Raw genomic sequence first — 56,895 nt, 5'->3', positions numbered from 1 at the left:
GATGCGTCGCCGGTCCGGAAGCGCGCGAAGGCGCGCCGGAGCCGGGGAGCGACACGCCCCCCGGCGGACGCAGGCTAGGAGCGGGTCGCGGCGCCGTTCGGCTCCGCTGCGTTGCCGCCCGCGTCAGCGGCGGGAGCGCCGTCGGCGTTGGTCTCGCTGTCGGCGTCTGCATCCGCATCCGCCCCGACCTCGGGCATCTCGGGCGCCACCGCCGGGCCACCCACGCGCGAGACGCGCCAGATGATGTTCGCCAGGTCGTCGGCGATGACCACCGCGCCGCGCGGGTCCACGGTCACGCCCACCGGGCGGCCGCGGGTGGTGCCGTCGTCGTCGCGGAAGCCGGTGGCGAAGTCGATCGGATCGCCAGCCGGGCTGCCGTTGCGGAACGGCACGAACACCACCTTGTAGCCGGAGGGGTCCGGACGGTTCCAGCTGCCGTGCATGCCGACGAATGCGCCATCGGCGAACTCCGCGCCCATCACCGGGCTGGAGAAGTCCACGCCCAGCGAGGCCACGTGCGCGCCCAGGCTGTAGTCCGGCGTGATCGCCGCGGCGACCTTTTCCGGGTTCTCCGGCTTCACGCGGGTGTCCACGTGCTTGCCCCAGTACGCCCAGGGCCAGCCGTAGAAGCCGCCGTCGCGCACAGAGGTCAGGTAGTCGGGCACCAGGTCCGGACCGATCTCGTCGCGCTCGTTGACCACGGCCCAGAGCTGGCCGCTGCCGGGCTGGATGGCGAGGGCGGTGGGATTGCGCAGGCCGGTCGCGTAGGGGCGGTGCATGCCGGTGGCGACGTCGATCTCCCAGACCATCGCGCGGTCCTGCTCGGCCAGCATGCCGCGCTCGGTGATGTTGCTGTTGGAACCGATGCCGACGTAGAGGAAGCGGCCGTCGGCGCTGGCGGCCATCGCCTTGGTCCAGTGGTGGTTGATCTTCGATGGCAGCAGCGTCAGCACTTCGGGCTCCGCGGCGCTGGCCTGCGTCTGGCCGGGCTGGTAATCGAAGCGGACCACCGCGTCCTGGTTGGCCACGTACAGGTCGTCGCCCACCAGTGCCATGCCGTAGGGCGCGTTGAGGCCGTCGGCGAAGACGGTCTGCAGCTCGTAGTCCCCATTGCCGTCGGCGTCGCGCAGCAGGGTCAGGCGGTTGCCGCTCTTGACTCCGGTGGTGCCGGCGGCCTTGATCGGGCCGGCGATCACGTCCTTGGGCTTGAGCTTGGGCGCGTTGCCGCCGCGGCCCTCGGCTACCAGGATGTCGCCGTTGGGCAGCACCAGGGTCTGGCGCGGGATGCCCAGGCCGGTGGCGATGGCGCGGACCTCGAAGCCCTCGGGCACCACCGGCACGCGGTCGCCCCACTCGGATGGATCGGCGATCACCATCTGCGGCAGCAGGCCGCGCTTCGGCTCGGGCAGGTTGACGTCGGTGCCGTACTGCATCGGGCCCGGGTCGGGGTTGCAGGCGGCGAGGACCACGGCGGACGTGGCAAGGGCAAGCAGGCTCAGACGGTTCATTCCACACCTCCGATGCGCGGGGCACGGACCGCGAAGAACGTCGCCACGATGGCGAGGACGACGGTGATCACCGACAGCATCAGGCCGCCGGGCATGCTGGCCCAGGCGTCGCGCGCGTGCATCAGCGCGTTGAAGAAGCCGGTGACCCAGGTCACCAGCAGCAGGACGAAGTGCAGCAGCGAACCCGGCGTGCGGCGCGAAGGCAGCAGGCCGGCCAGCGCGGACACCAGCGCCACGCCCGCGACCACCAGGCCGCCGGTGATCAGCCAGGACGCGAAATTGTTCCACTGGATCTCGAACGTCCGCGCATAGGCGATGTCGCTGAGCAGGGCGCCGATGAACAGGAAGGCCACGCCGCCGAGCAGCAGTGCGTGGACTGGATGAAAAGCCGGTATGGGCCGGCGTTGGATAGTCGAAGCCATGGGGGTCCTTCGGAAAGCGGACGCCGGTGCGGCGTCGGGAGGGATGGCGGCATCCTGCGCGCAGCGTGGAGCCTGTTCATCTTAGGCCAGGGCTCCTCCACCATCGTGCGCTGCCCCGGGACGCTGCGTTCCCGGTGCTGCGGGCCGGCGCTGCGGGCCGGCGCTGCGGGCCGGCGCTGCGGCTACCCGGCGGGCGCCGGTGCGGGCAGGGCGTCGCCCGCGGACCAGGCCTGCGCCTGCAGCTGGTCCAGGAGCGCGACCACGCGTGCGCGCGTGGCGGCGCCGTGGACCGGCAGGACCAGGCTGTCACCCGCACGTGCATCGGCCAGGATCAGGCGCGTGGCCTCGGCTTCGTCCAGACACTCGACGATGGCATCGGCGGCCACGCCGCCGTGCAGCAATGCGTCGCGCAGCAGCTGTGCCACCGCGCCGCTTTCGCGGCCGCGCATATAGGCACTGTCCATGTCCTTGAGCACGACATGGTCTGGCCGGAAGGACGCGGCGGTGGCGGCAAGTTCGGCGATGGCCTGGTCGCTGCGGTTGCCGGCCTGGCCCAGCAGCAGGCGCAGGCGGCCAGCCGGGTGATGCGCCTGGCGCACCAGCCCAAGCAGGTGCTGAAGTCCGTCCGGGTTGTGCGCGTAGTCGACGTAGACCTGCACGTCGCCGCCAAGCGTCCAGCGCTGCAGCCGGCCGGGATTGTCGTCGTGGGCGCGGCCGAAGCGCGCGAGCACGGTGCGGATGGTGTCCGGGCTGATCCCCAGGCATGCGGCGGCGAGCGCGGCGGCGGCGCAGTTCTGCACGTTGTGCGCGGCCAGGCCGCCGAGGGTCAGGGGCATGTCGGCGACTGCGCCGAGGTCATGTGCAGTGACTCCGTCGAACAGTCGCAGCCGGCCGTCGCGCACGCCGCAGCTGCGGCGGCCATCGCTGCGTGCCTGGTTCAGCAGCGGATGCCCGTCGTCGGTGGAGAACCAGGCCAGCGGTGCGTCGAGGTGGGCAGCATGTCGGCGCAGCAGTTGGTTGTCGGCGTTGAGCACCAGCGTGCCGGCAGTGCCGATGGCGCGGGCCACGGTCAGCTTGACCTCGGCCAGGCCGTCGAGGTCGTGGATGCCGTACTCGCCGAAGTGATCGGGACTGACGTTGGTGACCAGGGCCACGTCGGCCCGCTCCACGCCCAGGCCGCGGCGCAGCAGGCCGCCGCGCGCGGTCTCCAGGATCGCGGCCTGCGCCTGGCGGTTGCGCAGCAGCGCGCGCGCGCCGCCGGGGCCGGAGTAGTCGCCGTCTTCGATCAGCGCGCCGTCAAGGTAGATGCCGTCGGTGCAGCTGTTGGCGGTGTGCCAGCCGTGCGCGATCGCCATCGCGGTGAGCAGGCGCACGGTGGTGGTCTTGCCGTTGGAGCCGGTGACCAGGGCGACGGGGATGGTGTGCAGCGCCTGCCACGGCACCTCGTGGGGAAGCGGCAGCGCGGGGTTGTCCCAGGTGAGGCTTCCGGTGCCCAGGCCGATGGAGAGCTGTTCGTCGTCGAGCAGCAGCGGCAGCTCGTGGGCAAGGGCGCCCTCGCGAAGGGCGCGAAGACGGGGAAGGTGTTCGGCGGTGGCGGCGGCGCGCAGGATGCGGAACGCTGCGTCGTCATCGTTGATTGGCGCGTGGGCCGGCTGCAGGGCGGGTTCGCCGGTGTCCATGCCCGCCGCTGCAAGCGTGGACAGCCAGGCCCATTCGTTGACTTCGGTGGCGGTGTACAGCCGGTCGGCCGGCGCCGCGAAGGCGAGGCTGGCGCCGGTGGCGTGATCGCGCACCAGGACCGGGCCATCGGGCCAGTCCAGGACTGAACGTGCGCGCTCGATCCGCTGTTTCCAGCCGTCGATCAGGGCGCGCGGGACCGGCGCGCCGACCCCGGTTTCCAGCACCACGCCGGCGTCGGCGAAGTACAGGTTCGGACCGGTCAGGCGGCGTGAGTCGTCGAAGGGAAGCGGCGCGGGTGCGGTCATCGGGCGCGCGGTCAGTCGCTGTCTTCGTCGGGGACGAATACCAGGCCGCGCTCTTCGCGCACCAGGCCTTCCAGGTCGAGCGTCGACTCCTCGATGGCGAGGGCCAGCGGCGGTGCCTGGACGGGCTTCGCCGGGCCGGTCGCAGCGCCTTCGGGCCTGAACTTGGTGACCTGTTTCCAGGAGCGGGCCAGCGCATCGGCGAACACCAGCAGCAGGTCGCCGGCCTGGCCCATGCGCAGGGCGGCGTCGATCGCCTCCTGTTCGTCGGGGATGACCGAGATCGCGGCGTCGTCGACGCCGGCGTCGCGCAGCGCGCCGGCGATGATGTTCGGCACCTCGTCGCCGTCGCGGCCGCGCAGGTTGTCGTCGCGGCGGCAGATGTAGTGGTCGAAGCGCCCGGCGACCGCCTGCGCGATCGCCACCAGGTCCTCGTCGCGGCGGTCGCCCGGCCCGGCGACGACCACGATCCTGCGACCGTCCACGTCCAGGCGCTGCGCCAGGTCGGCCATCACCCCGACCGCGTGCGCGTTGTGCGCGTAGTCGAACAACACCTTGAACGGATGCTCGTTGAACACGTTCATCCGGCCCGGCGCCTGGAAGAAGGTGGTGTCGAAGGTGCGCAGGCCGTGGCGGATGTCGTCGAGCTTCAACCCAAGCGCGAACGCCATCGACGCGGCGAACATCGCGTTCTGCACGTTGTGCAGGGCGCGGCCTTCCAGCGTCGCCGGGATCAGGTGGGTCCACAGCAGAGGGATCTGGCTGCCCTTGTCGTAGAGCGTGATCATGTGGCCGTTGACGCCCTCTTCCAGCGCGCAGGCGCGGCCGCCGGCGCGCACGTGCTCGCGGACCAGGCCGTGGCCGGTGTTCATGGTCACGTAGCAGATGGTGCGCGCCCTGGTGTAGCCGGACATGCGCAGCACGTTGGGATCGTCGGCATTGAGCACCGCGCATTCGTCGGCCACCTCGACCACGATGCGCTTGATCTCGGCCAGCTGTTCAAGCGTGTCGATGCCCTTCAGCCCGAGGTGATCGGGCTGGACGTTGATCACCGCGCCGACGTCGACCCGGGTCACGCCCATGCCGGCGCGCAGCAGGCCGCCGCGCGCGGTCTCCAGCACCGCGAGATCCACCGTCGGGTCGCGCAGCACCATGCGCGCGGAGACCGGGCCGGTCATGTCGCCTTCGACCGTGCGCTGGCCGTCGATGTAGACGCCGTCCGTGGTGGTCAGGCCGGGGGTGTGGCCGGCCATCTTTGCGATGTGCGCGAGCATGCGCGCGGTGGTGGTCTTGCCGTTGGTGCCGGTGACCGCGGCGATCGGCACCCGCGCCGGCGAGCCCGGCGGGAACAGCATGTCGATCACCGGTCCGGCGGCGTCGCGCGGCGTGCCTTCGCTCGGCGCCACGTGCATGCGGAAGCCGGGCGCGGCGTTGACCTCGCAGATCGCACCGCCGATGCGCTTGTAGCTTTCGGTGATGTCGGGGGTGATGAAGTCCACGCCGCCCACGTCCAGGCCGATCGCGCGCACCGCACGGATCGCCATCTCGCGGTTGTCGGGATGGATGACGTCGGTGACGTCGGTGGCGGTGCCGCCGGTGGACAGGTTGGCGGTGGAGCGCAGCGGCACGACTTCGTCGGCGGCCGGCACGGAGTCGGCGGTATGGCCGGCGCGTTCGAGCATGAGCTCGGCCTGCGCATCGAGCTCAAGGCGGGTCAGCACCTTTTCGTGGCCTACGCCGCGGCGTGGGTCCTGGTTCACCTGTTCGATCAGCTCAGTGATGGTGCTGCGGCCATCGCCGACCACATGGCCGGGGGTGCGCCGGGTGGCGGCGATGAGCTCGCCGTTGACCACCAGCAGGCGATGGTCGTCGCCCGGCTGGAAGGTCTCCACGATCACCGAGCGCGAGTGCGCCTGCGCAGCCACGAAGGCCTCGCGGATCTCGTCGTCGCCGGTGATGTTGATGGTGATGCCGCGGCCGTGGTTGCCGTTCCAGGGCTTGAGCACCACCGGCCCGCCCAGCCTGCGCGCCGCCTTGAGCGCGTCGGTCTGGCTGGAGGCCATCTGCTGGCGTGGCACCGGCAGGCCGAGCGCGGCGAGGATCTTGTTGGTCTCTTCCTTGTCGCTGGCGAGCTCCACCGCGATGTAGGACGTGCGCCCGGTGACCGTGGCCTGGATGCGCTGCTGGTAGCGACCGTGGCCGAACTGCACCAGTGACTGCGCGTTGAGCCGCAGCCAGGGGATGTTGCGCTCCTCGGCGGCGCGCACCAGGGACGCGGTGGACGGCCCGAGTGCGCCGCGCTGTGCGTAGCGGATGAACTCGTCGCGGGCGACATCCCATTCCCAGTCCTCGGGAACGCTGCCGGCGGGACGGAGGTCGGCGGGCAGCAGCGAGGCGATCAGCCGCAGCGCCAGGTCGCCGGCGGCGATGCCTTCCTCGCGCTGCACGTATTCGTAGACCACGGTGTAGACGCCGGGGCGGTCGTCGACGCTGCGGGTCTTGCCGAAGGTGACGTCTTCGCCGGCGATGTTCTGCAGCTCGATCGCCACGTGTTCAAGCACGTGCCCGAGCCAGGTGCCGTCGTCCTCGCGCATGCGGCGCAGGAAGCCGCCGGGCTCGCGGTAGGAGCAGCCGTGCTCGGCCAGGCCGGGGAGGGCCGTCACCAGGCCGTCGATGAATTCCGGCCCCAGGCGTGCGGTCGGCCACTGCTCCAGCGCACCCAGGTCCAGCAGCAGGCGGATCACCGGAAAGTGCGCGTGGAGCGAAGGGCCGACGTAGACGGAGCGTTCGAGGATGCGCATGGTGAGTCCCTTCGGTCAGGTCTTGCGGGTGGCCAGGCGTCCGGCCGAGGCCCGTCGCGTGTGCAGGTTGAACGTGGCGCCAGCGACCAGGATGTGCACGCCCAGGCCCAGCATGCACACCGGGTCGTCCTCGCCGGCATGCGCGATGGAGGAGAACTGCAGGTCGTGCGCATCGACCACGGTGACCGCGCCGCTGCCTTCCACCTCCAGCGTGTCGTCGGGCGAGATGAAGGCCGCGGTGTCCTCGTCCAGGCCGATGCCGATCGCGAACGGGTTGTAGGCCAGCGCGGCGGTGAGCCGGCCGAGGCGGTCCCGCTGGCGGAAATGCTGGTCGATCACGAAGCGGTTGGTCAGGCCGAGCCCGGGCGCGAGCCGCACGCTGCTGGCGCGCGGCGAGGATCCCTCGCTGCCGAACGCGATCATGTGCTCGCTGAGGAAGCCGGCGCCGGCGCTGGTGCCGGCCACGGGCACGCCCTGCGCGTTGCGCAGGCGGATCGTGCGTGCCACGTCGGTGCCGCCGAGGATGGTGGACAGCCGCAGCTGGTTGCCGCCGGTGAAGAAGATGCCGCTGGCCTGCTCCAGTCGCGCCAGCCGGTTGGCCTCCTGGCAGTCGCGGCGGGTGTCGAAGTCGAGGACCTCGACGCTGGCCGCGCCCATGCCGTCGAACAGTTCCTCGTAGCGCACGCCGGTTTCCTTCAGCCGGCTGGCGGTCGGGATCACCACGATGTCGGCCTCGCTGCCGCCGCTGAGTTCGACGAAGCGCTTCAGGATGCGGGGGTTGGTGTCCTTGTCCTCTGCGCCGCCGATCGGGATGATCCAGCCGCGTTGCTCCCCGTTGGCGGGTTTGCTCGGCATCAATGGGCTCCTGTCTGGTCGTTGTGTCGGGATGAACCCTCGAACGTACCATGCCGCAGCACCGCGCCGTTCCGCAGGTGTGGGCGTCCGCCGGCGAACACGTCGCTGACCGCGCCGCTCCCGTCGATGACCACGAAGTCCGCGTCCGCGCCGGCGACGATCCGGCCCTTGCCGGGCAGCCGCAGCAGGTCGGCGACGTTGCTGGTGAACGCCGGCAGTGCGTCTTCCAGCGCAACGCCGCGCGCCAGCAGTTCCTGCAGGGTGTCGGCCAGGGCGCCGGAGTGGCCGACGTCCATGCTGGCGACCCGCCCTTCGGCATCGAAGCAGGGCAGGCAGCCGCCCGCGTCGGAGCTGACGGTGACCCGTTCGCGCGGAGCGCCGCTGTCGAGGTAGCGGACCAGCGCATCGGCCGCGCTCCATGCGTCTTCGCCTTCGGCCACCGGGAAGGCGGTGATGTCGATCGTGCAGCCGCGCCGCGCCAGTTCGATGGCTTCGTCGAACAGCGCCTTGCGGCGGTTGACGTGGGTGGGGTTGAACACCCGCGGCGGCAGTTCGCTCTGGTCGAGCGCGCGGCGCACCAGGTCCAGGCCGCGCGCGCCGTCGCCCAGGTGCAGGTGGACGATGCCGGCCTTGCCGGTCATCAGCCCGGCCACGTGCGTTTCGGAGGCGATCCGCAGCAGCTCGTCCAGCGTCGGCTGGCTGGAGCGGTGGTCGCTGATCGCCAGCTCGCCCACACCGATCAGGCAGTCGATGAAGGCGAGGTCGGCGCGCACGCTGCCGGTGATCGTGGCCGGCGGCAGGTGGTAGCCGCCCGCGTAGCCCCAGGCGGACAGGCCTTCCTCGCGCAGCGCATTGACCTGGGCCACCAGGTCACGGGTGCCGCGGGCAACGTCGTCGGTGCCCAGCAGGCCGACCACCGTGGTCACGCCGCTGCGGGTGTAGTGCGAGAGCATCGGCGCCGGCACCCGGCTGGCGAAGCCGGCTTCGCCGCCGCCGCCGGTGACGTGCACGTGGCCGTCGATGAAGCCGGGCAGCAGCCGGCGGCCGCGGAGGTCGACGGTGGAGGCGCCGAACGCTTCGGGCAGGTCGGGCGCATCGGTGCCGATCCACAGCAGCTTGCCGCCGCCAAGCAGCAGATCGCGGCGTCCCAGCGGTTCAGGAGCGTATAGGTCCGCGTTGCGGACCAGCGTTGTCTTCATCGAGGCAGGTTGGAATGCGCCGGGCATGGCGTCAAGCAAGGCGGATGCGCGGCGTGGCGTCGTGAACGGCACGCAATGGCCGCGCCGCGGGCGGGGGAGTAGCGTCGGGGCATCACCGCAGGCGGAGGCCGCCATGTCCACGCTCGTTCCCAACGTCCGCCCGGAGCCCGACCAGGCGATGGTCGACATCGCCGACTACGTCACCGGCTTCGCGGTCGAATCACCGCTGGCCTGGACGACCGCGCGCCACTGCCTGCTCGATACGCTGGGCTGCGGCCTGGAGGCGCTGGAGTATCCCGCCTGCACCCGGCTGCTCGGGCCGATCGTCCCGGGCACGGTGGTGCCGAACGGCGCGCGGGTGCCCGGCACCGGCTATCAGCTCGATCCGGTGCAGGCCGCTTTCAACATCGGCGCGATGGTGCGCTGGCTGGACTTCAACGACACCTGGCTGGCGGCGGAGTGGGGGCATCCGTCGGACAACCTCGGCGGCATCCTCGCCGTGGCCGACTGGCTGGGCCGCACCGCGATCGCCGAGGACAGACCGCCGCCGCTGATGCGCGACGTGCTGCGCGCCATGGTCAAGGCGCACGAGATCCAGGGCTGTCTCGCGCTGGAGAACAGCTTCAATGCCGTCGGCCTCGACCACGTGGTGCTGGTGAAGGTGGCCTCGACCGCGGTGGTGGCCGGGCTGCTTGGGCTGTCGCGCGACGCGATCGTCAATGCCGTCTCGCAGGCCTGGGTGGACGGGCAGAGCCTGCGCACCTATCGCCACGCGCCCAATACCGGCAGCCGCAAGTCCTGGGCCGCGGGCGACGCCACCAGCCGCGGCGTGCGCCTGGCGATGATCGCGGCCACGGGGGAAATGGGCTGTCCGGGCGCGCTGACCGCTCCCGGCTGGGGGTTCTACGACGTGTCGTTCAAGGGCGAACCCTTCCGTTTCCAGCGCCCCTACGGCAGCTACGTGATGGAGAACGTGCTGTTCAAGATCAGCTTTCCGGCCGAGTTCCACGGCCAGACCGCGGTCGAGGCGGCCTTGCTGCTGCACGACCGGCTCGCGCGCGCCGGACGGCGCGTGGAGGAGGTCGCCGCGGTCACCATCCGCACCCAGGCGGCCTGCATCAGGATCATCGACAAGCAGGGCCCGCTGGACAATCCGGCCGACCGCGACCACTGCATCCAGTACATGGTCGCGGTGGCGCTGATCTTCGGGCGCCTGACGGCGGCCGACTACGAGGACGAGGTTGCCGCCGACCCGCGCATCGACCGGCTGCGCGCGAAGATCGCCTGCGTGGAGGATCCGCAGTACACCGCCGACTACCACGATCCCGCGAAGCGCAGCATCGCCAACGCGCTGACGCTGGCTTTCGAAGACGGCACCGCGCTCGACGAAGTCGCGGTGGAGTACCCGGTCGGGCACGGGCGCCGTCGCGACGAAGGCATCCCGCTGCTGGAGGCGAAGTTCCGCCGCAACCTGGCGCGGCGGTTCCCGGTCGCGCGCCAGGAGGCGATCCTGGCCGCCAGCCTGGACCAGGCGACGCTCGAGGCGATGCCGGTGCCCGAGTACGTGGATCTGTACGCGAACTGAGGCCTACATCGTCTCCGCGGGCGTTGCCGCGGCGACTTCGGCCGCATCATCCGGGCGGGCAAGATCCGCGGCGTCCAGCGGGTCGGCGGTGGACGCGGGCGGCGGCGTTGCGGCGCCGCCGGTCCGGGCCACGCGCCAGATGGTGTTCGACAGGTCGTCGGCCACGATCAGGGCGCCGCGCGGATCCACGGTCACGCCGACCGGGCGGCCGCGGGTGGTGCCGTCGTCGTCGCGGAAGCCGGTGACGAAGTCGACGGGATCACCCGCCGGGCGGCCGTTGAGGAAGGGCACGAACACCACCTTGTAGCCCACCGGGTCGGCACGGTTCCAGCTGCCGTGTTCGCCGACGAAGACGCCGTCGGCGAACTCCGCGCCCATCACCGGGCTGGAGAAGTCGACGCCAAGCGCGGCGACATGCGAGCCGAGGGAGTAGTCGGGAACGATGGCAGAGGCCACTTTTTCCGGATCCTGCGGACGCACGCGGTCATCGACGTTGCTTCCCCAGTAACTGTAGGGCCAGCCGTAGAAGCCGCCGTCGCGCACCGAGGTGAGGTAGTCGGGCACCAGGTCCGGGCCGATCTCGTCGCGCTCGTTGACCACGGCCCAGAGCTGGCCGCTGCCGGGCTGGATGGCAAGCGCGGTGGGATTGCGCAGGCCGGTCGCGTAGGGGCGGTGCATGCCGGTGGCGACGTCGATCTCCCAGACCATCGCGCGGTCCTGCTCGGCGAGCATGCCGCGCTCGGTGATGTTGCTGTTGGAGCCGATACCGACGTAGAGGAAGCGGCCGTCGGCGCTGGCGGCCATCGCCTTGGTCCAGTGGTGGTTGATCTCCGACGGCAGCAGGGTCAGCACCTCGGGCTCCGCCGCGCTGGCCTGCGTCTGCCCTGGCTGGTAGTCGAAGCGCACCACCGCGTCCTGGTTGGCTACATACAGATCGCCGCCGATCAGGGCCAGGCCGTAGGGCGCGTCGAGCTCGTCGGCGAACACCGTCTGCAGTTCGTACACGCCGTCGCCATCCGCGTCGCGCAGCAGGGTCAGGCGATTGCCGCTCTTCACCGAGGTGGTTCCCGCGGACTTGATCGGCCCGGCGATCACGTCCTTGGGCTTGAGCTTGGGCGCGTTGCCGCCGCGGCCCTCGGCCACCAGGATGTCGCCGTTGGGTAGCACCAGGGTCTGGCGCGGGATCAACAGGTCGGTGGCGATGGCGCTGACCGTATAGCCCTCGGGCACCACCGGCAGGCGGTCGCCCCAGCCGGCGGGCTCGGCGATCACCATGTCCGGCATCAGGCCGCGATGCGGCTCGGGCAGGTCCGGGTTGGCGCCGTACTGCAGCGGCGCGGACTCCTTGCCTCCGCAGGCGGCGAGGGCGAGGCTGAGAATCGCGATGGCGGGCAGGGGATGGCGGTTCATTTCACTTCTCCGATGCGCGGGCTGCTGAAGCCCAGCCAGGCCGCGATCACGGCCAGCACAACCACGACCACCGACAGCACCAGGCCGCCGGGCATGCTGGCCCAGGCGTCGCGGGCGTGCATCAGCGCGTTGAAGAAGCCGACCACCCAGGTCGCGAGCAGCAGCACGAAGTGCAGGACCGATGCCCGCGTGCGCCTGGATGCGGCCAGGCCGAAGAGCGCGCACACCAGCGAGAGCGCCAGCACCACCAGGCCGCTGGCGATCAGCCAGGACGCGAAGTTGTTCCACTGGATCTCGTAGGTGCGGGCGTAGGCGATGTCGCTCAGCAAGGCGCCGATGAACAGCGTCAGGGCCCCGCCGGACAGGGCTGCGTGCGCCGGGTGATACGCGGGCGCGAATCTGCGAGGAACGGTAGCGACCATGGGCGGACCTCCTGCGTGGACGCGATGGCGCCCGGGTGGGTTGCGGCCTCCGTCGGGGCCGATCCTGAACCACGTTACTCCGCTGCATTTGAGGAAGGCGTGCAGGGCCGGGCCGGCAGCACCGGCGGGTCACGCGCCGGTGATATCGTCACGGACCCTTCCGCGCATGCCGGGTCTGCCATCCGATGGGTACCTACGCACTCGGTTCCGTATTCGCGCCGGCCTCGGTGGCCCTGGTCGGCGGCAGCCCGCGGGAGCGCTCGCTGGGCCGGCTGGTGCTGGGGCAGATCGTCGAAGGTGGCTTCCCAGGGCGCGTGGGCGTGGTCAATGCGCGCTATCCGTCGATCGCCGGCGTCGACTCTTCGCCGCGGCTGGACGCGCTGGGCTTCACGCCGGAGCTGGTCATCATCGCCACGCCGCCGTCGAAGGTCGCGAAAGTGGCCGCCGCCGCCGCCGATGCCGGCGCGCGCGCGGTCATCGTGCTGACGCGTGGCATGGGCGAGGGCCCCGATTCGCACAATGCCGCGCTGGCGGCGGTCGCGCGCGAGCGCGGCCTGCGCGTGGTCGGGCCCAACTGCCTCGGCGTGATCGCGCCGCATTCGAAGCTCTACGCCAGCTTCGCGGCGCACCGGCCGCCGCCCGGCGACATCGCCCTGGTGTCGCAGTCGGGCGCGGTGGGCGCGGCGATGATCGAATGGGCGCATGCGCGCGGGGCGGGTTTCTCCGCGGTGGTGTCGCTGGGCGATGCGGTCGACGTCGACTTCGCCGACCTGCTGGACTGGTTCGCCGTCGACCGCCACACGCGCGCGATCCTGCTCTACCTCGAACACGTGCGCGACGCGCGCAAATTCCTGTCGGCCGCACGCGCGGCGTCGCGCGGAAAGCCGGTGGTGGTAGTGCGCCCGGGCCGGCACCTGCGCCGCGCACCACCGCACTCCAGCCATGCCGCGGCGCTGGCCACCCCCGACGATGTCTATGACGCGGCCTTCCGCCGCGCCGGCCTGCTGCGCGTGCGCGCACTCGACGAGATGTTCGCCGCTGCCGAGACGCTCTCGCACCTGGGGAGCGTGCCCGGCAAGCGCCTGGCGGTGCTGACCAACGGCGCCGGCACCGGCCTGCTCGCGCTGGACCTGCTGCAGGACCTGGGCGGCGAGCCGGCGCGGCTTTCGGCCTCTACCGTGGAGCGCCTGGACGCCACGCTCGAACGCGGCTGGTCGCGCACCAATCCGGTGGACCTGCTTGGCGATGCGGACGGTGTGCGCTACACCGCCGGACTGGAGGCGCTGCTCGATGACCCGGGCAACGACGCCATCCTGGCAGTCAACGTGCCCACCGTGCTCTCCGCGCCAAGGGAGACCGCGGAGGCCACGGTCGCGGTGCTCAAGGCGCGGCCACGCGGCGCGGCGCGCAAGCCGGTGCTGGCGCTGTGGCTGGGCGATGACGACGGCGCCACCGCCCTGCTGGGCGATGCCGGCGTGCCGACCTATGCCAGCGAGACCGAGGGCGTGCGCGGCTTCATGTACCTGGTCCGCCACCGCGAAGCCCAGGCAGCACTGATGGAGACGCCGCCGAGCCTGCCCGACGACTTCGCCTTCGATCGCGCCACCGCCCAGGCGCTGGTGGACGCGGCGCTTGCCGAAGGCCGCGAGTGGCTGGATCCCGCCGACACCGCGCGCCTGCTGCGCGCCTACGGCATCGACCTCGCCACGCCCGTCCAGGCCGCCGATCCGGACGCCGCCGCGGCCCTGGCCGCGCCGATGCTCACCGATGGCGGCACGGTCGCGGTCAAGGTGCTGTCGCCGGACATCGCGCACAAGTCGGACGTCGACGGCGTGCGCCTGCATGTCGGCAGCGCCGAAGCAGTGCGCGAGGCCACCGCCGACATCATCGAGCGCGCGCGCAAGCTGCGGCCAGAGGCCCGCATCGACGGGGTCAGCGTGCATCCGATGGTGCTGCGCGCGAAGGCGCGGGAGGTGATCGCCGGCATCGCCGACGACCCGGTGTTCGGGCCGGTGGTGGTGTTCGGCCGCGGCGGCACCGCGGTCGAGCTGATCGACGACAAGGCGCTGGCGCTGCCGCCGCTGGACCTGCGCCTGGCGCACGAGCTGATCGGCCGCACCCGCGTCTCGCGCATCCTGCGCGCCTATCGCGACGTGCCCGCCGCCGACGAGCGCGCGCTGGCCCTGGTGCTGGTGAAGCTCGCGCAGCTGGCCGCCGACATCCCGGAGCTGCGCGAGATCGACATCAACCCGCTGCTGGTCGATGCCGGCGGCGCGGTGGCGGTGGATGCGCGGATCGCGGTGGCGCCGTCCACGCGCCTGCACCGCGGCCGCGGCCACCCGCGCTTCGCGGTATTCCCGTACCCGACCGAGCTCGAGCGCACGCTCACGCTGTCCAGCGGCCGCCAGGCTTTCCTGCGCCCGGTGCGCCCGGAAGACGACGCCATGTTCCGAAGCTTCTTCGAGCACGTCAGTGCCGAAGACCTGCGCCTGCGCTTCTTCCGCGCCGTGCGCGACTTCAGCCACGACTTCATCGCCCGCCTGGTGCAGCTGGACTACGCGCGCTCGATGGCGCTGGTGGCGATCGATGTCGAAACCGACGAGATGCTCGGCGCCGTGCGCCTGCTTGCCGACTCCGACTTCCGGCGCGGCGAGTACGGGATCATGGTGCGCTCCGACCTGAAGGGCGCCGGCCTCGGCTGGCGCCTGATGCAGCAGATGATCGAGGTCGCGCGCTGGATGGGGCTCGAGACCATCGAGGGCCAGGTGCTGCGCGAGAACAGCACCATGCTCGCCATGTGCCGGAAGCTCGGCTTCAAGGTCGTGCCGGATCCGGACGACGCGACCTTGATGCTGGTGACCCTGCCGGTCGAAGCCTCTCCACCGATGTAAGCGGGCTTTTTGTGGGAGCGGCTATAGCCGCGATCGCTGCTTGGGCAGTACGTGACACTTTTCGCGGCTATAGCCGCTCCCACAGACTCCCTGGCCGCTCCCACGAGTCCTTGGCGGCTCCGAAAGGCGCTCTGGCCGCTCCTGCAGCCCATCCGGCAGCGCTGCGGGATAATGCGCACATGCGCAAGATCCTGCACATCGACATGGACGCCTTCTACGCGTCGGTGGAGCAGCGCGACGATCCGTCCCTGCGCGGCCGCCCGGTGGTCGTGGCCTGGCGCGGCGCGCGCTCGGTGGTGTGCGCGGCCTCGTACGAGGCGCGGGTGTTCGGGGTGCGTTCGGCGATGCCGGCGGTGCGCGCCGAGCGCCTGTGCCCCGACGCCGTATTCGTGCCGCCGGACTTCGTGCGCTACAAGGAGGCGTCGAAGCAGGTCCGGGCCATCTTCCTGCGCCACACCGACCTCGTGCAGCCGCTGTCGCTCGACGAGGCCTACCTCGACGTCACCGCGCCGAAGATCGCCTCACCCAGCGCCACCGAAAGCGCGCGCATGATTCGCGCCGAGATCCGCGAGGCCACCGCGCTCACCGCCTCCGCGGGCATCGCGCCGAACAAGTTCCTGGCCAAGATCGCCTCGGACTGGAACAAGCCCGACGGCCAGTTCGTGGTCAAGCCGTCCCAGGTCGAAGCCTTCCTGACGCCGCTGCCGGTATCGAAGATCCCGGGCGTGGGCAAGGTGATGGAACAGAAGCTCGCCGACATCGGCGTGGCCACCGTCGGCGACCTGCGCGCGTTCGCGCTGGAAGAGCTGCAGGCACGCTTCGGCAGCTTCGGCGCCGGCCTGTACCGGCGTGCGCGCGGCATCGACGAGCGCCCGGTGGAGCCCGACCAGCCGGTGCAGTCGATCTCGGCCGAGGACACCTTCGAGCACGACCTCACGCTGTACGAGTTCGAGGACGCGCTGCGCCGCCTGGCCGCCAAGGCCTGGGACGCCACGCGAAAGACGCCGCGCGTCGGGCGCACGGTGGTGCTGAAGCTCAAGACCTCGGATTTTCGCATCCTCACCCGCAGCCATACGCCCGACATGCCGCCGGCGACGCTTGCGGAGTTCACCGCCATCGCGCTGGCGCTGCGCGAGCGCGTGTCGCTGCCGGCGTCGACGCGCTACCGGTTGGCCGGGGTGGGGCTGGCCGGCTTTCGCGATCCGGAGGAAGCGCCGCTCCAGGCGCCGTTGTTCGCCTCCTGCTGAAGCGCCACGCGTCGCGCGGGGCGCAGTTCGAGCCACAGGCTGTAGGCGGCGGTCAGCGCCGGCAGCAGGTTCTGCAGCACGCCCACGGCGTCCTGCTTGTCGGAAAACACGAAGTACGCCAGCGTCAGCCCGCTGCCGCACAGGCTCAGGATCCAGAAGCTGCGCGGCACCACCGCGCGCCCGGCGCGCCGCGATGCGCCGAACTGCAGCAGCCATCGCGCGCCGAACAGCAGCGCGCCGAACACAGCGCATCGGGCACCTGCGCCCCGACCGCACCGGCCAGCGCATCGAGCTGCCGGCGGATGCCAGCTCGGAGCTGGTGGTGATCGCGGAGGCGCTCAACGACTACATCGCCCGCAACGAGCTGTACGTGCAGCGCGAACGGGTGTTCATCGACAGCATGCGCCACGAGCTGCGGACGCCGATCGCGGTGATCTCGGGCGCGGCGGAGCTTGCCGCCGCGCAGACCGGCGTGCCGGACGCCGCGCGGCAGCAGATCGCGCGCATCAGCCGCACCGGCCGCGAGGTCGAGCGCCTGATCGCGCTGCTGCTGGTCCTGGCCAAGGAGCCGGGACGCCTGGCGCAGGCCAGCGATCGCATCGACCTCGCGCAGCTGCTGCCCGAGATCATCGATGACCACCTGCCGATGGCGCGCGAGAAGGGTCTGGTGCTGGCGCTGCAGCCGCCGCCGCGCTGCAAGATCCTGGCGCCGATGCCGGTGGTGCAGGCGGCCATCGGCAACCTGCTGCGCAATGCGATCGAGAACAGCGACAGCGGCGGGATCGACATCCGCATCGATGCCGCCGCGGTGGTCATCGATGATCCCGGACACGGCATGACGCCCGAGGAGATCAGCGCGATCTATGCGCGCATGGCGCGCGGCGGCGGCCGCGAGCGCGGCGGTATCGGCCTGGAGCTGATCTCGCGGCTGTGCGAGCACCTGGGCTGGACGCTTGAGATCACGTCGCGGCCGTGGCAGGGCACGACGACGCGCCTGGACCTGTCGAAGGCCCGTGTCCTTGCCTGAGCGGCCCGCCTTGCGCTGGCCCGCCCGCGGTGCGCCGGCGACAATGGCCGTCCGATGAAGCCGAGGAGACGCCCTGTGTCATTCCCCTGGTCGCTGGTGCTGTTCGACCTCGACGGCACCCTGGTCGACAGCGCCGCCGACATCGCCGAGGCGGTCAATCGCACCCTGGAAGAACTCGGCCACGCGCGCGAGGACGAAGCCACCGTGCGCGCGTGGATCGGCCTGGGCACGCACGTGCTGCTCGACAGCGCCCTGCGCCACGCCGGCAGCGATGCCGATGTTGACGCGGTGATGCCGCGGCTGATGGTCCATTACGAAGCGTGCCTGCTGCTGCACGCGCGCCTGTATCCGGGCACCACGGAGACGCTGGCCGCGCTGGCGGATGCTGGCGTGGCGATGTCCATGGCCACCAACAAACCCGAGCGCATGGCGCGCGTGCTGAGCGATGCGATGGGCATCGACCGCTGGTTCACCCACGTCGTCGGCGGCGACACGCTGGCCGAGCGCAAGCCGTATGCAATGCCGTTGCTGCACCTGGCGGCGCTGCACGGCGTGTCCGCGGCGGACACGCTGATGGTGGGTGATTCCGAAGCCGATGCCGGCGCCGCGAAGGCGGCCGGCATGGACCTGGTGCTGCTGCGGCACGGGTATCCGCGTGATTTCGACCTGGAGCGCGCGGGGGCGGTGGCTGTCCTCGATGGACTTGAGGGTTTGACCACCCTTGCCCGTCCTTGACGTCCGCCGCTCCCACAAAGGCGGCGGCCTACTTCGCGGGGCGATAGCGCAGCGTCAGCCCGTACTCCCGTCCCGGCTGGTTGAACCACGCGATCGTCTCGTAGTCGCGGTCAAACAGGTTGCTGGCCCGCGCCTGCAGCGTCCACTCGGGATTGATCGCGTACTCCACGCGCAGGTCCACCGTGGCGAAACCGCCCAGGCGCACGGTGTTCGCCGCATCGTCATAGCGCGCGCCGCTTCCCAGCACCGATGCGCCGATGCGGAAATCGCCGAGCGCGCGATCGACGTCGATACGCCCGTTGTTGCGCGCGCGCCGCGGCAGCAGCCTGTCGTGGTTCGGTCCCGGCGACAGGTTGCGGGGATCGATGTGGCCGAGCTCCGCGCCGAGGTCCCAGCCGGCCAGCGTGGCGTGCGCGGTCAGTTCGGCGCCGCGGATGCGCGACTCGTCCACGTTGAGCAGGGCGAAGTCGGTGTCGTATCCGATCAGCTCGTCGATCCGGGTTTCGAACACGTTGAACGTCCAGCCCCGGTTCTGCCCCTGGCGCGCCAGGCCCAGGTTGATCGTGCGCGACTCCTCCGGCCGCAGGTCGGCATTGCCATACACGGGGTAATACAGATCGTTGAAGGTCGGAGTCTTGTAGCCGGTGCCGGCGCTGGCGGTCAGGCGCCAGCCGTCGGCGAAACTGAAGCCGTAGCCGACGCTCGCGGTGGCATGGCCGCCGAACTGTTCGTTGTCGTCGTGGCGCAGGCTGGCTTCGAAGGCATGCGCATCGAATCGGCCCTGCCAGGCGACGAAGCCGGCGGTATTGTCGCGGCGGTCCTCGATGTAGGCCGTGCTGGCCTCCACCGCGTCGCGCATCCAGTCGATGCCGACGCTCAGCACCTGGTCGTCGCCGATCGCCACGTCGCCCTGCGCCGAGGCGGTGAAGCGACGGGTGTTGATGCGGCTGGCAAAGTCGCGACTGTCGTCGACGGGATCGTGGAAGCGGGTCAGGGCGCGGTCGTCCGAGCGGCCCACGCGCAGGTCCAGGTCGACGTTGGCGCGCGGCCGCCACTTCAGTCGCGTGCCCAGAACCTGCTGCCGGTTGTCGGCCTCGTTGCCGCCGAAGATGCTGCCGTCGTATTCGTTGAAGGCATCGGCAAGCAGCGCATGGCCTTCCAGGTCCAGGGTATCGGACACCTCAATGCCGCCGCGCAGGCTCACCGACGCGTTCCGGTAGCCGTCGCGGTCGGGCTCGTCGACGAAGCAGCCCGCGCCCCAGCCGGCAGCGGTGCCGCGGCAGGCGTCGATGCCGTCGGTGCGCTGCCACGCGCCCTGCGCCTGGAACCAGGCACGCCCGGTGCGCTGGCCGATGCCCGTGCTGGCCGAGCGGAAGCCGTTGTTGCCCGCGCCCATGCTGAAGGTGCCCTGCAGCGGGCCTTCCGCCGGGCGACGGGTGAAGATCTGCACCACGCCGCCGATCGCCTCGGCGCCGTACAGGCTCGAGCGCGGCCCGCGCACCACTTCGATGCGTTCGATCTGCTCCAGCGGCAGGTCCTGGAACGAGCTCATGCCGGCGGTCGCCGAGCCGATGCGCACGCCGTCCACCAGCACCAGCACGTGGTCGGACTCGGTGCCGCGCAGGAACATCGAGCTCAGCTTGCCGGCGCCGCCCTGGTTGGCGAAGTCCATGCCGGCGCGGCCTCGCAGCAGGTCCAGCAGCGAGGTCGCCTGGCTGCGTTCGATCAGCTCCCGGTCGATCACCTGCACCGGGACGTTGCTGTCGATGGCATTGAGCTCGGTGCGCGTGGCGGTGACCACGATCGTGTCGAGTTCGGTGGCCTGGGCCCGGCCGGTGGCATGGGCAGCGGGTGACAGTGCCAGCGCGATCGCCAGCGTGAGGAAGGTGTGGTGCGGCTTCATTCGGAAACTCCATGCGTCGCGCACGCCCGCGCGACCGGTGTGGAAGAAGTCGCGCGTGGAGGATCCGACGGAGGGGCGACATGCGGGGCACGGCGCAACTGCCGCCGCAATGCCCTCCGCATCGCAACCAGTGGCTTCCTGGCCGGTCTCCGGGCTCGCGGGCGGACAGCGCTGTGGCTGGCCAGCCCCGGCGCCTTCCCGTGCGGATGCACAGTGGCGGTTTGCCGGGGTGTTTCCTCGCTTACCGTTGCGGGGGCAGCGCCGGAATGCTTCGCCCGCGTGGCGCGGACGGAAGGTCACCGGCTTCCCGTTTCAACCCTTGGGGGAATCCCCTCGGGTCACCAGAAAGTGCGCGCAGTGTACGGCAGCGAGATGGTGCGCGACAGTCGCGGTGACGCGTGACCGCCGCGAATGGATCAGTCGTCAACGGCCTCGTCGAACAGACGCGGCGTCGGCATCGCATCGTCTTCCTGCATGACCGTGGTGGTCACCGGTCCGGCGGGCGGGCGGTTGCGTGGCGGCGGCAGGTCGGCGATCGCGGCCTCGGCGGCGGCGACCAGTTCCACCCGGCGTTCGTCGGGCACGTCCTGCCAGTGGCAGTCGCGCAGCGCGCCTTCCAGCGAGTACAGCAGGTTGAGGCTGGGCTTGAAGCCGGCGCGCTTGATGCGCATGAACGCCTCCAGCGGACCCGCTTCCATGAGGTCTTCCGGCGTCCTCAGGCCCACCTGGCGCAGCCACGCGGCCGACTTCGGGCCGATGTTGCGCATCTTGAGCGGTTGGGCGCTCACGAGCCCAGTGATTCCACGTACACGCGTGCGATCTCCTCGAGTCCCCTCTGGTCTTCAACGTCGAACCGGGCCGGAACCGGACTGTCGAGGTCGAACACGCCGACCAGGGCGCCGGCGTGGAACAGCGGGACAACCAGTTCCGAACGCGATGCGGCGTCGCAGGCGATGTGGTCGGCTACGGCGTTGACGTCGTCCACGCGCTGGGTTTCGCCGCTGCGCGCGGCCGCGCCGCAGACGCCGCGGTCGAGCGGGATGCGCACGCAGGCGGGCTGGCCCTGGAACGGGCCGACCACCAGCTCGGTGCCGTCGTAGAAGTAGAAGCCGACCCAGTTGAGCTCCGGCAGTGCGTGGTAGACCAGCGCCGAGAGGTTGGCGGCGTTGGCGATGCGGTCGCGCTCGCCATGGAGGAGGGCGCGCGCCTGGGCGGCGAGCTGGGCGTACTGCTGCGGCTTGTCGCCGCTTAGACTCTGCGTGGTGAACATGGAACCAAGTGTAGCGCGGGGCGTGCTGGTGACCGGCACCGACACCGGCGTCGGCAAGAGCGTGGCCAGCGTGGCCCTGCTGCATGCGCTGCGCGCGCGCGGGCTGCGCGCGGTGGGCATGAAGCCCGTGGCCGCCGGCTGCGAGGCCACGGCGCAGGGCGTGTGCAACGACGATGCGCTGGCCCTGCAGGCCGCCAGTGACCCCGTGCCGGCCTACGCCGACGTCAATCCCTGGGCATTGCCCGAAGCCACCGCGCCGCAGCTCGCGGCGCGCGCGGCCGGCATCGAGGTGTCCATGCCGCCCGTGCTGGCGGCGTACGCACGGCTCGCGGCGGATGCCGACGCGGTGGTGGTGGAAGGCGCTGGCGGCTGGCTGTCGCCGCTTGCCGACGGCATCGAGCATGCCGACCTGGCCCGAGTCCTGGGGCTGCCGGTGCTGCTGGTGGTGGGCCTGCGCCTGGGCTGCCTCAGCCACGCCCGGCTCAGCGCCCGCGCGATCGCCGCCGACGGCTGTCGCCTGCTGGGCTGGGTGGGCTGCGCGGTCGACCCTGCGTTCGATCGCCGCGATGACTACCTGGGGCTGCTCGACGCCGCGCTGCCGGCGCCCTGCCTGGGCGTGGTCGCACATGCCGGGCCAGTCGTGGATCCAGGCGCCCTGGCGGCCGGCCTGGCGGCGGCGGCGCGCGCCGTGGCCGTGGCGGAACAGACGCAGTAAGGGACGCCACGACCGCGGCCACGGGCTGACCACGCGGCATTCACATCGTTGCGCCCTGTGCGCGGCACCATGTGCTCGTTGGCGATCCCTGACTTCAGGCACGGCGCGAGCGCCCCCGGCGGCGTCATACTTGCCGACCTGTTTCGCCATTCCCCCGAGAGGCACCCATGCGGCGCATCCTGATTGCATCCATCCTGACCGCGACGCTGGCCGCATGCGGCGGCGAACAGGAGGCCCAGCAGCCGCCGCCGCCCGAGCTCGGGGTCATCTCAGTACAGCCCACCAACGCGCCCCTGCGGCGCGACCTGGTCGGTCGCCTGGCCGCCTACCGCAGCGCCGACGTGCGCGCCCGTGTCCCCGGCGTGATCCAGCGCCGCGTCTACCAGGAAGGCAGCGACGTGACCGAAGGCCAGGTGCTGTTCGAGATCGACCCCGCGCCGCTGCGCGCTGCCGCCGGTGAGGCGCAGGCCGCGCTCGCCCAGGCGCGCGCCAACCAGGCTAACGCGCGCGCCTTCGCCACGCGCGCGCGCAGCCTCGCGCCGGAGCGCTTCATCTCGCAGTCCGACCTCGACAACGCACTGGCCGCCGAACGCAGCGCGAATGCCTCGGTGCAGGCCGCGCAGTCGGCGGTCGAGAGCGCGAACATCAACCTCGGCTACGCCACCGTGCGCGCGCCGATCTCCGGCCGCGCAGGCAAGCAGCAGGTCACCGAAGGCGCGCTGGTCGGGCAGGGGACGGCGACGCTGCTGACCACGGTCGACCAGATCGACCCCCTGTACGTGAATTTCAGCATGGGTGCCGGCGAACTCGACGAAGTGCGCAGCATGCAGCTTGATCGCGAGGGCCCGGTGGCGGTGCAGGTGCTGCTGCCCGGCGGCAGCGTCTATGAACATGCCGGCGAGCTCGACTTCTCGGGCGACGTCGTCGATCCGGAAACCGGCGCCGTGTCGTTGCGGGCTACGCTGCCGAATCCCGACCGCCGCCTGCTGCCGGGCACCTACGTGACGCTGGTGGCCACGCTGGGCGTGCAGCACGGCGTGTTCACCGTGCCCCAGGCCGCGGTGCAGCGCGATGCCACCGGCCCCTATGTGATGGTCGTGGGTGCCGACGACATCGTGGTCCGCAAGGACATCGCCACCGCGCGCGCCGAGGCAGGCAGCTGGATCGTCAGCGAAGGCCTGGCTGCGGGCGACCGCGTGGTGGTCTCGGGATTGCAGCGCGCGCAGGCCGGCCAGCCTGCGACCGCCACGCCGTGGCAGCCGACCGCGGCGCCTGCCACTCCCGGCACCGCGCCGGCCGGGCAGGACGCCGCGCCTCCGTCGGCTCCGGCCGCTTCGCCGGAATCGGCCGAAGGCCATCCCGACGCGGCCACGCCCGCTGGCGATGACACCGCCGCCGACGCCGCCGCGCAGGGCTGACCCCGATGCCTCGTTTCTTCATCGACCATCCGGTCTTCGCCTGGGTCATCTCCATCCTGATCGCGCTCTCGGGCGTGATCGCGCTGCTCAACATGGGCGTGGAGTCCTACCCCAACGTCGCGCCGCCGCAGGTCACCGTGGGCGCGGGCTATCCCGGCGCCGATGCCGCCACCACCGAGCGTGCCGTCACCCAGGTGATCGAGCAGCAGCTCACCGGCATCGACAACCTGCTGTACTTCAGTTCGAGCTCAAGCTCGTCCGGCCGCGCCAGCATCACCCTGACCTTCCAGACCGGCACCGACCCCGACATCGCCCAGGTGCAGGTGCAGAACAAGGTCGCGCTGGCCACACCACGCCTGCCGACCGAGGTCACCCAGCAGGGCGTGGTGGTGGCCAAGGCGAATGCCGGCTTCCTCATGGTGGTGGGGCTGCGTTCGTCGGACCCGTCGTTCGACCGCAATGCGCTCAACAACCTGATCGGTTCCAGCGTGCTGGAGCAGATCGCGCGCGTGCCAGGCGTCGGCAGCACCCAGCAGTTCGGCTCCGAGTACGCCATGAACATCTGGCTCAACCCGGACAGGATGCAGGGCTATGGCCTGTCGGCCAGCCAGGTGCTGCAGGCCGTGCGCGGCCAGAACGTGCAGTTCGCCGCGGGCTCGATCGGCGCCGACCCGGCACCGGCGGGCCAGGGCTTCACCGCCACGGTCTCGGCCGAGGGCCGGTTCGCCACCCCGGAACAGTTCGGCGACATCATCCTGCGCGCCGATGCCGACGGCAGCACGGTGCGCCTGAAGGACGTGGCGCGCATCGACATCGGCGCCCAGAGCTACGGCTTCGACACCAAGTTCAACGGCCAGCCCACCGGCGCGTTCGCGATCCAGCTGCTGCCCGGCGCCAACGCGCTGACCGTGGCCGAGGGCGTGACCTCGCGCATGGACGAGCTGCAGGGCAGCTTTCCGCAGGGCGTGGAATGGTTCAGCCCCTTCGACAGCACCACCTTCGTCACCATCTCGATCAAGGAAGTGGTGAAGAGCCTGGTCGAGGCGATGGTGCTGGTGTTCCTGGTGATGTTGATCTTCCTGCAGAACCTGCGCGCCACCATCATCCCCACGCTGGTGATCCCGGTGGCGCTGCTCGGCACCTTCCTGGGCCTGAGCATGATCGGCTTCACGATCAACCAGCTGACGCTGTTCGCGATGGTGCTGGCGATCGGCATCGTGGTTGACGACGCCATCGTGGTGATCGAAAACGTCGAGCGGATCATGGCGGAGGAGCACCTGCCGCCGCGCGAGGCCACGATCAAGGCCATGGACCAGATCACCGGCGCGGTGGTCGCGATCACCGTGGTGCTGGCGGCGGTGTTCATCCCGAGCGCGCTGCAGGGCGGCGCCTCGGGCGAGATCTACAAGCAGTTCGCGATCACGATCGCGGTGGCGATGGGCTTCTCCGCGTTCCTCGCGCTGGGCTTCACGCCGGCGCTGTGCGCGAGCTTCCTGAAGCAGCACGAGAAGCATGACGCCGATGCGCCCGGCGGCGGCAAGCGCCAGAACATCGTCTATCGCACCTTCAACAAGCACTACGACCGGATCGCGGCCACCTATGTGCGCCACATCGGTGGCGCGGTGCGCCATGCGCCGCGCTGGATGCTCGTGTTCGTCGCACTGACCGTGCTTGCCGGCGTGCTGCTTGCGCGCCTGCCTGGCAGCTTCCTGCCGGAAGAGGACCAGGGCTATGCCATGGCCATCGTGCAGCTGCCGCCGGGCTCGACCCTGCAGCGCACGCAGACGGTGTTCGAGGACGTGCGCGCCACGCTTGAACAGGTGGACGGTTACGAGGCCATGATGCAGGTCGCCGGTTTCAGCTTCATCGGCCAGGGCGAGAACGTCGGCATGGCCTTCATCAAGCTCAAGGACTGGGGCGAACGCGACGGCACGGTGCAGGACTTCCTGCAGGCGGCCAACGGCGCGCTGTACGGCATCCGCGACGCGCAGATCTTCGTGGTCAACCTGCCTACGGTGCAGGGCCTGGGCCAGTTCGGCGGCTTCGACATGTACCTGCAGGACCGCGCCGGCCTAGGTCGTGACGCGCTCACGGCGGCGCGCAACCAGCTGCTGGGCGCGGCGGCGCAGGATCCTTCGCTGACCGCGGTGCGGCCGAACACGCTCGAGGACGCGTCGCAGCTCAAGCTCACCGTCGACCGCGTGCAGGCGCAGGCGATGGGCCTGTCGGTCAATGACATCTACAGCGCGATCCAGCTGATGCTGGCGCCGGTGTACGTCAACGACTACTTCGCCGACGGCCGCGTGAAGCGCGTGAACATGCGCGCCGACGCGCCCTACCGCACCGATCCAGGTTCGCTGTCGCGCTTCTACACGCCGGCCGCGCCCTCGGCCGACGGCACGCCCAACATGATCCCGCTGACCAGCGTGGTCGACGCCGAGTGGACCATGAGCACGCCTTCGCTCACCCGCTACAACGGCTATTCGGCGGTGAACATCGTCGGCTCCCAGGCGCCGGGGCACAGCTCGGGCGAGGCCATGGGCGCGATGGAGCGGATCGTCGAGGAAGAGCTGCCGGCCGGTTTCGGCTACGACTGGGCGGGCATGTCCTACCAGGAGATCATCGCCGGCAACACGGCGACGCTGCTGCTGGTGCTGTCGGTCGTGGTGGTGTTCCTTTGCCTGGCCGCGCTCTACGAGAGCTGGTCGATCCCGGTGGCGGTGCTGCTGGCGGTGCCGCTGGGCATCCTGGGCGCGGTGGTGTTCACCATGCTGCGGCCGGGACTGTCGAACGACATCTTCTTCAAGATCGGCATGGTCACGGTGATCGGGCTGGCGGCCAAGAACGCGATCCTGATCATCGAGTTCGCGGTGCTGGAGCGCGCGGCCGGCAAGACGCTGCGCGAGGCGGTGATCGAGGCCGCGCGCATGCGCTTCCGCCCGATCCTGATGACGTCATTCGCCTTCATCATGGGCGTGACGCCGCTGGCGCTGTCCAGCGGCGCCGGTGCCAACGCGCGCCACGCGCTGGGCACGGGCGTGATCGGCGGCATGCTGTTCGCGACCTTCCTCGGGCTGCTGCTGATCCCGGTGTTCTTCGTCAGCGTGCGCCGCCTGTTGGGCGAGCGGCTGGATGATCCGACAGGGGGGCCGGCCCCGGGTGGTGGAGGCGCGTCGCCGCCGGCTGCCGGATGATTTGATGCAGGCATGAAAAAACCCGGCAGCCGAAGCTGCCGGGTCGCTTGAAGCGGGCACCGCGCGGGGAGAGGGTCGCGTGATGCCCCGGTCCCGTCGCCGGGACCGCTGTGACGCGTTTGCTTACTTGCGCTTGCCGGTGGCGGCCTTGGTGGCGCCCTCGACGGCGTCCTGCGCCTGCGCGGCGGCCGACTCGACCTGGCCCTTGGCGATCCGGGCGATGGCTTCGTTGGTGGCCACGGTCTGGCCGAAGGCTTCCTGGCTGGCGCTGACCGAGCGCTCGGCGCTCTCGCGGGCAACCTGCACGCCCTTCGGCCACACGGCCTTCAGGCCGTCGAAGTCACGGACCTCGGCCAGCTCGCCCCAGAAGGCGAAGGCGGCGTTGGTGTTCTGCTCGATGGTCGACAGCTGCAGGCCGATGGCCTTCTCGGCGCCGGCCAGGGCCAGGCGGTTGACCTGGGCGGCGGTGTCGGCGAACTGACGGGCGGCGGCGGTGAACTGCTCGTTGGTGTTCTGGTACATGGCGGGCTCCTGCGATGTCCGGCAGGGATTGCCGGTTTGTGCGGTGCAGCATATCCCAGCCAATGTTGCGGTGCAACAACCGCTCGTCGGCACGTTCAGGTTCCGGGCCAAACACGTGTGGGAGCGGGGCTTTTTGTGGGAGCGGCTACAGCCGCGAATACCGACATCGCGGCTCTAGCCGCTCCCACAGGCCGCCAATCGCGGCTATAGCCGCTCCCACACAGGCCGGCACTGTGTGTCAGCCCCGGTAGCGGCATCCGGAGGTGCACGTTTCGTGCACCACGACCTCGGACAGCTGCGGCAGCGCGGGCCGCAGCCGCTCCCAGATCCACACGGCCAAGCGCTCGCTGGTCGGGTTCTCCAATCCCTCGATATCGTTGAGGTAGTGGTGGTCCAACTGGTCGTACAAGGGCTTGAACGCGGCCTTGATGTCGGCGAAGTCCATGACCCAGCCGGTCTCCGGGCCAGGCTCGCCGGACACGTGCAGCTCGATCCGGAACGAATGACCGTGCAGCCGCGAGCACTTGTGGCCCTCGGGCACGTTCGGCAGCCGGTGCGCGGCCTCGAGGGTGAAGACCTTGAAGATATCCATGTTCATTCCTTTTCCGGCACGCGCACCGCGCCTTCCATCAGCACCCGCGCGCTGCGGCTCATGATCGCCTTGGCCACGGTCCAGCGGCCATCTTCCTGGCGGGCTTCGGCGCCCACGCGCAGGGTGCCGGACGGGTGGCCGAAGCGGACCGCCTCGCGTGCACCGCCGCCCGCGGCCAGGTTCACCAGCGTGCCGGGGATCGCCGCCGCAGTGCCGATGGCCACCGCGCACGTGCCCATCATCGCGTGGTGCAGCTTGCCCATCGACAGGGCGCGCACGTTGAGATCGATGTCGGCCGCAGCGATAGCCTTGCCGCTGCTGGCGACGTAGTCCGCCGGCGACGACACGAACGCGACCTTGGGGGTGTGCTGCCGCGTGGCGGCGCCGGCGATGTCGTCGATCAGGCCCATGCGCAGGGCGCCGTGGGCGCGGATGGTCTCGAACATGGCCAGTGCCTTGGCGTCGCCGTTGATCGCGTCCTGCAGCTCGGTGCCGGCATAGCCGATGTCGGAGGCGTTGACGAAGACGGTCGGGATGCCGACGTTGATCATCGTGGCTTTCAGCGTGCCGACGCCCGGCACGTCGAGGTCGTCGACCAGGTTGCCGGTGGGGAACATCGCGCCGGCATCGCCGTCATCGGAGGGATCGATGAACTCGAGCACGATCTCGGCCGCCGGGAAGGTCACGCCGTCGAGCTCGAAATCGCCGGTCTCCTGGACCTGGCCGTTGACGATCGGCACGTGCACCACGATGGTCTTGCCGATGTTGGCCTGCCAGACGCGCACGGCGTAGGTGCCGTTCTCCGGCAGGCGCGCCGCATCGATGAAACCGTTGGCGATCGCGAACGGACCGACCGCGGTGCTGAGGTTGCCGCAGTTGCCGGACCAGTCCACGAAGGCGGTATCGATCGAGATCTGCCCATAGAGGTAGTCGACGTCGTGGCCTGGCTGCGTCGGCGGGCCGATGATCACGCACTTGCTGGTCGACGAGGTCGCGCCACCCATGCCGTCGGTGTGCTTGGCGTAGGGGTCGGGCGAACCGATCACGCGCATCAGCAGCGCGTCGCGCGCCGGGCCGGGCACGCGCGCGGCTCCGGGCAGGTCTTCGAGGCGGAAGAACACGCCCTTGGAGGTGCCGCCACGCATGTAGGTGGCGGCGATGCGGAGCTGGGGGAGGTGGGGCCGATGGGTCATGGGAAGGCTCAGGCGGTGGCGTCGGCGTTGGCGTTGGCGGCCAGGAAATCCTGCGCGAAGCGCTGCAGCACGCCGCCGGCCTCGTAGATCAGCACTTCCTCGTCGGAGTCCAGGCGGCAGGTCACAGGCACGCCGGTGCTGCTGCCATCGGTGCGATGGATCACCAGCGTCAGCGTCGTGCCGGGCGAGCGGATGCCGGTGACGTCGAAGGCCTCGGTACCGTCGATTCCCAGGGTCTCGCGGGTGGTGCCGGACTCGAACTCCAGCGGCAGCACGCCCATGCCGATCAGGTTGGTACGGTGGATGCGCTCGAAGCCCTCGGCGACGATCGCCTCGACGCCGGCCAGGCGCACGCCCTTGGCGGCCCAGTCGCGACTGGAGCCCTGGCCGTAGTCGGCGCCGGCGATGATGACCAGCGGCTGCTTGCGCTCCATGTAGGTTTCGATCGCTTCCCACATGCGGGTGACCTTGCCTTCGGGTTCGATGCGCGCCAGCGAACCCTGGCGGACCTCGCCCTTGTCATCGCGCACCATCTCGTTGAGCAGCTTCGGATTGGCGAAGGTCGCGCGCTGCGCGGTCAGATGATCGCCGCGGTGGGTGGCGTAGGAATTGAAGTCCTCTTCGGGCAGGCCCATCTTCGCCAGGTACTCGCCGGCGGCGCTGGACGCCATGATCGCGTTCGACGGCGACAGGTGGTCGGTGGTGATGTTGTCGCCCAGCACCGCCAGTGGCCGCATGCCCTTCATCGTGCGTTCCCCCGCCAGTGCGCCCTCCCAGTAGGGCGGTCGGCGGATATAGGTCGACATCGGGCGCCAGTCGTACAGCGGCTCCACGCGCGTGCCGTCATCCACCGCGATGCGGAACATGGGCTCGTACACGCGGCGGAACTGCTCCGGCTTCACGCTGGCCTTCACCACGGCGTCGATCTCCTCGTCGCTGGGCCAGATGTCCTTGAGCGTGACCGGCTGGCCTTCGGAGTCGATGCCGAGCACGTCCTTCTCGATATCGAAGCGCACGGTGCCGGCGATGGCATAGGCGATCACCAGCGGCGGGGAGGCCAGGAAGGCCTGCTTGGCATAGGGGTGGATGCGGCCGTCGAAGTTGCGGTTGCCCGACAGCACCGCCACCGCGTACAGGTCGCGGTCGATGACTTCCTGCTGGATCACCGGGTCCAGCGCACCGGACATGCCGTTGCAGGTAGTGCAGGCGAAGCCGACGATGCCGAAGCCGAGCTGCTCGAGCTCGGGCAGCAGCCTGGCCTCTTCCAGGTACAGCTGCACCGCGCGCGAGCCCGGCGCCAGCGAGGTCTTGACCCAGGGCTTGCGCGTCAGCCCGCGCGCATTGGCGTTGCGCGCCAGCAGCGCGGCTGCGATCACGTTGCGCGGATTCGACGTGTTGGTGCAGCTGGTAATGGCGGCGATGATCACCGCGCCGTCGGGCAGCAGGCCCTCGGCTTCCTGCGCGCGCGCGCCGGCCAGGTCGCCGGCGACGCCGCGCTCGGCCAGGTCGCTGGTTGCCAGGCGGCGATGCGGATTGGACGGGCCGGCCATGTTGCGGACCACGCTCGACAGGTCGAAGTGCAGCGTCCGCGGATACTGCGCGTTGGCGAGATCCGAGGCCCACAGGCCGGCGGCCTTGGCGTAGGTCTCCACCAGGGCCACCTGCTCGTCTTCGCGGCCGGTGAGGCGCAGGTAGTCCAGCGTGTTGTCATCGATGAAGAACATCGCCGCGGTCGCGCCATATTCAGGCGCCATGTTTGAAATGGTCGCGCGGTCGCCGATGGTCAGCGCCGCGGCGCCCGGGCCGCGGAATTCCAGATAGGCGCCCACCACCTTCTGCTGGCGCAGGAATTCGGTCAGCGCCAGCACCACGTCGGTGGCGGTGATGCCGGGCTGCGGCTTTCCTGAAAGCTCCACGCCGATCATTTCGGGCGTGCGCATCCACGAGGCGCGGCCGAGCATCACGCTCTCCGCCTCCAGCCCGCCGACACCGATCGCGATCACGCCCAGCGCGTCCACGTGCGGGGTATGGCTGTCGGTGCCGACGCAGGTATCCGGGAATGCAACGCCGTCGTCGACATAAACCACCGGCGACATTTTTTCCAGATTGATCTGGTGCATGATCCCGTTGCCCGGCGGGATCACGTCGACGTTGCGGAAGGCCTTTTTCGTCCAGTCGATGAAATGGAAGCGGTCGGCGTTGCGCCGGTCCTCGATCTCGCGGTTGCGGCTGAACGCATCGGGATCGAATCCGCCGCACTCCACCGCAAGCGAGTGGTCGACGATCAGCTGCACCGGCACCACGGGATTCACCTGGGCCGGGTCGCCGCCGGCGTCGGCGATGGCGTCGCGCAGGCCGGCAAGGTCCACCAGCGCGGTCTGGCCGAGGATGTCGTGGCAGACCACGCGCGCCGGGAACCACGGGAAGTCCAGGTCGCGGCGGCGCTCGATCAACTGGCGAAGATAATCGTCGATGCGGGCCGGCTCGGCGCGACGCACGATGTTCTCGGCGTGTACGCGCGCGGTATAGGGCAGGGTGTCCCACGCGCCAGGCTGCAGCGCCTCCACCGCCTCGCGGGCGTCGAACCAGTCGAGCCTGGTTCCGGGAAGGGGCTTGCGATATCTGCTGTTGGTCATGGCGAGTGCGGGCGCTGGCGGGAGGGGCCCATTGTATCGCCGCGGGATGGCTTGCCCTGAATCGATGTTCGCGCCTGGCGATCCGGATCATTCTCCAGAAGGTGTCCTGACCGCCTTTTCGTGCCGCCGCGGCCCGTACCAGATATGCAGGGCGTCGCGGGTGCGCGCCATGCGCCTGGGCGAGGCGAAGAAGCGCAGCGCAAACCGGATTTTCTCGCCCAGCGAGTAAGTGTGCATCTTGCGCGCCGAGGTAATGACCGGCGTGCGCAGGATCGCCAGTCGGCCCTGCCTGGCCAGGGCGCGGCCGAGGGCTACATCCTCGGCCACGTACAGCCCTTCGTCGAATCCGCCAGCGGCGTCGAAGGCCTCGCGGCTGCAGAAGATGAAGCAGCCCGGGGTGATGCGGAACAGGCGGAACAGCAGGATCGAGGCCGATTCGAACAGGCGGACATGGAGCGGCAGCGGGCGCATGAAGCGCACGGCGGTGCCGCCACCGGCCGCGCCGGCATCGAGCGCCTGCATCGCTGCAGCCACCGCCTGGCGGTTGACCAGCGTGTCCGCATCCACGAACAGCAGGCGGTCGCCGCTCGCCGCGGCGGCGCCGGCGTTGCGCGCGCCGGCGATATGGCGCACGTCGACCTGCACCACGCGGGCGCCATGTGCGCGGGCGATCGCGGCGGTCGCATCGGTGGAGGCGTCATCGACCACGATCACTTCCACCCCCTCGCCAAGTCCGCCAGTGGCGCGGGCCACTGCCTCGAGCGTCGCGGCGATGACGGGCGCCTCGTCGTGCGCGGGGATGACGATCGAAAGCACATCGGCTCCTGTGGCTGTTTCAACCTGGCGTCGCGGGTCGGCCACCAGTCTGCACGGGGCCGTGCATGCGGTCGTGTGACGGGCTCCTGATAATCCGGTTGAATACCGCGCCGATAATTGCTCGAAAACAAGTATTAGACGCGGGAAGCATTCAAAACTAGACTTGCGAACTATTCCCCCGATTGAATTATGGAGTAATACCTGGTGGCCAATCTCGCAACCGTCCTGAAAGCCGAAATCGCGCGCCTCGCCCGCAAGGAAGCCAAGACCCAGCTCGAGCCGCTGCGCAAGGCCAATGCCGGTTACCGGCGCGATATCGCGGCGCTCAAGCGCGAGGTGGCGGCCCTGGCGCGGCAGGTGAAATCCGGGGCGCGCCCGTCGCACGCGGAAAAGGCGACGGCGCCTGCGGCTGACGGCGATGCCCCGCGCGTCCGTTTCCAGGCCAAGGGCCTGAAGTCGCACCGCGAGAAGCTTGGCCTGTCCGCGGCCGAATACGGCCAGCTTGCGGGCGTGAGCGGGCAGTCGATCTACAACTGGGAAGCCGGCAAGACCGTGCCCCGCCAGGCGCAGGTACAGGCACTCGCCGCGCTGCGCGGCATGGGCAAGCGCGAGGCGGCGAAGCGCCTCGAGGCCGCTGCGGCCGGATAGCCCGCCGGGTTCAACCGACCATCAGGCCGATCACCAGCGCGTTGACCAGGTTGATCACGAAGCCACAGGCCAGCGGCACCACGAGGAAGGCCTCGGGTGCCGCGCCGTTACGCGGTGATCAGGCCGCTGACAAGGGACACAGATGACCGCAGACCATCCGCAGCAGCCGGCCCATCGCAAGGACGCCAACGGCAACGATGGCCTGGCGCGCCTGCTTGACCACGTCGCCAAGCTGGCACCCGTGCGCGCCGCCATCGTGCATCCCTGCGATGCGTTGAGCCTGGCCGCGGTGCTGGACGTGCGCGATGCGGGGCTGGTGGAGCCGGTGCTGGTGGCGCCGCGTGCGCGGCTGGGGGCGGCGGCGGAGGAGGCGGGGATCGACATTTCCGGTCTTCCGGTCGAGGACGTGCCGCACAGCCACGCCGCGGCGTTGCGCGCCGCCGAACTGGCCCGCGAGGGCAAGGTCGAGATCATCATCAAGGGCAGCCTGCACAGCGACGAGCTGATGTCGGCGGTGGTGGCCTCGGCGTCGGGCCTGCGCACCAAGCGCCGCGTGAGCCACTGCTTCGTGATCCAGACGCCGCACTATCCGCGGCCGTTCCTCGTCACCGATGCCGCGGTCAACCTCGCGCCGGACCTGCTGCAGAAGGCGGACATCGTCCAGAACGCGATCGACCTGGCGCACGTGCTCGGCATCGCCACGCCGAAGGTGGCGATCCTGGCCGCGGTCGAGACTGTGAACCCGTCGATGCAGGCCACGCTCGACGCCGCGTCGCTGTGCAAGATGGCCGATCGTGGCCAGATCACCGGGGGCGTGCTTGACGGCCCGTTGGCCTTCGACAATGCGGTGTCGATGGAGGCCGCGAAGACAAAGGGCATCTCGTCGCCGGTGGCGGGGCAGGCCGACATCCTCGTGGTGCCGGACCTGGAGAGCGGCAACATGCTGGCCAAGCAGCTGATCTTCATGGGCCAGGCCGCCAGCGCCGGCATCGTGCTGGGCGCGAAGGTGCCGGTAGTGCTGACCAGTCGCGCCGATCCGCGCGAGTCGCGCATGGCCTCGTGCGCGATCGCGCTGATGCTCGCGCACCACAATCGCCAGAGCCCACCGTGAGTGGACGTCCCGCGGCGCCGGCGGTGGCGTCTTCCGGCGCCGACCTGGTGGTGGTGCTCAACTGTGGCTCGTCGAGCATCAAGTTCGCAGTCTACGACAGCGGCGTCGATCCACTGCCGCGCAGGGCGCTGTGGAACGGCAAGGTGCAGGGCATCGGCGGTTCCACGCCCGACTTCGGCGAAAGCGGCGTCAAGCCGTTCGCGATTGAACTCGATGGCGGCACGCCCTATCGCAGCGCGCTGGCGTTGATCCGCGACCGCATCCTCGAGCGCCTGGGCGGACGCCGCGTGGGCGCGGTCGCGCACCGGGTTGTGCATGGCGGCAGCAAATACTTCGAACCCGTACGCGTGGATCACGGCGTGCTGGAGGACCTGCGCGGCTTCATCCCGCTGGCGCCGCTGCACCAGCCCTTCGCGCTCGAGGCGGTCGGGATCCTGCTGCGCGAGTATCCGCGGCTGCCGCAGGTGGCCTGCTTCGACACCGGCTTCCACCACACCGTCCCCATGGTCGAACAGATCCTGCCGCTGCCCTGGGATGCCTGGGAGCGCGGCCTCCGGCGCTACGGCTTCCACGGCCTGTCCTACGCCTACATGGCCACCGCGCTGCCCGAGCGCCACGGCGATGTCGCCCGCGGCCGCAGCATCGTCGCCCACCTCGGCAGCGGCGCCAGCCTGTGCGCGATGCGTGGCCTGCAAAGCGTGGCCACGACCATGGGCTTCTCCGCGCTCGACGGCCTGATGATGGGCACGCGCACCGGCGCCCTGGATCCCGGCGCCGTGCTGTACCTGATGGAGATCGAGAAGCTCAGCCTGGAGGAGGTCGGGCAGCTGCTGTACCACCGCTCGGGACTGCTGGGCGTGTCCGGCATCTCGCCGGAGCCGCGCGTGATCGTGAAGCACGAAGGCGACGAGGGCATGGCCGGCGAGCGCGCGCGCGTTGCGCTTGAACTCTACGTGCGCCGGATCGTGCGCGAAATCGGCGCGATGGCCGCTGTGCTGGGCGGGCTGGACCTGCTGGTGTTCACCGCCGGCGTCGGCGAGCACAACGCCTTTATCCGCGAACGCGTGTGCAGGGACCTGGTGTTCCTCGGCGTGGAACTGGATGACGCGGCGAACGAGGCCGACGCCCACATCATCTCCGCGCCGGCCAGCCGCGTGCTGGTGGGCGTCGAGCCGACCAACGAGGAGTGGATCGCGGCGCGGCAGGCACTTGCCTGCCTGGCATAGCGCCAGTCAGGCCCGCTGCGCCGATACCGGGGATAATGTCGACATGAGCAAGAAGATCGATCGCATCCAGGCCGCACTGCAGGCACTGTCTCCCAGCCACCTGGAAGTGCTGGACGAAAGCCATATGCACAGCCGCGGGCTGGAAACGCACTACAAGGCGGTGATCGTCAGCGACACCTTCGCGGGCAAGCCGTCCGTGCGCCGGCACCAGGCGGTGTATGCGGCGATGGGCGGGCTGATGGGCGAGATCCATGCGCTGGCGCTGCACACTTACGCTCCTGATGAATGGGCGGAACAGGCCGCAGTGCCGGATTCGCCGCGATGCATGGGGGGCAGCCGGCACGACCGGGGCTGAGCGAACGGCGGCCCGGACGTCCGTGGCCACGCGCCCGCTGCGACCACCGGCGCCGGCGCCATTGCTGGAACCCCCGCGCACCCGGCACCATGGATTCTTTCCCACCGGGTCGAACCATGGCCGGAATGCCCGCGCGGCGCAGATGGATGTTCGCAGCGGTTGCGGTCGTCGCGGGGCTCCTGCTGGTCCTGGGCATCGCCCGTTGGCGTGGGCCGGTCCTGCCGGGCTACGCGCTTGTCTCCGGCCCGATCGTGCAGAACGTCGTCGCGACTGGTCGCGTGGCGGCGCTGTCCCGCGTGCACGTGGGGGCCGAGATCGCGGGCCTGGTACTCGAGCGGCGGGTGATGGAAGGCGACCGGGTCGCGCCCGGCGACGTGCTGGTCACGCTGCGCGCGCGCGATCTGGAGGCGCGGCGCGATGAAGCCCGCGCGGCGCTCGCCGCGCTGCGCGAGGCCGAACGTCCCGATGCCGACGCACGGCTGCGCCAGGCCAATGCGGAGCTTGCGCAAGCGGAGCGGGAGCTGGCGCGGCGGCGGGCGCTTGGCGAGCGCCAACTCGTGGCGCGTGAGAGCGTGGAGCAGGCCGCCCAGGCCCTGGTGGTGGCGCGCGCCGCCGCCGAACAGGCGCGCGTGGCCGCGGCCGCGCTCAATGGCGGCGCCCGCGAGGCCCAGGCGCGTGAGCGCCTGGCCGCGGCCGAGGCCGACCTCGCGCGGGCGGTGATCCGTTCCACCGTGGCAGGCACGATCCTTGTCCGCAACGTCGAGCCCGGCGACACGGTGAATCCCGGTGACGTGCTGCTGGAAATCGCGCGCGACGCACCCGGCGAGGTCCTGCTGCCGCTGGACGAGAAGAATCTCGCCCGCCTGGCGCCGGGGCAGACGGTCACCTGTATCGCCGACGCCTTCCCGGACCGCCCGTTCGCGGCGACCGTGCATCACATCGCGCCGGGCATCGACCCCGCGCGCGGGACCGTCGACATCCGCCTGCGCATCGATCCCGGTGCCGACTTCGTGCGCCAGGACATGACCGTGACCGCCACCATCCTGACCGGCAGCCGCGACAGCGCGCTCGCCGTGCCCAACGATGCGCTGGTCGACGCGAGCGACGGCTCCGATCGCGCCATCGTCCTGCGCGTGCGCCGCGGCCGCGTGCAGCGCACGCCGGTCAGGCTCGGCCTGCGCGGGCTTGCGATGAGCGAAGTGCTCGAAGGGCTGGAGGAAGGCGACCATGTGCTGGCGGCCGGTGCGCTGGCGCCGGAAGCGCTCCCGGAGGATGGCGGGCGCGTCCAGATCGAAGCCCAGGCGCCGCCGCCCGACGCCGGTCGCCGCACGCGCGGTGAGCTGCCGGTCAAGTTCGACTGAGCGATGTGGATCGAGACCACCATCGCGATGCGCTTCCTGCGCCACGGCCGGGCGCAGACCCTGCTGATCCTGTTCGGGATCGCGGTGGGCGTGGCGGTGATCGTGTTCGTGACCGCGCTCATCGCCGGCCTGCAGGACAACATCATCGAACGCACGCTCGGCACCCAGGCGCACGTGCGCGTGGAGGCACCCCGCGAGGTGAGCCGCATCGCGCCGGCTGCGCCCGGCACCCTGCAGCTGGTGCTTGAGGACCGCCGCGCGCAGGCGCTGCGGCCGATCGACAACTGGTTGCAGGTGCGCGACGTGCTCGATGGACTTCCCGGGATCACCGCGGTGTCGCCGCTGGTGTCGGGGCCCGCGTTCGGGCGCCGCGGCGATGCCGTGCAGTCGGTCGCGCTGGTCGGCGTGGACCTGCCGCGCTACCTGCAGGTGATCCCGCTGGACGAGAGCATGGTCGAAGGCCGGCTCGAGGTCGGCTCGGGCAACGCCGTGGTCGGCAGCCAGCTTGCCGAGGACCTCGGCCTGCGCCTGGGCGGCAAGCTCAGGCTCGATGCCGGCGACGGCCGCGAAGCCATCGTCAACGTGGCGGGCATCTTCGAGCTCGGCGTGCGCGAGCTCGACGCCCGCTATGTCTACCTGGACCTGAAGCAGGCGCAGTCGCTGCTCGCGCTGCCGGGCGGGGTCACCGTGATCGATGTCACCGTCGAGGACCTGTTCGGTGCCAACCGCATCGCCGATCGCATCAGCGGACTGACCGGCCTGCAGGCCGAGAGCTGGATGGAGACCAACGCGCAGCTGATGAACGCACTGACCTCGCAGAGCATGTCGACGCGGATGATCAGCTTCTTCGTCGCGGTGTCGGTGGCGCTTGGCATCGCCAGCGTGCTCGCGGTCAGCGTCGCCCAGCGCACGCGCGAGATCGGCATCCTGCGCGCGATGGGCACGCGGCGGCGGCAGATGTTGCTGGTCTTCCTGGTGCAGGGCGCGGTGCTTGGCCTCGCCGGCTCGGCGCTCGGCGCCCTGGCCGGCTGGGGGCTGGTCGCCGCGTTCAACGGCTTCGGCCCCGGCCTGTTCTACATCCCGATACCGGCCGCGCTGGTGCCGGCTGCGATGGCGCTGGCCACCGTCGCGGGCGTGGGCGCGGCGCTGGCGCCGGCGTCGCGTGCCTCGCGCCTGGATCCGGTCGAGGCGATCCGCCATGGCTGATCCTCCCGGCGAGGTGCTGCGCCTGCAAGGCCTGCGCAAGTCCTACAACATCGGCCAGCCGAACGAAGTGGAAGTGCTGCACGGCATCGACCTGCGCCTGGACAGCGCAGACTTCGCCGCCCTCGTCGGCCCCTCGGGCTCGGGCAAGAGCACGTTGCTCAACCTCATCGGCCTGCTTGATTCCCCGACCGAGGGCGAACTGTTCCTGCGCGGCGAAGCCACGCGGGGCATGGACGATGAAGGCCGCACCGCGCTGCGCGGCCGCCACATCGGCTTCGTGTTCCAGTTCCACCACCTGATCGGTGCGTTCACCGCGCTGGAAAACGTGCTGATGCCGTCGATGGTGGCGAATGGGCGCCCGGACCAGGACACGGTCGACAGGGCGCGCGGACTGCTGGAGGACGTCGGCCTCGACAGGTTTGCCGACCGCCGTCCCGACCAGCTATCTGGCGGGCAGCAGCAGCGCGTTGCGATCGCGCGCGCGCTGGTGACGCGGCCGTCGTTGCTGCTGGCGGACGAGCCGACCGGGAACCTGGACACGAAGACCGCGACCGATGTGTTCGAGCTGCTGCGGCGCTTCAATTCCCAATACGGCTGCGCGGTGCTGGTGGTGACGCACGACCCGCGGCTGTCGCAAAGCTGTGACCGTACGATCACCCTGGTGGACGGGCAGATCGTTTCAGACGAAGCCCGCGAACAGCCCGGGCGCGATAGCGCGTCGGACAATTGATTGCCCCCGGAACAGCATCGCTCCCGTTGCGTCGCACAATGCAAGACGCGGCAAGCAATGCCACAGTAGCTTCCGTGCGGGCCGGCATGTCCTGGCGCCGCCCGATCCGGGAGCAGTCGAATGAAAGCGACAAGTCTGGTGTCACCCGTCCGCTGGGTCGGAATCCTGGTGCTGCTGCTGATGGCGGTGGCCGTGGTCTACGCCGGATACACCGCGATTTCCTACTGGCCGTCGATCGCCGTCTGAGGAAGGACCTATGAACAAGCGGCAGTCACGGATCTTCGCCATCGTCGCAACAGGCCTTGCCGCCGTTGCGTTCCTCGGCCTGACTTTCTACAGCCACATGCGTTTCGGCGAGCTCACCAACGCCGACGACATCACGCCGGAGATCACCCACGGCAAGGACGTCTGGCACAAGTACAACTGCATCAACTGCCACACCCTGTTCGGCGAAGGCGCCTATTACGCGCCCGACCTGACCAAGATCGCGCAGCACCGCGGCGAGGCCTACCTCAAGGCCTACATGCGCGACCCGTCCCAGTTCTATGACGAACAGCGCCATCGTCGCCTGATGCCGACCCAGGACCTCAGCGAGGTCGAGATCGCCAACCTGGTCAAGTTCCTCGACTGGGTGTCGAAGGTCGACAACCAGGGCTGGCCGCCGCGTCCGATCCTGGTGTCCGGCGGGTCGGTCGTCGTGGCCGCGCAGGGCACGGCCGAGGGCGCGGCGGAGGCACAGGACGTCAGGCCCGTGCGCGCCGACAGCGACCCGCGCGCGATCGGCGAGAACCTGTTCGGGACCGCGGTGCCGGTCTGCACGGCCTGCCACTCGCTGCAGCCCGGCGTCCAGCTCGCGGGGCCATCGATGGCCGGCATGTCGGAGCGCGCGGCGCAGACGATCGCATCGCCGGACTACACCGGCAGCGCGACCGATGTCGAGGGCTACATCCGCGAATCCATCGTGACGCCCAGCGCGCACCTCGTGCCAGGCGCGATGTTCTCGGCCGAAGGCACGTCCTTCATGCCCAACACCTATGCGGACAGCCTGACCGAAGAGCAAGTCGACCAGCTCGTGGCCTTCCTTGGATCGATGAAATAAGACTGGCGGGCGTCCTGCGCCGGCACCGGGAGATTTTCTATGCGCTACAAGTCCCAATCAGTGGCCTACTGGTACTTCGCCGTGGCCATGGTGCTGTTCGGTCTGCAGATCGTGTTCGGACTGCTGTCGGCCGCGAAGTACCTCGGGCCGGACCCGCTGCTGTACATCCTCCCGTTCGACGTCACCAAGACGATCCACACCAACCTGCTGATCGTCTGGGTGCTGACGGGTTTCATGGGCGCCACCTACTGGATGGTGCCCGACGAATCCCGCACCGAGCTGCACAGCACGAAGCTGGCCTACTGGCAGCTGGGACTGTGGACGCTGATGGGCGTGACCGCGGTCATCGGCTACCTGTTCCGCTACGGCACCGGCAACAAGCTGCTCGAGCAGCCCTTGCCGCACAAGATCGTGATCGTGATCTGCATGCTGATGTTCCTCTACAACATCGGCATGACCATCAAGAAGTCCGGGCGGTTCACGACCACCGAGGGCGTGCTGCTGGGCGGCCTTGCGCTGTCGGCGATCCTCTACATCCCGGCGCTGCTGCACTACGAGAACTACACCGTCTCGATCTTCTACCGCTGGTGGACCATCCACCTGTGGGTCGAGGGCGTGTGGATGATGATCATGGCCGGCTTCCTCGCCTACCTGCTGATCCGCCTGTCCGGCATCGACCGCGAGGTGATGGAGAAGTGGCTGTACGTGATCGTGGGCCTGGTGTTCTTCGCCGGCATCCTCGGCACCGCGCATCACTATTACTGGGTGGGCGTGCCGCATATCTGGCTGCCGATCGGCGGCTTCTTCAGCGCGCTTGAGCCACTGGCGCTGGCTGCGATGGCGATCTACGCCTATGCGGCGATGCGCCGCGGCGGGGTGAAGCACCCCAACTCGCTGGCTCTGCACTGGACCATCGGCAGCGCCATCTTCGCCCTGTTCGGCGCCGGCCTGCTGGGCCTGGCGCACACCTGGCCCAGCGTCAACAAGTGGACCCACGGCACCCTGGTCACCGCGATGCACGCGCATTCGGCGTTCTATGGCGCCTACGCGATGATCATCATGGCGATGATCACCTATGCGCTCCCCAGCCTGACCAACCGGCCGCAGGACAGGTACTCGCCGCTGGGTTACTGGGCGTTCTGGCTGCAGGTGACGGGCATGTTCGGGATGACGCTGTCGTTCGGCACGGCCGGCATCGCCCAGGTGTATCTGGAGCGGATCATGGGCATGGGCTACCTCGATGCCCAGCTGAAGATCCAGGTGCATTTCCTGATGCTGATCCTGACCGCGACGATCTTCGCCACCGGCGTCGCGATGTTCATCTTCGACTTCTTCAGGTACCGCCCGCAGTTCGACGTGATCGCGGATGATGCCGACGGCGAGCTGCAACGGCGCCCGGGACGCTGATGGGTGGATGAGCACATGAGGCCGGCGGAGGCCGGTCCGTACTACCAGCCCACGGGCAACGAGGTCGGGATCGTCGAGCAGTGCCATGCCGGCGGGCTGGCGGTGATGCTCAAGGGCCCCACCGGCTGCGGCAAGACCCGCTTCGTCGAACATATGGCGTGGCGGCTGGGCCGCCCGCTGATCACGGTGTCGTGCCACGACGACCTGACGGCAAGCGACCTCATCGGCCGCTTCCTGATCCGCCACGACGACACCGTCTGGCAGGACGGCCCGCTGACCCGCGCCGTGCGCGAAGGCGCGATCTGCTATCTGGACGAAGTGGTGGAGGCGCGCCAGGACACCATCGTGGTGCTGCACCCGCTGACCGACTACCGGCGCATGCTGCCGATCGACCGCACCGGGGAAACCCTCGAGGCCGCGCCGGGTTTCCAGCTGGTGATCTCGTACAACCCCGGCTACCAGCGGATGCTCAAGGACCTCAAGCCGAGCACGCGGCAGCGCTTCGTGGCGATCGAGCTCGGTTTTCCCGAGCCTCCGGCCGAGGCCGCGATCGTGGTCGCCGAGAGCGGCGTGGACAGCGGCACTGCCGTTGCGCTGGTTGAGCTGGCGGGCCGCGTGCGCTCACTCCGCGACCGCGGCCTGGCCGAGGTTCCGAGCACGCGCCTGCTGATTGCCGCCGGACGCCTGGTCGCCAGCGGCATCAGCGTAGGCGAGGCGTGCAACGCGGCGGTGGTTTCACCGCTCAGCGACGATCCGACCCTGCTTGGCGCGATGCGGGAGCTGGTCGACGCGATGTTCCCCTAGGCGTCCGTCGCCGTGGCCGAGGCCGAGGATGTTGTCGTCGACGTGGCGCGTCACGCCACGGTGTTCATCCGCGACACCTGGCGGCGGCACTATGCGCGCGAGCCCGACGAGCCGATCGCGCTCGCGTCGCTGGTCCGGCGCCTGGACCTGCTGGTGTCGGCCGCGTTCGGCACCAGCCTGCCGATCCGGGTGGCGCTGCCGCCGGCGCGCCCGACCGTGCTGCACCGGCTGTTCCACCGCCCCGCATATCCGCGCCATCGGCAGGCGCTGCCCGCCACCAGCGGCAGCGCGATCTGGCTGCCGGCCCATCTCGGTACCTGCGATGCCGTCAAAGCGTCGGAGCTCTATCGCGCAATGGCGCTGCAGCAGGCGTGTCGGGCCACGCGCGGCCACGTGCAGGCGATCGCGGGGGAGCGCAACCCGCTGCTGCGCGATATCGCGCTGGTGCTCGAGGCGCAGGCCGCCGAAGCCGAGGTCGCGCGCGGCTTTCCAGGCCTGGTGCCGGCCCTGCGGCGGCTGCGCGGCCTGGCGCTGGCCGCGCGCCCTCCGCTGGCCGGTTTCGCGGCCGCGCGGCAGCCGCTGGACCAGCTTGTCCGGGACATCCTGGAGGCTGAGTTGGAGGTAGCGTCCGACCGCAAGGCCGAAGCCGACACCAACGCCAACACCAGCACCAACACCAACAGCAACAGCAACAGCAACACCAACGCCAGCTCCGGCGACCGATCCGAATCCAGCTCCGAATCCCGATCAGACGCGAGCCGGGCTGAAGGCCCGCTCGAACATGCTGAACGCCTGCTCCGGGACTGGGGCCTCGACGACGCAGCCGTCCGCCGCCTCGGCCCCGTTCCGCTGTACCGCGACTGGTGGACCGGCGAACTGCGCGATACCGGCCCCGCCTCGCGCCTGGTCGAAGGCACGCCATCCAACCACGACGGGGAAGATACCGGCCCGGTCCGAAGCGCGCGCATGGAGCGGCGCCCCGAAGAGCGCGAAGCCACCGAAGACGAGGACCGCCCCGGCGAACCCGGCGTGTGGATGATCCAGCAGGACGCACCTCACGAAGTCGCCGAGGATCCCTTCGGCCTGCAGCGCCCGGTGGACCGTGATGACGAGACCGGCCCCGACGAATACGGCGACATGCTCTCCGAGCTCGCATCCACGCGGATGGTCGCGGCGCCCGACCCGCCGCGCGAAGTCCTGCTGTCCGACGATCCTCCCGCCAGCCGCGCGAAGATCGAGTTCGACGATCCCGACGCCGGCGGCACGCGCTTCCGCTATCCCGAGTGGGACCATGCGGGGGCGTCCTACATCGAGCACGGCACCACCGTGCGGATGCTGCCGCCGCCGGCCGGCGACCCTGCCTGGATCGACGCGACCCTGGCCCGCCACCGCACCCATCTCGACGGCATCCGCCGCCAGTTCGAAGCCCTTCGCCCTGAGCGCGTCCGCCTGCGCCGACAGAGCGACGGCGAGGACATCGACATCGATGCCTGCGTGGAAGGCCGCGCCGACCTGCGCGCCGGCGGCTTCCTGCGCGAAGGCCTGTACGAAGCCCGCCGCCCGGGCCGGCGCAGCATCGCGGTCTCGCTGCTGGTCGACAGCAGCGGCTCCACCGACGGGTTCATCGGCGGCGGCCGGCGCGTGATCGACGTCGAGCGCGAGGCCCTGCTGCTGGTCTGCATGGCCCTGGAGGGCCTGGGCGAACCCTTCTCGGCCATGGCCTTCTCCGGCGAAGGCCCGCACGGGGTGTCGATGCGCAGCCTGAAGGCATTCGATGAGGCCTACGGGCCGGATGTCGCGCTGCGCATTGCCGGCCTGGAGCCGGAAAACTACACGCGCGCCGGCGCCGCCATCCGGCATGCCACGTCGCTGCTGATGCGCCAGCCGGCCGAACACCGCCTGCTGCTGATGCTGTCGGACGGCAAGCCCAACGACGCCGACCGCTATGACGGGCGCTTCGGCGTCGAGGACATGCGCCAGTCGGTGGCCGAGGCGCGGCTGCAGGGCATCTTCCCGTTCTGCCTCACCGTGGACCTGCAGGCCCCGGCCTACCTGCCGAAGGTGTTCGGGCCGGACAACTATGCGGTGCTGTCGGCGCCGGAGCGGCTGCCGCTGGTGCTGCTGGACTGGACGAAGCGGCTGCTGGCGCGATGAGGGCGTGTCGCTACGTCCGGCAGCCCGCCCCACGAGCCGAGGCAATATCATGCCGCCTCGGCATCACCGACTGTGCGAGGGATGGATGAAGAGGGCAGCGTGGATCCAGTTGGTGCCGGCGGCGGTACTGGTCCTCGCAGGCTGGGTGCATGCCGCCGAGGGCGGCGTGGCCCCCGAGCGTCCAAGGGCGCGCGACGCCGGTGTCGTGATCGGCGTGCAGGAACCCGGGCCCCGCAACGCCATTGTCGACGTGCCCGGCGTGGCGGTCGGGCACGCCACCGTGATCGAAGGCGATGCCTTGCGCACCGGGGTCACGGCGATCCTTCCGCACCCGGGCGACCTCTACCGCGAGCGCGTCCCCGCCGCCGTCGTGGTCGGGAACGGCTACGGCAAGCTGGTCGGCGTGACCCAGGTCGAGGAGCTTGGGGAGCTGGAAACCCCGATCCTCCTGACCGGTACGCTCGGCGTATGGCGCGCGGCGGACGCACTGGTGGAGTGGCAGCTGGCCGGCCCGGGGATGCAGGACGTCAGGTCGCTGAACCCCGTCGTCGGTGAAACCAATGACGGCTTCCTCAACGACATCCGCGCACGCGCGATCCAGCCCGGACATGTCCGGGCGGCGTTGGAGTCGGCCTCGACGGACAACGCCGATGAGGGCGCGGTCGGCGCCGGAACGGGAACCGTCGCCTTCGGTTGGAAGGGCGGCATCGGCACCAGCTCGCGCAGATTGCCGGCGGCCGATGGCGGTTACGTCGTGGGCGTGCTGGTGCAGAGCAATTTCGGTGGCCGGCTGACCATCCGGGGCGTGGCGTTGGACGACCTGCAGCCCGATGCGCTCGCAGCCGCGGTCAACGGAGAGCAGCCGCCGGGCGATGGCGACGGCAGCATCATGATCGTCGTCGCCACCGATGCCCCGCTTGATGCACGCCTGCTGCGGAGGCTCGCGGCGCGCGCGCTGATCGGCATGGGCCGGACCGGTGGCGACATGAGCAACGGCTCGGGCGATTACGTGATCGCATTCTCCACGGCGGCGTCCGTGCGTAGGGCGCTGGGCGATCCGCGGCACGCGGTCGAGCTGCTGCCCAACGACGCGATGACGCCGCTGTTCGAAGCCGTGGCCGAGGCGACCGAGGAAGCCATCGTCAACTCCATGTTCCGGGCACGGACCATGCGAGGCCACCGCGGCACGGTGCATGCGCTGCCGCTTGGGGACGTGCTGCCAAGGTTGAGGCCAGCCCGCTGATGCTTCCGGACGGCATCGAACGCGGCGCGGCCAGATGTCCAGCCCGCTTCCTCACGCGTTATGGAACCGCCTCCCTGCGCGTGATCCGGCACCCGGGCGAAGAGCCACAAAAAAGCCCGCATCGAAGGCGGGCTTTGATCGTCCAACTGGTTGATTTGACTGGACAACATGGTGGCTATGGGTGGACTCGAACCACCGACCCCGGCATTATGAGTGCCGTGCTCTAACCAGCTGAGCTACATAGCCATTGGCCCCGCACGCAGCGCGTGGCGAGCCGGCAATTGTCCACTTGGCTGGCTCCGACGTCAAATCCCCCGGCCCGGCTTGTCCCCTCCGGCGCCCCGTGGCAGAGTCGGTCGCAGTGACGCTGTAAGCGTCGAAAGACCTCAGGAGTCCGCATCGTGATCGATCCGGACGGCTATAGACCCAATGTCGGCATCGTTCTGATGCATCCGGACGGCCGCGTGTTCTGGGCGCGCCGGGTGCGCCGTGACGGCTGGCAGTTCCCGCAGGGCGGGATGAATTCCGACGAGACCCCGCTCGAGGCCATGTACCGGGAGCTCGCGGAAGAGACCGGGCTGCAGGCCCGCCATGTCGACGTGCTGGGCGCCACGCCGGGCTGGCTGCGCTATCGGCTGCCGCCGCGCGCGATCCGGCGCAACGACAGGCTGGTGTGCATCGGCCAGAAGCAGGTCTGGTACCTGCTGCGCTTCACCGGCGCGGACGCCGACCTGCGCCTGGACCTGACCGACACGCCGGAGTTCGACCACTGGCGGTGGGTCGATTTCTGGTATCCGCTCGAACACGTGGTGAACTTCAAGCGCGGTGTCTATACGCGGGCGCTGCAACATCTGGCGCCGTTCGCGCGCCAGGTGGCCGGGCCCGGGGCGGTGCCGACGATCAGCCTGGAAGCCCAGCGCGGGCGAGGGCGGCCGACATCGCCGACGAGAACGCGCCTCGTTCAGGATTGACAATCATTCTCATATGGAACGACAATCGGTTCGTCCCATGAACCGTGAGTCCGCCGTGTACGTCTGTGTCTGCAACGGGGTTACCGACCACCAGATCCGCGAGGCCGCGGCCGCAGGCTGCGGCAGCATGACCGAGCTCACCATGCGCACCGGCGCCGGCGCCTGCTGTGGCAGCTGCGTGGATACCGCGGTGGCGCTGCTGGAAGACGAGGCCGCGTCGCGCATGGTCCTGCAGATCCTCCCGCTGGCCAACGCCGCCTGAGGCCTACGCATCGGCCCCCCCCGGATGAAGGTGGGGATGATCACGATTCGCGTTCCGGCACATGGGGATCGTTGGCGCTAGAGTCGTCAGGATCATTCCCCACGCCAGCCGGAGACATGCCATGAAGGGCGACCCCAGGGTCATCGAGTTCCTCAACAAGGCGCTCTACAACGAACTCACCGCGATCAACCAGTACTTCCTGCACGCCAAGATGCTGAAGAACTGGGGCCTCGAAGACCTCGCCAAGCACGAGTACGAGGAATCGATCGACGAGATGAAGCACGCCGACCAGCTGGCGGACCGCATCCTGTTCCTCGAGGGGCTGCCGAACTTCCAGGCGCTGGGCAAGCTGCGCGTGGGCGAGTCGCCGCGCGAGATCCTGGAGTGCGACCTGGCGCTCGAACTTGACGGCCTGCCGCTGCTGCGCGAGGCGATCGAGTACTGCGACGGCATCAAGGACTACACCAGCGGCCGCCTGTTCAAGGACATCCTCGATTCCGAGGAAGAGCACGTCGACTGGATCGAGACCCAGCTCGACCTGATCAACCGCGTCGGCGAGCAGAACTACCTGCAGTCGAAGATGGGCGGCTGAGATCGCCCCGGGGCAGGCGCAAGACCTGGTGCCGCTGAAGGCCAGGTGCCTGCCATGGCAGGAGGAGTCCGGGTGACTCCTACGCCTGCGCCGCGCTCGCCGCCTTCAGCGCCGCGCGGGCCCGGTTGAACTCGTTGGCCACCAGCGCCACCGCCACGGCGGGGCGCTCGAGCAGGCGCTCGCGGGCGCCCAGCTCGACGCGCTTGGCCGCGGCCGACAGCGACATCGCGCCCAGGTTGGCGCTGGATGACTTCAGCGAATGCGCGGCGTCGCGCAGCGCGTCGTAGTCGGGTCCTGTGGCCGCCTGCTCAAGGGTGCCGACCAGGCGCGGGGTGTCGGCCAGGAAGACGTCGATCAGGTGGTCGAGGTCGCCGCCGAGCATGGCGCGCAGCTCTTCGAGGATCTCGTGGTCGAGTACCGGCGGCAGCGTGGGCGGCGGGACCGTGGGCCGCGGCGCTGGCGGGACCGGAGTGGCGGCGATCGCGGGTGCAGCCGCAATCGGGGGCGCAGCCGGGCTTGCCGCCAAGCCATGCACCTCCGTGCCGTCGTCGGGTCCGGCGACGGGGGGGATCCCGTCCACGACCTCGATCTCCGCATCGGCGGCATAGGCCCCGGCGTCGCGGCCGATCATGTCGCCGGTCTCGGGATCCACGTCGTAGGCTTCGCGCTGGGCAGCGGCCGCCGCCGTTTCGGCGTTCCACCAGCGCGCCAGCGTCCGCTCCAGCTCACTGCGGGTCACCGGCTTGGCCAGGTAGTCGTCCATGCCGGCGTCCAGGCACTTCTGGCGGTCGCCGGCCATTGCGTTGGCTGTCATCGCGATGATCGGCACGTGGCGGCCGTCGCCGGCGTCCTGTTCGATCTCGCGCCAGCGACGGGTGGCGGTGTAGCCGTCCATCACCGGCATCTGGCAATCCATCAGCACGACGTCGTAGCGCGACGCCTCCATGCGCAGCAGCGCGGCTTCGCCGTTGCTGGCGGTGTCGCAGGTGATGCCGAGCACAGACAGCAGGCGCTGGCCCACCATCAGGTTCACGGGGTTGTCTTCGACCAGCAGCACGCGCGCGGCGCGCATTGGAGCCGAGGGCAATGAGGATGCGATGGCGTTGGCCATGGAGAGGGGTTCCCTGACGTGGTCCGGTGCCTGTAAGGCGTTCCCGCCCAGGAGGGCGGCACGGAGGTCGGCGTCGGGGGACTGCCGGCTGAGGAGGGTGACGCTGCGTTGCAGTTCATCGGGCACCGGATCGTCCCCGTACAGGCAGACGAGCTTGAGGTCGCCGTAGACGGCCTGGCGGCCGAGGTTGCGGTGCAGGGCCACCGCGGTGCTGCGCATGCCGGCAAGGTCCGCCAGCACGAGGGAATAGGCCCAGGGCGCGCCCTGGTTCGCCGCCGCGCGCAGGCGGTCGAGGGCTTCCTGGGTGGTTTCGACCGCGCTCATGCGCAGCCCCCAGTTGGGCAGCAGCATCGACAGCCGCAGGCGCAGGCGCGGATCACCGCTGAGCAGCAGCAGGCGTCCGCGCGCCGAGTTGTCCTCGGCCACGGTGGGCATGTCGCCGGCGGCCTTGAGCAGCGGGATCTCGAACCAGAACGTGGCGCCGTGGCCCTGCTCGGATTCCACGCCGATGCGGCCGCCCATCAGGTCGACGATGCGCTTGGAAATCGCCAGCCCCAGCCCGGTGCCGCCGTACAGGCGGGTGGTCGATGCGTCGGCCTGGCTGAAGGCCTGGAACAGGCGCGCCTGCGAACTGGCCGGGATGCCGATGCCGGTATCGCGCACTTCGAAGCGCAGCTGGTGCTGGGCCGCGGTCTCGCCGTTGCGGCGCACGCTCACCGTGACCGAGCCGCGCTCGGTGAACTTCACCGCGTTCGAGACCAGGTTGCCCAGCACCTGGCGCAGGCGCACCGGATCGCCGCGCACGGCCAGGCGCACGGCCGGGTCGATGCTGAGGCTCATGCGCAGGCCCTTGCCCTGCGCCGGCCGGTCCATGAGCTGCATGACGCCATCGAGCAGTTCGCGCAGGTTGAAGCCGGTGCTCTCGAGTTCGAGCTTGTCGGCCTCGAGCTTGGAGTAGTCGAGGATGTCGTCGACGATGCGCAGCATCTGCTGCGACGAGGTGTAGGCGGTGCGCACCAGCTCGGCGTGGTCGGGCGCCAGGCGCGCGTGCATCAGCAGGTCCAGCATCGGCACGATGCCGTTGAGCGGGGTGCGGATCTCGTGGCTCATCGTGGCCAGGAACTCGCCCTTGGCCATCACCGCCGATTCCGCGGCTTGCTTGGCCTGGCGCATCTGGGTTTCGAGCTGCGCGTGCTGTTCGATCTGCGCCTGCAGCTGCTCCATCACCGCCTCGTCGCGGCGCGCGCGCTCCTCGGCTTCGTCCATTTCCTGGTCGCGCTTGCGCACGCTGACGTGGATGGCGATCACCGTGAACAGCACCAGCAGCACCAGCACCAGCGCCGCATGTTGCCAGGGCCCGGCCAGCCCGAGGGCGTCCAGCACCAGGGAAAGCGTGGCGCCGGCAGCCGCGCCCAGCGCCAGCCAGCGCAGCATCATTGCCGAGGGTCGTCCGCGTGTCAGCATCTCAGAGCACCGAGTGGTGGAAGTCGAAGTCCATTTCTCCCGCGGCCTGCTGCACCAGGTTGCCCTGGATGAAGTCGACGCCGCTGATCCAGAGCGTCGCGGCGGCCTGCGGATCCTCCACCTGCTGGCCGATGACGCACAGGCCCAGGCGGTGCGCGCGCTCGATCGCCTGGCGCATTTCATCGCGCACGGCCGGGTCGTCGAGCTTCTGCGAATAGCGCGACGCCAGCCGCACGTAGCCCAGCGGCAACTGGGCGAGCAGGGCGTCGGCCTCGCGGCCGGACTGGTACTGGCCCAGGCACAGCTGCACCCCCGCCGGCACCATGGTGTCGCAGAATTCGCGCAGGGCCAGGGCGTGGATCAGCGCTTCGTCCTGGCGCACGTCGATCACGATCCGCGCGCCCTCCACGCCATAGGCGGCAAGCATGCCCAGCACGTGGTCGGCGTGGCCGTCGCGCGCCAGGCTGCGCGCCGACTGCGACACGAACAGGCGCACCGGCCGGCCCTCGGCCACGCGCTGGTGCAGCACCGTCACCGCGAGTTCCAGCACGCGGGCATCGATGTCGTGCATCAGGTCGGCGGCATCGGCGGCGGGCAGGAAGTCGGCCGCGGCCTGCAGCTTGCCGCCGGTGTCGCGCATCCGGAGCAGCGTCTGGAACTGGGCCTCGTCGCCGCCGGCCACCGCCACCACCGGCTGGAAGGCGAGTTCGAAGCGGTTGTCGGCCAGCGCCCGGCGCACGGATTCGGCCATGGCCTGGTCGTGGTCGCGCTGGCGCGGCGGCTGGTAGCCGGCGACGGCGGTGGGCTGGGCGCGGGCCTCGCGCAGGGCGCGTTCGGCGGCGGCCAGCGCGCTGCTCGCGTCGCCATAGGCGTGGGCCAGGGTGGTGTAGCCGACGAAGGCGCGCAGGCGCACCGGTTCGTCGTTCGCGCTGAAGCCTTCGCGGCCGAGCGCGTCGCGCAGCGCACGCGCGCTTTCGGGCAGTTGCGCGGGTTCGAGCTCGGCGGCGTGGATCAGGTAGATGCTGTCGCTCAGGCGCGACACCGCGTGGCCGGACGCGGCTTCGCCGATCCGGGCGGCGGCATCGGTGAGCAGCTGTTCCAGCCCGGTATAGCCGTAGCGGTCGCGGAGCACGCCGATGCCCGCGATCTCGACCATGAACAGCGCGCCCTTGCCGTCGCCGGGGATCATCGAGTTCAGGCGCTGCAGCATGTGCGAACGCGTGAACAGGCCGGTGACCGGGTGGCGGCCGCCGCCGCTGCGCTCGCGCTGCAGCATGCGCGCGCGGCGCACGCGGCTCTGCACCGCGGCGATCAGGTGCCGCGGCCGAACCGGCTTGGTGAGGAAGTCGTCGGCGCCCACCTCGAGCACTTCGAGCTGGCGCTCCGGGTCCGGGTCGCCGGTCAGGAAGACGATCGGCACGTGGCCGTAGGCGGGATCCAGGCGGATGAGGTTGGTCAGCTCCACGCCGTCCATGCCGGGCATGTGCAGGTCCATCAGCACAAGGTCCGGGCGGAAGGTCCCGAGCGATGCCATCACCTCGGTGGCCACCGAGACCACAGCGGCCTGCATGCCGGCGCCGCTGAGCACGCTTTCGGCGAACAGGGCCTGGCTGAGGTCGTCCTCCACCACCAGCACGCGATAGGGCGCCTCGGGGCTGCCGTCGGCGGCGACCGGGGGCGTGACCGCGGGAGGCGGAAGCTCGACCGGGGACGCATCGGCGTGCACGGCCACGGGCGGCGCGGCATCTTCGCACCAGCGGCGCCAGTAGCCGGCCGGCGGGAATTCGGCGCGCACGGCACCACCGGGCAGGGTCGCTGCCTGGCCCGTGTCCGCTGCGGTCCGTGTGCCGGGTGCTGCGCTCACTGCGGGAGCCCTCCGTGGGCAGGGACGGAGGTGCAGCGCACCTTGCGCTCCCCCCGAATCGCCAAGCCTACAACGAACCGCCTCCGCGGTCCTGCGATGCCGGTCGCGCCCGGCCCGCCACGGCCGCGGACCGGCGCCCGAACAGCCGGCGCCAGACCCACCACAGGCCCAGGGCGAGCAGCAGGCTCAGTGCCAGCGCGATCCCCAGGGCCAGCAGCGGGTTGGCCAGGGCCAACGCGAGCAGGCCGATCGTGGCGACGTCCTCGGTCGCCGAGGCCCCCCAGTTGCTGAGCGGCTCGGGAGATGCATTGATCAGCACCCGGCTGCCGGCCTTGAGCGCATGGCTGCCGAGGGCGACGCCGGCACCGGTGGCGAGCATCCCGGCCGACAGGTCGCCATCGGGCGAGAGCGCGGCCGCGGCCAGGAAGGCGCCCGCCGGCACCCGCGCCAGCGTCTGCAGAAGGTCCCAGCCGGAGTCGACGCCGGGGATCTTGTCGGCGAAGAATTCGACCAGCGCCAGGACGCCGGAAATCCCCAGCACCCAGGGTGACGCGGTGACCTCGAGCGCCGCGGGCAGCTCCAGCCAGCCCAGCGCGCCGGCCACGCCGACGCCGAACACGGTCAGGTAGACGCGGACGCCGGCCAGCCATGCAAGCAGCACGCCGGCGGCAAACAGTTGGGCTTCCGACATGGCCGCGCTCCCCGGGACGGTGGTGGACTGCGATGGCGCGAAGTATATGCGTGGCCACGTTCGCCCGGCGCTCAGGCGCGGGCGTTACCATGCGGGGATGCCCGACACGCCCCCGCCCGAACACCCGTACCCGCGCGCGCACATGGTCCTGATGGCGGTGCTCGTGGCCTGCCTGCTGTTCGGCATCTGGGGTGCCTGGACGGTCTCGGTCAGCGCCGGCCGCGGCGACGATACCGCGCTCCGCAGCGAGGCCGAGGCCCTGCGCCAGGAGGTCGCCACGCTCGCGCGTTCGGACCAGGTCAGCCGCGAGGCCAACGGCGACCTGCAGATCGCGCTGGCCGAGCGCGACGAGGAAATCTCCGCCCTGCGCGCGGACGTGGCCTTCTACGAGCGCCTGGTCGGCAGCACCAGCCAGCGTCGCGGCCTGACCGTGCACGGCCTCCGACTGCAGTCGCAGGGCGAGGGCGCCTGGCACTTCACCGCCACCCTGACCCAGACCCTGAACCGGGCCGCGGTCAGCAGCGGCGAGCTGACGATCGAGGTCGAGGGTTCGCGCAACGACAGCCTGGAGCGCCTGGACTGGACCGCGCTGCGCCAGCTCGACGACGCACCGGGCGTGGAGTATTCATTCAAGTATTTCCAGCAGGTCGACGGCGACCTGATGTTGCCGGGGGATTTCAAGCCGCTGCGCGTGATCGTGCGCCTGGCACCGCCGCGCGGCCAGGCGGTCGAACAGTCCTTCACCTGGGCCGAGGCCACCGCGGCGACGCCACGTTCCGCGCCGGATGCTTGAAGCCCACGGCCCCACCCCCCATGCTTGATGGCATGAGCACCACCATCGATCTTTCCGCCCCCGGCTACCAGTCGCTCGACCGCCCGCTGGAGTTCACCCCGTCGGCCGCGGCCAAGGTTCGCGAACTGATCGCCGAAGAGGGCAACGACGCCCTCAAGCTGCGCGTCTATATCCAGGGCGGCGGCTGCTCGGGCTTCCAGTACGGCTTCGAGTTCGACGAAGAGCAGGGCGACGACGACCTCGCCGTGGCGACCGACGGCGTGACGCTGCTGGTCGACCCGCTGAGCCTGCAGTACCTGATGGGCGCTGCGGTTGACTATGTCGAAAGCCTGCACGGCGCGCAGTTCACCATCCGCAATCCGAACGCGAAGTCGACTTGCGGCTGCGGCAGCAGCTTCACCGCATGAGCCCGCGGCGCGCGGCGCCGTTCGCCTTCGTCGAGGCGCCGCTGGATCGCGCCGAGAACATCCGTGACGACAACGAGGCCCTCGCCCGCCTGTGGGCTACCGGGCGCGCGCTCGTGCTCGATGCGGAGGGACGCGCGTGGGCGACGGCCGATGGTTCGCTGCTCGCGCCGCCCGCGATCGATTTTGCCGACGGGCCCGACGCGGCCCTGTTCCTGGGTTTGCGTGGCGACGAGGGCTGGTTCGCGGTGCGCGCGGAAGATGCCCATGACCCCGCTGCGCGCGGGGTCGCGGACACGCCCGGTGCCGCAGCCATGGCGCCGCCGCTCTGCGTCGACCTGCGCAGCGCGGCCGCGCAATGGCCGGATTTCGAGGCCACCGCCTTCGCCCAGGCGCGCGCGGTGTTGCACTGGCGCGCGCGGCACCGCTACTGCGGGGCCTGCGGCGCGGCGCTGGAGTACCGGCGCGCGGGTTGGCTTGGATGTTGCGGCGGCTGCGGACTCGAGCACTACCCGCGCACCGATCCGGCGATGATCGTCGCGGTGAGCGATGGCGATCGCCTGCTGCTCGGTCGCGGGCCCGGCTGGGCGCCGCGGCGCTATTCGGTGCTGGCGGGCTTCGTCGAACCGGGCGAGTCGCTGGAGCAGACGGTGGTGCGCGAGGTGCACGAGGAATCCGGGGTGCGCGTGCTGGGCTGCCGCTACCTGGCGTCGCAGCCGTGGCCGTTCCCGTCGTCGCTGATGCTGGGCTTCGAGGCTGAAGCCGCACCGGACGTGCCCCAGTGCCTGAGCGACGAGCTCGAGGATGCGCGCTGGTTCACGCGTGACGAAGTCGGCGCAGCGCTGCGCGACGAGTCCGGCCCGGATGGGCTGCTGCTGTCGCCGACCATCTCGATCTCGCGCTGGCTGATCGAGCGCTGGCACGGCCGCGGGTGACGGCGGCCGCCGTCGCCGGCTGGCGCTAGAATCAGGGCATGTTTCCGACTCTGTTCGCGGTCGTGGTAGCCCTGGTGCTCGGCCACCTGGCGCCCTGGTTTGCCGCCGCCGTCCGCGACGACGGCTGGTATCGCGCCCTGCTGCGCTGGCTGGATGGTCGCTTCCGCGAGGACGCGTTCTGGCGCGGGCGCTGGGGCCTGCTGTTGGCGCTGGTCCCGGTAGTGCTGGCGGTCGGTTTCCTGCAGTGGCTGCTGCACGGCGTGGCGTTCGGGCTGCCGGCGCTGGTGTTCGGCGTGGGCGTGGTGTTCTACGCCTGGGGCCCGCGGGATCTTGATGTCGACGTGGCCGCGGTAGTCGATGCGGAGGATTCCGCCGAGCGCCGCGAAGCGCTTGCACGCCTGCGGCCGCCGGCCGCGGCCGGCGCGGCCGACGCCGGAGACGAGATCGGCCGCGTCTTCATCGCCGCGCTGAGGCGCTGGTTCGGCGTGCTGTTCTGGTTCGTGGTCCTGGGCGCGGTGGGCGCCCTGCTGTACCGGCTGGTGGCGATCGCCGCCGAGGACGAGCCTGCGCTGTACCTGCCGGCCGGCACGGTGGAGGGCGCGCGCCGGCTGCTGGTGCTGCTGGACTGGCCGGTGGCGCAGTTGATGGCGCTGTCGCTGGCGCTGGTGGGCAACTTCGACGTGGTGGTGTCGGCCTGGAAGGCCGCCGGCGGCATCGGCCTTGCGCAGGGGGTCGACGTGCTGGCCGCGGCCGGGCGCGCGAGCGTGCGTCGTGAGCTTGACGACGCGGTCCGCGAGGCCGGCTCGGTGGAGGCTGGCGTCGAGCGCGGTGCAGGATCCGGTATCGAACCCGGCCACGCCGGGGTGCCGCCGATGGCGGCGCCCATGGCCACGGTGCTCGATGCCCCGCTGGACCAGGCCATGCGCGACGCCATGTCCCTGGTGTGGCGCGTCCTCCTCGCCTGGCTCGCCCTGCTGGCCCTGTTCGTCGTCGCCGGCTGGGTCAACTGACCGTCAGGGATGGTCGCCGCGCAGTGCGCGCACCCTCGCTTCCAGCATCGCGGCGTCGGCTTCGCGTCCGGGAACCGGCGCGCCGGCGATGACCGCGACGTGGGCGCGGAAGCGGCGCGGCACCCGCATGAGGCCAAGGCGCCCGCTTGCAGCCGACGGGCTGCGCCGGCTCCACATGCTGCTCCACATCCCGCGCAGGGCCATCGGGACCACCGGCACCGGACGGCGTTCGAGGATGCGTTCGACGCCCGATTTGAACCGCGCAATCCCGCCATCCGACGTCAGCCGGCCTTCCGGGAAGATCAACACCAGCTCGCCCTCGGCGAGTGCCGCGTCGATGCCGTCGAACGCGCGCTGCATCATCGCCGCGTCCTCCTTCGGGCTCGCGATCGGGATCGCGCCGGCGGCCTTGAAGATCCATCGCATCACCGGGATCTGGAAGATCCGGTAGTACATGACGAAGCGCACCGGCCGCGGGATGCTCGCCGCGAGGATCAGCGCGTCCATGTAGCTGACGTGGTTGCAGACCAGGAGCGCCGGGCCCTCGTCGGGCACGTGGCGCTCGATGCCGTGCAGCTCCAGGCGGTACAGGGTGCGCACGAGCAGCCAGCTGACAAAGCGCATCGCGAACTCGGGCACGATGGTGAAGATCCACGTCGTGACCAGCAGGTTGGCGATCGCCACCGCCAGGAAAACCTCGGGAATGCTCCAGCCCAGCACCTGTTGCAGCACCAGCCCCGTGACCGCCGCAGTGACGATGAAGGCCGAATTCTGGATGTTGAGCCCGGCGAACACGCGTGCCATCTCGTGCTTTGGCGTGCGGCTCTGGATCAACGCGAACAGCGGCACGATGAACAGGCCGCAGGAGAAGCCGATGCCGGTGAGGTCGATCGCGATGCGCCAGCCGTGGTCGCCGGCGAGGAAGCCGGCGATATCGAGTCCCACCTGTGGCGCCAGCCCGCTGCGCGCGAAGTAGAGGTCCAGCATGAAGGCACTGATGCCCAGCGCGCCCAGCGGCACCAGGCCGATCTCGACCGTGCGCGCGGAGAGCTTTTCGCACAGCAGCGAGCCGGTGCCGACGCCGACCGAGAACAGCGCAAGGCCGAAGATG

The 56,895-nt window shown here is 70.3% G+C and carries 49 protein-coding genes, 1 tRNA gene, 1 pseudogene and 1 riboswitch (2 of these 52 running past the window's edge); of the genes and pseudogenes, 29 read left to right on the top strand and 22 right to left on the bottom strand.

Annotated elements, in window-relative coordinates; genetic code table 11:
* Positions 1 to 78: the 3' portion of a DUF2894 domain-containing protein gene (locus tag WCE39_RS03735; RefSeq protein ID WP_343275365.1), read on the top strand. The gene continues 402 nt to the left of window position 1, outside the view; the window shows 78 of its 480 coding nt (coding positions 403–480); the start codon falls outside the window, past its left edge; its stop codon occupies positions 76 to 78.
* Here the strand turns inward: WCE39_RS03735 and WCE39_RS03730 are convergent.
* From WCE39_RS03730 to iadA, 6 genes are all read right to left on the bottom strand, one after another.
* The gene (locus tag WCE39_RS03730) at positions 75 to 1,508 is read right to left on the bottom strand and encodes a PQQ-dependent sugar dehydrogenase (protein ID WP_343275364.1); all 1,434 of its coding nucleotides are present in this window, start codon (positions 1,506 to 1,508) and stop codon (positions 75 to 77) included. The genes WCE39_RS03735 and WCE39_RS03730 overlap by 4 nt on opposite strands.
* Entirely contained in the window at positions 1,505 to 1,930 is a 426-nt protein-coding gene (locus WCE39_RS03725; RefSeq protein WP_343275363.1) for a DUF2231 domain-containing protein, read from the bottom strand. Before WCE39_RS03725 ends, WCE39_RS03730 begins: the two co-directional genes overlap by 4 nt.
* Before the next feature lie 182 nt (positions 1,931 to 2,112).
* Complete coding sequence (locus tag WCE39_RS03720) at positions 2,113 to 3,915, bottom strand: Mur ligase family protein (RefSeq protein WP_343275362.1); 1,803 nt, start codon at positions 3,913 to 3,915, stop codon at positions 2,113 to 2,115.
* Positions 3,916 to 3,926: 11 nt separating this feature from the next.
* The gene (gene cphA, locus WCE39_RS03715; RefSeq protein WP_343275361.1) at positions 3,927 to 6,713 is read right to left on the bottom strand and encodes a cyanophycin synthetase; all 2,787 of its coding nucleotides are present in this window, start codon (positions 6,711 to 6,713) and stop codon (positions 3,927 to 3,929) included.
* A gap of 15 nt (positions 6,714 to 6,728) precedes the next feature.
* Entirely contained in the window at positions 6,729 to 7,568 is an 840-nt protein-coding gene (locus WCE39_RS03710; protein WP_343275360.1) for a cyanophycinase, read from the bottom strand.
* The gene (gene iadA, locus WCE39_RS03705) at positions 7,568 to 8,767 is read right to left on the bottom strand and encodes a beta-aspartyl-peptidase (protein ID WP_343275359.1); all 1,200 of its coding nucleotides are present in this window, start codon (positions 8,765 to 8,767) and stop codon (positions 7,568 to 7,570) included. The genes WCE39_RS03710 and iadA overlap by 1 nt, the downstream gene beginning before the upstream one ends.
* A gap of 133 nt (positions 8,768 to 8,900) precedes the next feature.
* On the opposite strand from iadA, the gene WCE39_RS03700 reads away from it, so the two are divergent.
* Complete coding sequence (locus WCE39_RS03700) at positions 8,901 to 10,352, top strand: bifunctional 2-methylcitrate dehydratase/aconitate hydratase (protein ID WP_343275358.1); 1,452 nt, start codon at positions 8,901 to 8,903, stop codon at positions 10,350 to 10,352.
* A gap of 3 nt (positions 10,353 to 10,355) precedes the next feature.
* Here WCE39_RS03700 and WCE39_RS03695 read toward each other — a convergent pair whose 3' ends face one another.
* Positions 10,356 to 11,762, bottom strand: coding sequence for a PQQ-dependent sugar dehydrogenase (locus WCE39_RS03695; RefSeq protein ID WP_343275357.1), 1,407 nt, complete (start codon positions 11,760 to 11,762; stop codon positions 10,356 to 10,358).
* Positions 11,759 to 12,184: a DUF2231 domain-containing protein gene (locus WCE39_RS03690; protein WP_343275356.1), complete on the bottom strand. Its 426-nt coding sequence runs from the start codon at positions 12,182 to 12,184 to the stop codon at positions 11,759 to 11,761. The genes WCE39_RS03695 and WCE39_RS03690 overlap by 4 nt, the downstream gene beginning before the upstream one ends.
* Positions 12,185 to 12,369: 185 nt before the next feature.
* Between WCE39_RS03690 and WCE39_RS03685 the strand changes: the two genes are divergently transcribed.
* Positions 12,370 to 15,075: a bifunctional acetate--CoA ligase family protein/GNAT family N-acetyltransferase gene (locus WCE39_RS03685; RefSeq protein WP_343275355.1), complete on the top strand. Its 2,706-nt coding sequence runs from the start codon at positions 12,370 to 12,372 to the stop codon at positions 15,073 to 15,075.
* A gap of 179 nt (positions 15,076 to 15,254) precedes the next feature.
* Entirely contained in the window at positions 15,255 to 16,322 is a 1,068-nt protein-coding gene (dinB, locus tag WCE39_RS03680; protein WP_343275354.1) for a DNA polymerase IV, read from the top strand.
* Positions 16,323 to 16,342: 20 nt separating this feature from the next.
* Here the strand turns inward: dinB and WCE39_RS03675 are convergent.
* Positions 16,343 to 16,561: pseudogene (locus WCE39_RS03675) on the bottom strand (lipid-A-disaccharide synthase N-terminal domain-containing protein); the annotation flags it as partial.
* 83 nt (positions 16,562 to 16,644) lie between these two features.
* Between WCE39_RS03675 and WCE39_RS03670 the strand changes: the two are divergent.
* Together WCE39_RS03670 and WCE39_RS03665 are read left to right on the top strand one after the other, a co-directional pair.
* Positions 16,645 to 17,349 (top strand): sensor histidine kinase, encoded by a 705-nt coding sequence (locus WCE39_RS03670; RefSeq protein ID WP_343275353.1) that lies wholly within the window; start codon positions 16,645 to 16,647, stop codon positions 17,347 to 17,349.
* 75 nt (positions 17,350 to 17,424) lie between these two features.
* Positions 17,425 to 18,084, top strand: coding sequence for an HAD-IA family hydrolase (locus WCE39_RS03665; RefSeq protein ID WP_343275352.1), 660 nt, complete (start codon positions 17,425 to 17,427; stop codon positions 18,082 to 18,084).
* A gap of 28 nt (positions 18,085 to 18,112) precedes the next feature.
* Here WCE39_RS03665 and btuB read toward each other — a convergent pair whose 3' ends face one another.
* The 3 genes from btuB to WCE39_RS03650 form a co-directional block, all read right to left on the bottom strand.
* Entirely contained in the window at positions 18,113 to 19,987 is a 1,875-nt protein-coding gene (gene btuB / locus WCE39_RS03660; protein ID WP_343275351.1) for a TonB-dependent vitamin B12 receptor, read from the bottom strand.
* 123 nt (positions 19,988 to 20,110) lie between these two features.
* Positions 20,111 to 20,348: riboswitch (cobalamin riboswitch) on the bottom strand.
* Positions 20,349 to 20,403: 55 nt separating this feature from the next.
* A complete protein-coding gene (locus WCE39_RS03655) occupies positions 20,404 to 20,754 on the bottom strand; it encodes a TfoX/Sxy family protein (protein WP_343275434.1) in 351 nt (116 codons plus the stop codon).
* A 17-nt stretch (positions 20,755 to 20,771) separates the two neighbouring features.
* Positions 20,772 to 21,257 (bottom strand): GAF domain-containing protein, encoded by a 486-nt coding sequence (locus WCE39_RS03650; protein WP_343275350.1) that lies wholly within the window; start codon positions 21,255 to 21,257, stop codon positions 20,772 to 20,774.
* Between WCE39_RS03650 and bioD the strand changes: the two genes are divergently transcribed.
* From bioD to WCE39_RS03635, 3 genes are all read left to right on the top strand, one after another.
* Positions 21,250 to 21,972: a dethiobiotin synthase gene (bioD, locus tag WCE39_RS03645; RefSeq protein ID WP_452299559.1), complete on the top strand. Its 723-nt coding sequence runs from the start codon at positions 21,250 to 21,252 to the stop codon at positions 21,970 to 21,972. The two genes, WCE39_RS03650 and bioD, sit on opposite strands and share 8 nt — an antisense overlap.
* Before the next feature lie 167 nt (positions 21,973 to 22,139).
* Positions 22,140 to 23,390, top strand: a complete 1,251-nt coding sequence (locus WCE39_RS03640) for an efflux RND transporter periplasmic adaptor subunit (protein ID WP_343275348.1) — start codon at positions 22,140 to 22,142, stop codon at positions 23,388 to 23,390.
* A gap of 5 nt (positions 23,391 to 23,395) precedes the next feature.
* Positions 23,396 to 26,584, top strand: coding sequence for a multidrug efflux RND transporter permease subunit (locus WCE39_RS03635; protein ID WP_343275347.1), 3,189 nt, complete (start codon positions 23,396 to 23,398; stop codon positions 26,582 to 26,584).
* 123 nt (positions 26,585 to 26,707) lie between these two features.
* Here WCE39_RS03635 and WCE39_RS03630 read toward each other — a convergent pair whose 3' ends face one another.
* The 5 genes from WCE39_RS03630 to WCE39_RS03610 form a co-directional block, all read right to left on the bottom strand.
* The gene (locus WCE39_RS03630) at positions 26,708 to 27,106 is read right to left on the bottom strand and encodes a phasin family protein (protein ID WP_343275346.1); all 399 of its coding nucleotides are present in this window, start codon (positions 27,104 to 27,106) and stop codon (positions 26,708 to 26,710) included.
* A 238-nt stretch (positions 27,107 to 27,344) separates the two neighbouring features.
* Positions 27,345 to 27,698: a 6-carboxytetrahydropterin synthase QueD gene (gene queD / locus WCE39_RS03625; protein ID WP_343275433.1), complete on the bottom strand. Its 354-nt coding sequence runs from the start codon at positions 27,696 to 27,698 to the stop codon at positions 27,345 to 27,347.
* Positions 27,699 to 27,700: 2 nt separating this feature from the next.
* Positions 27,701 to 28,891 (bottom strand): 2-methylaconitate cis-trans isomerase PrpF, encoded by a 1,191-nt coding sequence (prpF, locus tag WCE39_RS03620; protein WP_343275345.1) that lies wholly within the window; start codon positions 28,889 to 28,891, stop codon positions 27,701 to 27,703.
* An 8-nt stretch (positions 28,892 to 28,899) separates the two neighbouring features.
* A complete protein-coding gene (gene acnD, locus WCE39_RS03615) occupies positions 28,900 to 31,527 on the bottom strand; it encodes a Fe/S-dependent 2-methylisocitrate dehydratase AcnD (RefSeq protein WP_343275344.1) in 2,628 nt (875 codons plus the stop codon).
* 87 nt (positions 31,528 to 31,614) lie between these two features.
* The gene (locus tag WCE39_RS03610) at positions 31,615 to 32,343 is read right to left on the bottom strand and encodes a glycosyltransferase (protein ID WP_343275343.1); all 729 of its coding nucleotides are present in this window, start codon (positions 32,341 to 32,343) and stop codon (positions 31,615 to 31,617) included.
* Between the two features lie 204 nt (positions 32,344 to 32,547).
* On the opposite strand from WCE39_RS03610, the gene WCE39_RS03605 reads away from it, so the two are divergent.
* The 13 genes from WCE39_RS03605 (at position 32,548) to WCE39_RS03545 (ending at position 45,687) form a co-directional block, all read left to right on the top strand.
* Entirely contained in the window at positions 32,548 to 32,991 is a 444-nt protein-coding gene (locus tag WCE39_RS03605) for a helix-turn-helix domain-containing protein (RefSeq protein ID WP_343275342.1), read from the top strand.
* A gap of 142 nt (positions 32,992 to 33,133) precedes the next feature.
* Positions 33,134 to 34,102: a bifunctional enoyl-CoA hydratase/phosphate acetyltransferase gene (locus WCE39_RS03600; protein ID WP_449283928.1), complete on the top strand. Its 969-nt coding sequence runs from the start codon at positions 33,134 to 33,136 to the stop codon at positions 34,100 to 34,102.
* Positions 34,099 to 35,328: an acetate/propionate family kinase gene (locus WCE39_RS03595; RefSeq protein ID WP_343275341.1), complete on the top strand. Its 1,230-nt coding sequence runs from the start codon at positions 34,099 to 34,101 to the stop codon at positions 35,326 to 35,328. The genes WCE39_RS03600 and WCE39_RS03595 overlap by 4 nt, the downstream gene beginning before the upstream one ends.
* A 43-nt stretch (positions 35,329 to 35,371) precedes the next feature.
* Positions 35,372 to 35,683: a BolA family protein gene (locus WCE39_RS03590; RefSeq protein ID WP_343275340.1), complete on the top strand. Its 312-nt coding sequence runs from the start codon at positions 35,372 to 35,374 to the stop codon at positions 35,681 to 35,683.
* A 146-nt stretch (positions 35,684 to 35,829) separates the two neighbouring features.
* The gene (locus WCE39_RS03585; protein ID WP_343275339.1) at positions 35,830 to 37,044 is read left to right on the top strand and encodes an efflux RND transporter periplasmic adaptor subunit; all 1,215 of its coding nucleotides are present in this window, start codon (positions 35,830 to 35,832) and stop codon (positions 37,042 to 37,044) included.
* A gap of 3 nt (positions 37,045 to 37,047) precedes the next feature.
* On the top strand, positions 37,048 to 38,250 hold the full coding sequence (locus WCE39_RS03580) for an ABC transporter permease (protein WP_343275338.1): 1,203 nt from the start codon (positions 37,048 to 37,050) through the stop codon (positions 38,248 to 38,250).
* Positions 38,243 to 38,980, top strand: coding sequence for an ABC transporter ATP-binding protein (locus WCE39_RS03575; RefSeq protein ID WP_343275337.1), 738 nt, complete (start codon positions 38,243 to 38,245; stop codon positions 38,978 to 38,980). Before WCE39_RS03580 ends, WCE39_RS03575 begins: the two co-directional genes overlap by 8 nt.
* A gap of 120 nt (positions 38,981 to 39,100) precedes the next feature.
* Entirely contained in the window at positions 39,101 to 39,226 is a 126-nt protein-coding gene (locus WCE39_RS03570) for a hypothetical protein (protein ID WP_343255777.1), read from the top strand.
* 10 nt (positions 39,227 to 39,236) lie between these two features.
* Entirely contained in the window at positions 39,237 to 40,079 is an 843-nt protein-coding gene (locus tag WCE39_RS03565; RefSeq protein ID WP_343255778.1) for a c-type cytochrome, read from the top strand.
* A gap of 39 nt (positions 40,080 to 40,118) precedes the next feature.
* Complete coding sequence (locus WCE39_RS03560; protein ID WP_343275336.1) at positions 40,119 to 41,486, top strand: cbb3-type cytochrome c oxidase subunit I; 1,368 nt, start codon at positions 40,119 to 40,121, stop codon at positions 41,484 to 41,486.
* A gap of 15 nt (positions 41,487 to 41,501) precedes the next feature.
* Positions 41,502 to 42,290 (top strand): CbbQ/NirQ/NorQ/GpvN family protein, encoded by a 789-nt coding sequence (locus WCE39_RS03555; RefSeq protein ID WP_343275335.1) that lies wholly within the window; start codon positions 41,502 to 41,504, stop codon positions 42,288 to 42,290.
* Between the two features lie 12 nt (positions 42,291 to 42,302).
* Positions 42,303 to 44,444, top strand: coding sequence for a nitric oxide reductase activation protein NorD (locus WCE39_RS03550; protein WP_343275334.1), 2,142 nt, complete (start codon positions 42,303 to 42,305; stop codon positions 44,442 to 44,444).
* Between the two features lie 85 nt (positions 44,445 to 44,529).
* Positions 44,530 to 45,687: a P1 family peptidase gene (locus tag WCE39_RS03545; RefSeq protein ID WP_343275333.1), complete on the top strand. Its 1,158-nt coding sequence runs from the start codon at positions 44,530 to 44,532 to the stop codon at positions 45,685 to 45,687.
* Between the two features lie 169 nt (positions 45,688 to 45,856).
* On the opposite strand, the gene WCE39_RS03540 is transcribed toward WCE39_RS03545, so the two are convergent.
* Positions 45,857 to 45,933 (bottom strand) — tRNA-Met (locus tag WCE39_RS03540).
* A 155-nt stretch (positions 45,934 to 46,088) separates the two neighbouring features.
* On the opposite strand from WCE39_RS03540, the gene WCE39_RS03535 reads away from it, so the two are divergent.
* The 3 genes from WCE39_RS03535 to bfr all read left to right on the top strand — a co-directional run bounded on the left by WCE39_RS03535 (position 46,089) and on the right by bfr (position 47,512).
* Complete coding sequence (locus WCE39_RS03535) at positions 46,089 to 46,658, top strand: RNA pyrophosphohydrolase (protein WP_449283929.1); 570 nt, start codon at positions 46,089 to 46,091, stop codon at positions 46,656 to 46,658.
* Between the two features lie 55 nt (positions 46,659 to 46,713).
* Entirely contained in the window at positions 46,714 to 46,920 is a 207-nt protein-coding gene (locus WCE39_RS03530) for a (2Fe-2S)-binding protein (protein ID WP_343275432.1), read from the top strand.
* A 121-nt stretch (positions 46,921 to 47,041) separates the two neighbouring features.
* Complete coding sequence (gene bfr / locus WCE39_RS03525; protein ID WP_343275332.1) at positions 47,042 to 47,512, top strand: bacterioferritin; 471 nt, start codon at positions 47,042 to 47,044, stop codon at positions 47,510 to 47,512.
* 79 nt (positions 47,513 to 47,591) lie between these two features.
* Here the strand turns inward: bfr and WCE39_RS03520 are convergent, their stop codons facing one another.
* From WCE39_RS03520 to WCE39_RS03510, 3 genes are all read right to left on the bottom strand, one after another.
* On the bottom strand, positions 47,592 to 50,060 hold the full coding sequence (locus WCE39_RS03520; RefSeq protein ID WP_452299558.1) for an ATP-binding protein: 2,469 nt from the start codon (positions 50,058 to 50,060) through the stop codon (positions 47,592 to 47,594).
* 28 nt (positions 50,061 to 50,088) lie between these two features.
* Entirely contained in the window at positions 50,089 to 51,951 is a 1,863-nt protein-coding gene (locus WCE39_RS03515) for an EAL domain-containing protein (RefSeq protein ID WP_343275331.1), read from the bottom strand.
* A gap of 67 nt (positions 51,952 to 52,018) precedes the next feature.
* The gene (locus WCE39_RS03510; protein WP_343275330.1) at positions 52,019 to 52,642 is read right to left on the bottom strand and encodes a DUF4126 domain-containing protein; all 624 of its coding nucleotides are present in this window, start codon (positions 52,640 to 52,642) and stop codon (positions 52,019 to 52,021) included.
* A 97-nt stretch (positions 52,643 to 52,739) separates the two neighbouring features.
* Here WCE39_RS03510 and WCE39_RS03505 point away from each other — a divergent pair, with 97 nt between their 5' ends.
* From WCE39_RS03505 to WCE39_RS03490, 4 genes are read left to right on the top strand one after another with little or no spacing between them, the layout of a single operon-like run.
* The gene (locus tag WCE39_RS03505) at positions 52,740 to 53,435 is read left to right on the top strand and encodes a DUF6776 family protein (protein ID WP_343275329.1); all 696 of its coding nucleotides are present in this window, start codon (positions 52,740 to 52,742) and stop codon (positions 53,433 to 53,435) included.
* 32 nt (positions 53,436 to 53,467) lie between these two features.
* Positions 53,468 to 53,842 (top strand): iron-sulfur cluster insertion protein ErpA, encoded by a 375-nt coding sequence (gene erpA / locus WCE39_RS03500; RefSeq protein ID WP_343255788.1) that lies wholly within the window; start codon positions 53,468 to 53,470, stop codon positions 53,840 to 53,842.
* Positions 53,839 to 54,774: an NAD(+) diphosphatase gene (nudC, locus tag WCE39_RS03495; protein WP_343275328.1), complete on the top strand. Its 936-nt coding sequence runs from the start codon at positions 53,839 to 53,841 to the stop codon at positions 54,772 to 54,774. Before erpA ends, nudC begins: the two co-directional genes overlap by 4 nt.
* Positions 54,775 to 54,812: 38 nt before the next feature.
* Positions 54,813 to 55,784 (top strand): hypothetical protein, encoded by a 972-nt coding sequence (locus tag WCE39_RS03490; protein ID WP_343275327.1) that lies wholly within the window; start codon positions 54,813 to 54,815, stop codon positions 55,782 to 55,784.
* 3 nt (positions 55,785 to 55,787) lie between these two features.
* Here WCE39_RS03490 and WCE39_RS03485 read toward each other — a convergent pair whose 3' ends face one another.
* On the bottom strand, positions 55,788 to 56,895 hold the 3' portion of the coding sequence (locus WCE39_RS03485) for an MFS transporter (protein ID WP_343275326.1). The gene runs 803 nt beyond the window's last position; 1,108 of the gene's 1,911 nt are visible here — the last part of the coding sequence; its start codon lies off the right edge, out of view — the gene reads right to left on this strand; its stop codon occupies positions 55,788 to 55,790.

This window comes from Luteimonas yanweni (genome assembly GCF_039548475.1).
GTDB lineage: Bacteria > Pseudomonadota > Gammaproteobacteria > Xanthomonadales > Xanthomonadaceae > Luteimonas.
This window is presented reverse-complemented; position numbering and strand designations above follow the sequence as displayed.

Coding starts and splice junctions, on each gene's coding strand:
- WCE39_RS03700 (WP_343275358.1), top strand. CDS start 8,901: ATGTCCACGCTCGTTCCCAACGTCCGCCCGGAGCCCGACCAGGCGATG.
- WCE39_RS03490 (WP_343275327.1), top strand. CDS start 54,813: ATGTTTCCGACTCTGTTCGCGGTCGTGGTAGCCCTGGTGCTCGGCCAC.
- WCE39_RS03590 (WP_343275340.1), top strand. CDS start 35,372: ATGAGCAAGAAGATCGATCGCATCCAGGCCGCACTGCAGGCACTGTCT.
- bfr (WP_343275332.1), top strand. CDS start 47,042: ATGAAGGGCGACCCCAGGGTCATCGAGTTCCTCAACAAGGCGCTCTAC.
- iadA (WP_343275359.1), bottom strand. CDS start 8,767: ATGAAGACAACGCTGGTCCGCAACGCGGACCTATACGCTCCTGAACCG.
- WCE39_RS03655 (WP_343275434.1), bottom strand. CDS start 20,754: ATGCGCAACATCGGCCCGAAGTCGGCCGCGTGGCTGCGCCAGGTGGGC.
- WCE39_RS03565 (WP_343255778.1), top strand. CDS start 39,237: ATGAACAAGCGGCAGTCACGGATCTTCGCCATCGTCGCAACAGGCCTT.
- WCE39_RS03650 (WP_343275350.1), bottom strand. CDS start 21,257: ATGTTCACCACGCAGAGTCTAAGCGGCGACAAGCCGCAGCAGTACGCC.
- queD (WP_343275433.1), bottom strand. CDS start 27,698: ATGGATATCTTCAAGGTCTTCACCCTCGAGGCCGCGCACCGGCTGCCG.
- WCE39_RS03585 (WP_343275339.1), top strand. CDS start 35,830: ATGTTCGCAGCGGTTGCGGTCGTCGCGGGGCTCCTGCTGGTCCTGGGC.
- WCE39_RS03510 (WP_343275330.1), bottom strand. CDS start 52,642: ATGTCGGAAGCCCAACTGTTTGCCGCCGGCGTGCTGCTTGCATGGCTG.
- acnD (WP_343275344.1), bottom strand. CDS start 31,527: ATGACCAACAGCAGATATCGCAAGCCCCTTCCCGGAACCAGGCTCGAC.
- cphA (WP_343275361.1), bottom strand. CDS start 6,713: ATGCGCATCCTCGAACGCTCCGTCTACGTCGGCCCTTCGCTCCACGCG.
- WCE39_RS03600 (WP_449283928.1), top strand. CDS start 33,134: ATGACCGCAGACCATCCGCAGCAGCCGGCCCATCGCAAGGACGCCAAC.
- WCE39_RS03690 (WP_343275356.1), bottom strand. CDS start 12,184: ATGGTCGCTACCGTTCCTCGCAGATTCGCGCCCGCGTATCACCCGGCG.
- WCE39_RS03710 (WP_343275360.1), bottom strand. CDS start 7,568: ATGCCGAGCAAACCCGCCAACGGGGAGCAACGCGGCTGGATCATCCCG.
- WCE39_RS03730 (WP_343275364.1), bottom strand. CDS start 1,508: ATGAACCGTCTGAGCCTGCTTGCCCTTGCCACGTCCGCCGTGGTCCTC.
- WCE39_RS03725 (WP_343275363.1), bottom strand. CDS start 1,930: ATGGCTTCGACTATCCAACGCCGGCCCATACCGGCTTTTCATCCAGTC.
- WCE39_RS03580 (WP_343275338.1), top strand. CDS start 37,048: ATGTGGATCGAGACCACCATCGCGATGCGCTTCCTGCGCCACGGCCGG.
- WCE39_RS03520 (WP_452299558.1), bottom strand. CDS start 50,060: ATGATGCTGCGCTGGCTGGCGCTGGGCGCGGCTGCCGGCGCCACGCTT.
- WCE39_RS03575 (WP_343275337.1), top strand. CDS start 38,243: ATGGCTGATCCTCCCGGCGAGGTGCTGCGCCTGCAAGGCCTGCGCAAG.
- btuB (WP_343275351.1), bottom strand. CDS start 19,987: ATGAAGCCGCACCACACCTTCCTCACGCTGGCGATCGCGCTGGCACTG.
- WCE39_RS03505 (WP_343275329.1), top strand. CDS start 52,740: ATGCCCGACACGCCCCCGCCCGAACACCCGTACCCGCGCGCGCACATG.
- dinB (WP_343275354.1), top strand. CDS start 15,255: ATGCGCAAGATCCTGCACATCGACATGGACGCCTTCTACGCGTCGGTG.
- WCE39_RS03695 (WP_343275357.1), bottom strand. CDS start 11,762: ATGAACCGCCATCCCCTGCCCGCCATCGCGATTCTCAGCCTCGCCCTC.
- WCE39_RS03555 (WP_343275335.1), top strand. CDS start 41,502: ATGAGGCCGGCGGAGGCCGGTCCGTACTACCAGCCCACGGGCAACGAG.
- WCE39_RS03685 (WP_343275355.1), top strand. CDS start 12,370: ATGGGTACCTACGCACTCGGTTCCGTATTCGCGCCGGCCTCGGTGGCC.
- WCE39_RS03635 (WP_343275347.1), top strand. CDS start 23,396: ATGCCTCGTTTCTTCATCGACCATCCGGTCTTCGCCTGGGTCATCTCC.
- WCE39_RS03570 (WP_343255777.1), top strand. CDS start 39,101: ATGAAAGCGACAAGTCTGGTGTCACCCGTCCGCTGGGTCGGAATCCTG.
- erpA (WP_343255788.1), top strand. CDS start 53,468: ATGAGCACCACCATCGATCTTTCCGCCCCCGGCTACCAGTCGCTCGAC.
- WCE39_RS03545 (WP_343275333.1), top strand. CDS start 44,530: ATGAAGAGGGCAGCGTGGATCCAGTTGGTGCCGGCGGCGGTACTGGTC.
- nudC (WP_343275328.1), top strand. CDS start 53,839: ATGAGCCCGCGGCGCGCGGCGCCGTTCGCCTTCGTCGAGGCGCCGCTG.
- WCE39_RS03560 (WP_343275336.1), top strand. CDS start 40,119: ATGCGCTACAAGTCCCAATCAGTGGCCTACTGGTACTTCGCCGTGGCC.
- WCE39_RS03630 (WP_343275346.1), bottom strand. CDS start 27,106: ATGTACCAGAACACCAACGAGCAGTTCACCGCCGCCGCCCGTCAGTTC.
- prpF (WP_343275345.1), bottom strand. CDS start 28,891: ATGACCCATCGGCCCCACCTCCCCCAGCTCCGCATCGCCGCCACCTAC.
- WCE39_RS03720 (WP_343275362.1), bottom strand. CDS start 3,915: ATGACCGCACCCGCGCCGCTTCCCTTCGACGACTCACGCCGCCTGACC.
- WCE39_RS03640 (WP_343275348.1), top strand. CDS start 22,140: ATGCGGCGCATCCTGATTGCATCCATCCTGACCGCGACGCTGGCCGCA.